46 protein-coding genes, 12 tRNA genes and 2 pseudogenes are annotated in these 48,198 nt (G+C 39.5%); 53 read left to right on the forward strand and 7 right to left on the reverse strand.

The features are described 5' to 3' along the window. The first annotated feature begins 93 nt into the window (after nucleotides 1–93). The 10 genes and pseudogenes from B0I26_RS19045 to B0I26_RS15205 all read left to right on the forward strand — a co-directional run bounded on the left by B0I26_RS19045 (nucleotide 94) and on the right by B0I26_RS15205 (nucleotide 11,734). Nucleotides 94–1,457: pseudogene (locus tag B0I26_RS19045) on the forward strand (elicitor-associated permease-like protein). 815 nt (nucleotides 1,458–2,272) lie between these two features. Further along, nucleotides 2,273–3,175 carry an arginase gene (gene rocF / locus B0I26_RS15160; protein WP_111646257.1) on the forward strand — a complete coding sequence of 301 codons (903 nt, stop codon included), beginning with the start codon at nucleotides 2,273–2,275 and terminating at the stop codon, nucleotides 3,173–3,175. A 200-nt stretch (nucleotides 3,176–3,375) separates the two neighbouring features. Continuing rightward, a complete protein-coding gene (sigW, locus tag B0I26_RS15165; protein WP_111646258.1) occupies nucleotides 3,376–3,939 on the forward strand; it encodes an RNA polymerase sigma factor SigW in 564 nt (187 codons plus the stop codon). Nucleotides 3,940–3,953: 14 nt separating this feature from the next. Then, nucleotides 3,954–4,574, forward strand: coding sequence for an anti-sigma factor family protein (locus B0I26_RS15170; RefSeq protein WP_111646259.1), 621 nt, complete (start codon nucleotides 3,954–3,956; stop codon nucleotides 4,572–4,574). Nucleotides 4,575–4,672: 98 nt separating this feature from the next. After that, nucleotides 4,673–5,494, forward strand: coding sequence for a diadenylate cyclase CdaA (cdaA, locus tag B0I26_RS15175; protein WP_111646260.1), 822 nt, complete (start codon nucleotides 4,673–4,675; stop codon nucleotides 5,492–5,494). After that, nucleotides 5,487–6,725, forward strand: coding sequence for a CdaR family protein (locus tag B0I26_RS15180; RefSeq protein WP_111646261.1), 1,239 nt, complete (start codon nucleotides 5,487–5,489; stop codon nucleotides 6,723–6,725). Before cdaA ends, B0I26_RS15180 begins: the two co-directional genes overlap by 8 nt. 16 nt (nucleotides 6,726–6,741) lie before the next feature. Beyond that, a complete protein-coding gene (glmM, locus tag B0I26_RS15185) occupies nucleotides 6,742–8,088 on the forward strand; it encodes a phosphoglucosamine mutase (RefSeq protein ID WP_111646262.1) in 1,347 nt (448 codons plus the stop codon). A gap of 482 nt (nucleotides 8,089–8,570) precedes the next feature. Further along, nucleotides 8,571–10,373 carry a glutamine--fructose-6-phosphate transaminase (isomerizing) gene (gene glmS, locus B0I26_RS15190; protein WP_111646263.1) on the forward strand — a complete coding sequence of 601 codons (1,803 nt, stop codon included), beginning with the start codon at nucleotides 8,571–8,573 and terminating at the stop codon, nucleotides 10,371–10,373. A gap of 200 nt (nucleotides 10,374–10,573) precedes the next feature. Next, nucleotides 10,574–10,789, forward strand: a complete 216-nt coding sequence (locus B0I26_RS15195) for a hypothetical protein (protein ID WP_111646264.1) — start codon at nucleotides 10,574–10,576, stop codon at nucleotides 10,787–10,789. A gap of 228 nt (nucleotides 10,790–11,017) precedes the next feature. Continuing rightward, nucleotides 11,018–11,734 carry an ABC transporter permease gene (locus tag B0I26_RS15205; RefSeq protein WP_281268720.1) on the forward strand — a complete coding sequence of 239 codons (717 nt, stop codon included), beginning with the start codon at nucleotides 11,018–11,020 and terminating at the stop codon, nucleotides 11,732–11,734. A gap of 251 nt (nucleotides 11,735–11,985) precedes the next feature. Here the strand turns inward: B0I26_RS15205 and B0I26_RS15210 are convergent, their stop codons facing one another. Further along, nucleotides 11,986–13,470, reverse strand: a complete 1,485-nt coding sequence (locus B0I26_RS15210; RefSeq protein WP_111646265.1) for a DHA2 family efflux MFS transporter permease subunit — start codon at nucleotides 13,468–13,470, stop codon at nucleotides 11,986–11,988. 139 nt (nucleotides 13,471–13,609) lie between these two features. On the opposite strand from B0I26_RS15210, the gene B0I26_RS15215 reads away from it, so the two are divergent. The 10 genes from B0I26_RS15215 to B0I26_RS15265 all read left to right on the forward strand — a co-directional run bounded on the left by B0I26_RS15215 (nucleotide 13,610) and on the right by B0I26_RS15265 (nucleotide 22,429). After that, nucleotides 13,610–14,446, forward strand: a complete 837-nt coding sequence (locus B0I26_RS15215; RefSeq protein WP_181502933.1) for a TetR/AcrR family transcriptional regulator — start codon at nucleotides 13,610–13,612, stop codon at nucleotides 14,444–14,446. A 276-nt stretch (nucleotides 14,447–14,722) separates the two neighbouring features. Beyond that, entirely contained in the window at nucleotides 14,723–15,097 is a 375-nt protein-coding gene (locus B0I26_RS15220) for a hypothetical protein (protein ID WP_111646267.1), read from the forward strand. A 577-nt stretch (nucleotides 15,098–15,674) separates the two neighbouring features. Beyond that, on the forward strand, nucleotides 15,675–16,442 hold the full coding sequence (locus B0I26_RS15225; protein ID WP_111646268.1) for a MerR family transcriptional regulator: 768 nt from the start codon (nucleotides 15,675–15,677) through the stop codon (nucleotides 16,440–16,442). Between the two features lie 374 nt (nucleotides 16,443–16,816). Next, a complete protein-coding gene (locus B0I26_RS15230) occupies nucleotides 16,817–17,149 on the forward strand; it encodes a PadR family transcriptional regulator (RefSeq protein ID WP_111646269.1) in 333 nt (110 codons plus the stop codon). Continuing rightward, a complete protein-coding gene (locus tag B0I26_RS15235; RefSeq protein ID WP_111646270.1) occupies nucleotides 17,146–17,823 on the forward strand; it encodes a DUF1129 family protein in 678 nt (225 codons plus the stop codon). Before B0I26_RS15230 ends, B0I26_RS15235 begins: the two co-directional genes overlap by 4 nt. Before the next feature lie 333 nt (nucleotides 17,824–18,156). Then, nucleotides 18,157–19,038 carry a helix-turn-helix domain-containing protein gene (locus B0I26_RS15245; protein ID WP_111646272.1) on the forward strand — a complete coding sequence of 294 codons (882 nt, stop codon included), beginning with the start codon at nucleotides 18,157–18,159 and terminating at the stop codon, nucleotides 19,036–19,038. 243 nt (nucleotides 19,039–19,281) lie between these two features. Next, on the forward strand, nucleotides 19,282–19,905 hold the full coding sequence (locus B0I26_RS15250; protein WP_111646273.1) for a LysE family translocator: 624 nt from the start codon (nucleotides 19,282–19,284) through the stop codon (nucleotides 19,903–19,905). A gap of 675 nt (nucleotides 19,906–20,580) precedes the next feature. Continuing rightward, on the forward strand, nucleotides 20,581–21,201 hold the full coding sequence (locus B0I26_RS15255; protein WP_111646274.1) for a nitroreductase family protein: 621 nt from the start codon (nucleotides 20,581–20,583) through the stop codon (nucleotides 21,199–21,201). A gap of 26 nt (nucleotides 21,202–21,227) precedes the next feature. Continuing rightward, the gene (locus B0I26_RS15260; RefSeq protein ID WP_111646275.1) at nucleotides 21,228–21,626 is read left to right on the forward strand and encodes a DoxX family protein; all 399 of its coding nucleotides are present in this window, start codon (nucleotides 21,228–21,230) and stop codon (nucleotides 21,624–21,626) included. A gap of 299 nt (nucleotides 21,627–21,925) precedes the next feature. Continuing rightward, nucleotides 21,926–22,429 carry a DUF1648 domain-containing protein gene (locus tag B0I26_RS15265; RefSeq protein ID WP_245934811.1) on the forward strand — a complete coding sequence of 168 codons (504 nt, stop codon included), beginning with the start codon at nucleotides 21,926–21,928 and terminating at the stop codon, nucleotides 22,427–22,429. A gap of 32 nt (nucleotides 22,430–22,461) precedes the next feature. On the opposite strand, the gene B0I26_RS15270 is transcribed toward B0I26_RS15265, so the two are convergent. Beyond that, nucleotides 22,462–22,926 (reverse strand): DinB family protein, encoded by a 465-nt coding sequence (locus B0I26_RS15270; protein WP_111646276.1) that lies wholly within the window; start codon nucleotides 22,924–22,926, stop codon nucleotides 22,462–22,464. Nucleotides 22,927–23,171: 245 nt separating this feature from the next. Here B0I26_RS15270 and B0I26_RS15275 point away from each other — a divergent pair, with 245 nt between their 5' ends. The 5 genes from B0I26_RS15275 to B0I26_RS15295 all read left to right on the forward strand — a co-directional run bounded on the left by B0I26_RS15275 (nucleotide 23,172) and on the right by B0I26_RS15295 (nucleotide 26,467). Next, the gene (locus tag B0I26_RS15275; RefSeq protein WP_111646277.1) at nucleotides 23,172–23,369 is read left to right on the forward strand and encodes a helix-turn-helix transcriptional regulator; all 198 of its coding nucleotides are present in this window, start codon (nucleotides 23,172–23,174) and stop codon (nucleotides 23,367–23,369) included. Between the two features lie 11 nt (nucleotides 23,370–23,380). Next, nucleotides 23,381–23,764, forward strand: coding sequence for a hypothetical protein (locus B0I26_RS15280; protein ID WP_220084985.1), 384 nt, complete (start codon nucleotides 23,381–23,383; stop codon nucleotides 23,762–23,764). Between the two features lie 10 nt (nucleotides 23,765–23,774). Next, complete coding sequence (locus tag B0I26_RS15285; RefSeq protein WP_111646279.1) at nucleotides 23,775–24,110, forward strand: hypothetical protein; 336 nt, start codon at nucleotides 23,775–23,777, stop codon at nucleotides 24,108–24,110. A gap of 340 nt (nucleotides 24,111–24,450) precedes the next feature. After that, complete coding sequence (locus B0I26_RS15290) at nucleotides 24,451–25,794, forward strand: TrkH family potassium uptake protein (RefSeq protein ID WP_111646280.1); 1,344 nt, start codon at nucleotides 24,451–24,453, stop codon at nucleotides 25,792–25,794. A 19-nt stretch (nucleotides 25,795–25,813) separates the two neighbouring features. Then, complete coding sequence (locus B0I26_RS15295; RefSeq protein WP_111646281.1) at nucleotides 25,814–26,467, forward strand: potassium channel family protein; 654 nt, start codon at nucleotides 25,814–25,816, stop codon at nucleotides 26,465–26,467. Nucleotides 26,468–26,650: 183 nt separating this feature from the next. Here the strand turns inward: B0I26_RS15295 and B0I26_RS15300 are convergent, their stop codons facing one another. Then, nucleotides 26,651–27,652, reverse strand: a complete 1,002-nt coding sequence (locus B0I26_RS15300; protein WP_111646282.1) for an MFS transporter — start codon at nucleotides 27,650–27,652, stop codon at nucleotides 26,651–26,653. A gap of 87 nt (nucleotides 27,653–27,739) precedes the next feature. On the opposite strand from B0I26_RS15300, the gene B0I26_RS15305 reads away from it, so the two are divergent. Further along, nucleotides 27,740–28,012, forward strand: a complete 273-nt coding sequence (locus B0I26_RS15305) for a LysR family transcriptional regulator substrate-binding protein (protein WP_342767132.1) — start codon at nucleotides 27,740–27,742, stop codon at nucleotides 28,010–28,012. Between the two features lie 495 nt (nucleotides 28,013–28,507). Here the strand turns inward: B0I26_RS15305 and argS are convergent. Next, a pseudogene (argS, locus tag B0I26_RS15310) lies at nucleotides 28,508–28,642 on the reverse strand (arginine--tRNA ligase domain-containing protein); the annotation flags it as partial. 12 nt (nucleotides 28,643–28,654) lie between these two features. Beyond that, on the reverse strand, nucleotides 28,655–29,728 hold the full coding sequence (locus B0I26_RS15315) for an undecaprenyldiphospho-muramoylpentapeptide beta-N-acetylglucosaminyltransferase (RefSeq protein ID WP_111646284.1): 1,074 nt from the start codon (nucleotides 29,726–29,728) through the stop codon (nucleotides 28,655–28,657). Between the two features lie 431 nt (nucleotides 29,729–30,159). On the opposite strand from B0I26_RS15315, the gene B0I26_RS15320 reads away from it, so the two are divergent. The 9 genes from B0I26_RS15320 (at nucleotide 30,160) to B0I26_RS15360 (ending at nucleotide 40,172) form a co-directional block, all read left to right on the forward strand. Next, a complete protein-coding gene (locus B0I26_RS15320; RefSeq protein ID WP_111646301.1) occupies nucleotides 30,160–30,873 on the forward strand; it encodes a polysaccharide deacetylase family protein in 714 nt (237 codons plus the stop codon). 15 nt (nucleotides 30,874–30,888) lie between these two features. Then, nucleotides 30,889–31,488, forward strand: a complete 600-nt coding sequence (locus tag B0I26_RS15325) for a DedA family protein (RefSeq protein WP_111646285.1) — start codon at nucleotides 30,889–30,891, stop codon at nucleotides 31,486–31,488. 12 nt (nucleotides 31,489–31,500) lie between these two features. After that, nucleotides 31,501–32,640: an MGDG synthase family glycosyltransferase gene (locus tag B0I26_RS15330; protein WP_111646286.1), complete on the forward strand. Its 1,140-nt coding sequence runs from the start codon at nucleotides 31,501–31,503 to the stop codon at nucleotides 32,638–32,640. Nucleotides 32,641–32,943: 303 nt separating this feature from the next. Beyond that, nucleotides 32,944–34,029 (forward strand): D-alanine--D-alanine ligase, encoded by a 1,086-nt coding sequence (locus tag B0I26_RS15335; protein WP_111646287.1) that lies wholly within the window; start codon nucleotides 32,944–32,946, stop codon nucleotides 34,027–34,029. Nucleotides 34,030–34,177: 148 nt separating this feature from the next. Continuing rightward, nucleotides 34,178–35,557: a UDP-N-acetylmuramoyl-tripeptide--D-alanyl-D-alanine ligase gene (locus B0I26_RS15340; RefSeq protein ID WP_111646288.1), complete on the forward strand. Its 1,380-nt coding sequence runs from the start codon at nucleotides 34,178–34,180 to the stop codon at nucleotides 35,555–35,557. A gap of 145 nt (nucleotides 35,558–35,702) precedes the next feature. Continuing rightward, nucleotides 35,703–36,398: an alpha/beta hydrolase gene (locus B0I26_RS15345; RefSeq protein WP_111646289.1), complete on the forward strand. Its 696-nt coding sequence runs from the start codon at nucleotides 35,703–35,705 to the stop codon at nucleotides 36,396–36,398. A 119-nt stretch (nucleotides 36,399–36,517) separates the two neighbouring features. Beyond that, a complete protein-coding gene (locus B0I26_RS15350; RefSeq protein WP_245934812.1) occupies nucleotides 36,518–37,936 on the forward strand; it encodes a DEAD/DEAH box helicase in 1,419 nt (472 codons plus the stop codon). 345 nt (nucleotides 37,937–38,281) lie between these two features. Next, nucleotides 38,282–38,761, forward strand: coding sequence for a PH domain-containing protein (locus tag B0I26_RS15355; protein ID WP_111646290.1), 480 nt, complete (start codon nucleotides 38,282–38,284; stop codon nucleotides 38,759–38,761). Then, nucleotides 38,754–40,172 carry a PH domain-containing protein gene (locus B0I26_RS15360; RefSeq protein ID WP_181502937.1) on the forward strand — a complete coding sequence of 473 codons (1,419 nt, stop codon included), beginning with the start codon at nucleotides 38,754–38,756 and terminating at the stop codon, nucleotides 40,170–40,172. The genes B0I26_RS15355 and B0I26_RS15360 overlap by 8 nt, the downstream gene beginning before the upstream one ends. On the opposite strand, the gene B0I26_RS15365 is transcribed toward B0I26_RS15360, so the two are convergent. Further along, nucleotides 40,173–40,775: a rhomboid family intramembrane serine protease gene (locus tag B0I26_RS15365; protein ID WP_111646292.1), complete on the reverse strand. Its 603-nt coding sequence runs from the start codon at nucleotides 40,773–40,775 to the stop codon at nucleotides 40,173–40,175. Nucleotides 40,776–40,849: 74 nt separating this feature from the next. Between B0I26_RS15365 and acpS the strand changes: the two genes are divergently transcribed. The 5 genes from acpS to B0I26_RS15390 all read left to right on the forward strand — a co-directional run bounded on the left by acpS (nucleotide 40,850) and on the right by B0I26_RS15390 (nucleotide 45,591). Beyond that, complete coding sequence (acpS, locus tag B0I26_RS15370; protein WP_111646293.1) at nucleotides 40,850–41,212, forward strand: holo-ACP synthase; 363 nt, start codon at nucleotides 40,850–40,852, stop codon at nucleotides 41,210–41,212. 91 nt (nucleotides 41,213–41,303) lie between these two features. Further along, on the forward strand, nucleotides 41,304–42,317 hold the full coding sequence (locus B0I26_RS15375; protein WP_111646294.1) for a LolA family protein: 1,014 nt from the start codon (nucleotides 41,304–41,306) through the stop codon (nucleotides 42,315–42,317). A 261-nt stretch (nucleotides 42,318–42,578) separates the two neighbouring features. Then, nucleotides 42,579–42,860, forward strand: a complete 282-nt coding sequence (locus B0I26_RS15380; protein ID WP_111646295.1) for a CopG family ribbon-helix-helix protein — start codon at nucleotides 42,579–42,581, stop codon at nucleotides 42,858–42,860. 4 nt (nucleotides 42,861–42,864) lie between these two features. Next, nucleotides 42,865–43,215, forward strand: a complete 351-nt coding sequence (gene ndoA, locus B0I26_RS15385) for a type II toxin-antitoxin system endoribonuclease NdoA (protein ID WP_003253417.1) — start codon at nucleotides 42,865–42,867, stop codon at nucleotides 43,213–43,215. A gap of 213 nt (nucleotides 43,216–43,428) precedes the next feature. Continuing rightward, on the forward strand, nucleotides 43,429–45,591 hold the full coding sequence (locus B0I26_RS15390; protein ID WP_111646296.1) for a Tex family protein: 2,163 nt from the start codon (nucleotides 43,429–43,431) through the stop codon (nucleotides 45,589–45,591). 26 nt (nucleotides 45,592–45,617) lie between these two features. On the opposite strand, the gene cmpA is transcribed toward B0I26_RS15390, so the two are convergent. Then, a complete protein-coding gene (gene cmpA, locus B0I26_RS15395) occupies nucleotides 45,618–45,731 on the reverse strand; it encodes a cortex morphogenetic protein CmpA (protein WP_111646297.1) in 114 nt (37 codons plus the stop codon). A 94-nt stretch (nucleotides 45,732–45,825) separates the two neighbouring features. Between cmpA and B0I26_RS15400 the strand changes: the two genes are divergently transcribed. The 13 genes from B0I26_RS15400 (at nucleotide 45,826) to B0I26_RS15460 (ending at nucleotide 48,037) form a co-directional block, all read left to right on the forward strand. Beyond that, nucleotides 45,826–46,281 carry a SprT family protein gene (locus B0I26_RS15400; protein WP_111646298.1) on the forward strand — a complete coding sequence of 152 codons (456 nt, stop codon included), beginning with the start codon at nucleotides 45,826–45,828 and terminating at the stop codon, nucleotides 46,279–46,281. 170 nt (nucleotides 46,282–46,451) lie between these two features. After that, nucleotides 46,452–46,526: transfer RNA gene (locus tag B0I26_RS15405), tRNA-Asn, on the forward strand. 2 nt (nucleotides 46,527–46,528) lie between these two features. Next, nucleotides 46,529–46,621, forward strand: a tRNA-Ser gene (locus tag B0I26_RS15410). Between the two features lie 18 nt (nucleotides 46,622–46,639). Then, nucleotides 46,640–46,711 (forward strand) — tRNA-Glu (locus B0I26_RS15415). 70 nt (nucleotides 46,712–46,781) lie between these two features. Further along, a tRNA-Val gene (locus tag B0I26_RS15420) sits at nucleotides 46,782–46,857 on the forward strand. Nucleotides 46,858–46,868: 11 nt separating this feature from the next. After that, nucleotides 46,869–46,944 (forward strand) — tRNA-Asp (locus tag B0I26_RS15425). 210 nt (nucleotides 46,945–47,154) lie between these two features. Beyond that, nucleotides 47,155–47,229: transfer RNA gene (locus B0I26_RS15430), tRNA-Gln, on the forward strand. Nucleotides 47,230–47,468: 239 nt separating this feature from the next. Continuing rightward, nucleotides 47,469–47,544: transfer RNA gene (locus tag B0I26_RS15435), tRNA-Lys, on the forward strand. Between the two features lie 4 nt (nucleotides 47,545–47,548). Further along, a tRNA-Leu gene (locus B0I26_RS15440) sits at nucleotides 47,549–47,633 on the forward strand. An 11-nt stretch (nucleotides 47,634–47,644) separates the two neighbouring features. Next, nucleotides 47,645–47,727 (forward strand) — tRNA-Leu (locus B0I26_RS15445). A 64-nt stretch (nucleotides 47,728–47,791) separates the two neighbouring features. Continuing rightward, nucleotides 47,792–47,868, forward strand: a tRNA-Arg gene (locus tag B0I26_RS15450). Between the two features lie 6 nt (nucleotides 47,869–47,874). Beyond that, nucleotides 47,875–47,951 (forward strand) — tRNA-Pro (locus tag B0I26_RS15455). Nucleotides 47,952–47,963: 12 nt separating this feature from the next. Further along, nucleotides 47,964–48,037 (forward strand) — tRNA-Gly (locus B0I26_RS15460). Nucleotides 48,038–48,198 lie beyond the last annotated feature (161 nt).

Genomic DNA, 48,198 nt, shown 5'->3' on the forward strand with positions numbered 1-48,198 from the left:
TCCTTTTAAATGTTTGGTAGCACTTTCATTTTAAAGGAGATCCTTCATGCAAGGGCTATTTTTATGCTTGTTTGATTTTATCTAGCACCACGGGTGAATAAATATATTCTTGGATTGTATGCGTTTCTATGTATTATTTCATTATCGTCCTCTATAAAAAAGTATTACAAGGAGTATTTTCTCTCTGTAGAACGCGAGATTTTGCTTATAGCCCCTGTAAAAAGTTCTCATATTATTCTTTCAAGATTTTTTGTGGTCGCTCTAGAAGTACTATTTATTAATGTTCTTTTTCTCATTCCCATTGTAACAGCCACTTACTTTGCTGGGATCATTGATATAAGTATGGTTCTCATTACGTTTCCACAAGTCATTTCTACATCTATATTTTTTAGTACAGTAGCTCATATCCTTTTTGCCATTGCTTATATGATATCGAAAGGAAAAAGTTTGAAGACAGTCGCTTATTCGGTGATGACTGCAGTTTCCGTGGGCGTTATCGCGATCATCGTTTTTCAAAGTAATTACAAATCCTTTTTTGTAGGACAGAATGAATTATATGGAAGTCTATTTTATGTTCTCTTCAAATATCCACAATATCTATTAGCAAACGAACTATCCATGATGGATGCTGGTATATTTATGATAATGGTGATAATCAATGCCTTTCTTTTTTTCCTTTCGCGTATTTTTTAACAGCTAGTTGTTATCGAAGAGGACTATTGACTGTTTCCTCACGCGATTTAGAAAAATCATTTTATTCAGCTAAGATTTCTAATTACATCCATCGATTTTTTCGAAATGCTTTTTTAAAAAAAGATATATTATATCTTATAAGATCACCAAAATTATTTTCTGTGTATGTTACGCCTATTCTATTTACAAGCGTTTTAGAAATTAAAAATCAATTTGCTTCATCAGGGATATTGTTAACAGTTTTTATTCAGATTTTTGCTCTTATCATTACAGGCATGACATTAAGTATTCTTCAATCTGATGATTACCATCATTCTGATTTATTGTTTTCCATTCCTTTTAATATAGAAGAATTATTTCAAAGCAGAAGTCGGCTTCTGCACATCCTTTCGTTTCTTATTACGAGCTCGTATATTTCAATTGTATGCGTCATAGAATCCGTTCCATTGGAATACTATGTATATGGTATTATCCAACTCTTCATTTTTACATATATCTCTTCAAGAGTCATGGCAGCGCGTATAATTCGAAAGAGTAATAAAGATTCTCGAGGATATCGTTATAAAGGATCAATCGCAAAAGTAGTCATTTATTTTTCTTTTGTTTGGAATATCCCTCTACTCATTTGTTTCTGTATCTTGTACGAATATCTAAGACGGATTCTAGAAGTAAACTATTTATCCAATCATGCCAGCTTCGTCATGTTAGTTGTATTGGTAATGGTAATTGGAATGTTGTATAGAAGTATGAAAATTAATATATAATTTATATCATAAAAGGAGAAATTATCATGACTGATGTAAGTAGAAATGATAAGAAAGAAAAAAGCTTCCTCAGCAAATTGAATATAGCGTTCACCATATTTTGCATAGTCTTTCTAACACTTAAATTTACTGGTTTGTTAGAGCCGATTCTTAATTATTTTAAATAGTCCTAGTACCAGATGCGCTGCATGACTATTTACATCTAGAGAAGTTCTAGCTCTAAAAAAGTTGGAACTTTGTATGTCAGATACTTTAGTATTTATCCAAATGAGAAAAGAAGCAGCTGTTATGGAAGCCCGAATCTAGAACATATCCGTTCACGATTCGGGCTTCTTATATGAGCAATACAGGATATTATTACCGAAAATCGGGTTAAAAACAATCAAAAAAGTATAGAATAGGCCTGTTTTTGAACTTAATAATCCAACAAGATTGATTTTCCGAAATATATAAAACATCTTAACTACTCTTTTTCCCGAACCTAAACTCCTTATTTATGTCGGGTTTTCGCTCGGAACTTATATATAAAGATTAGCTCGCTCGTTGTATATTGATTTGCGTTGAAGTTTATTAATATCAATATTGATGAAGAAAATTTCCTCTGATGAAATTTTACGTTATTGTCTAGCTCGGCTTATAACGTTTTTTTTTGGAAAATAACTTCCCCCTCGGTGAAACAATCAACATTTTCCTTTGGTGTTAGGCATCTGCTTCTGTTTTTTTAAAATAGAATAAATATTCAAAAAATTGTTGAGTTGAGTCAACAATTTATTATTCGGTAAAATATAAGCAATATGAGGGGAAGGAGAGGATTTATGAAAAAGATTTCCATCATCGGCGTTCCTATGGATTTAGGACAAACACGCCGCGGGGTAGATATGGGACCAAGCGCTATCCGCTATGCGGGTGTTATAGAACGTTTAGAACGTTTACATTATGAGATTGAAGATTTAGGAGATATTTCTATCGGTAGAGCAGAAAGGGCCGGAGATCCTGATGTTCATGTAAATTTACGAAATTTGAAAGCGGTTGCTGAGGCGAATGAAAAGTTAGCCGAAGTTGTTGATGAAGTAGTGAAAAAGGGTCATTTTCCGTTAGTTTTAGGTGGCGACCACAGTATTGCGATTGGAACGTTAGCGGGTGTTGCGAAACATTATAAAAATTTAGGCGTTATTTGGTATGATGCCCACGGAGATTTAAATACAGCGGAAACATCGCCTTCGGGAAATATTCATGGTATGCCGCTGGCTGCCAGCTTAGGGCTGGGGCATCCAGCTTTAACAAACATAGGCGGCTATAGTCCAAAAGTAAAACCAGAGAATATTGTTCTAATTGGGGCTCGTTCATTGGACGAGGGAGAGAAACAGCTCATTAAAGAAAAAGGGATTAAAGTATACACGATGCATGAGATAGACCGTCTCGGAATGACAAAAGTAATGGAGGAGACGATTGCTTATTTAAAGGAACGGACAGATGGTGTGCATTTATCATTAGATTTAGACGGATTAGACCCTCATGATGCCCCTGGAGTAGGGACGCCTGTTATTGGCGGACTGACCTATAGAGAAAGCCATTTAGCCATGGAAATGCTTGCAGAGGCAGAAATGATTACTTCTGCTGAGTTTGTTGAGGTTAATCCGATTCTCGATGAACGAAATAAGACAGCCTCAGTGGCTGTTGCACTTATGGGCTCATTATTTGGAGAAAAACTGGTATAGTTTATAAAAAGATGAAAACTTTTGTATAGATACGGAATACCTTAAAATGTGAATATGAATGACAGAGGAATTCTCTTTTATAAAAAGCAGCAGACCTAATGATTAGGCTGCTGTTTTTTGTTACAATAAATGGTGGAACTTTTTTTGTTTTGATTCGTATTAAGAAATTAGCCGCAGTAGGGCGGAGGTATACTATAAATATGGAATCACTGGTAAAAAATCGGATTAAAGCGATAAAAAAAGGCGATCAAAATGCGTATGCTGAAATTGTTGAAATTTACAAAAACAAAGTATATCAACTATGCTATCGAATGCTTGGAAATCGTCATGAAGCAGAAGATGTTGCTCAAGAAGCATTTATTCGTGCCTATATCAATATCCACACATATAATCCTGATATGAAATTTTCTTCTTGGCTTTATCGCATTGCTACCAACTTATCGATTGATCGAATTCGCAAGAAAAAACCAGATTTTTACCTGGATGCAGAAGTCAGAGGCACAGACGGCTTGACGATGTACTCGCAGCTAGCCTCAACAGACGCTTCGCCAGAGGATACATTAGAAAGTTTAGAGCTGCAAGAGATTGTCCAAAAAGCGATATTAAAATTACCGGAAAAGTATCGGAGTGTTATTGTTTTAAAATATATTGAGGAACTATCATTGCAAGAAATTAGCGAAATTCTCGATTTGCCTGTAGGAACAGTAAAGACAAGAATTCATCGCGGACGGGAAGCATTAAGAAAGCAATTGGGACATTTATGAGAGGGTGAAGGAAAATGAAGAAATGTCCATCTAACATGATTGAGTTAATGCACAACTATTTAGATGAGGAGATTAGTCCCGAGGATGAACTTATTTTGCGGGAGCATTTGCATGAATGCGCGAAATGCAGCCAACATTTTAATGATTTAAAAAAGACGGTTGCTTTCATTCAGCATTCTTCGCATCTTGTACCTTCTGACGATTTTACAGCGAAAGTAATGGCACGACTACCGAAAGAAAGGAAAACCGTTCGCTTAAGCAGATGGTTAAAAAAGCACCCAATGATTACAGCGGCGTCTTTATTTTTTGCTTTAATGATGGGAAGTTTGTTTACGACATGGAATGGAGAGCAGCAATTTTCCGTCTCAACAAAGGAAAATGTAATGATTAAAGGCAATACAGTTATTGTGCCAGAAGGAGAAGTCGTTAATGGAGATATTGTAGTCCGGAATGGTTCGATCAAAATTGAAGGGAAAGTGAACGGGAACGTAACAGTCATTCACGGGGAAAAACATCTTGCTTCTGCCGGTCAAGTGACGGGAGAAATTGAAGAAATTAATGAGATATTTGATTGGATTTGGTATAACATAAAAGCTGTGATGAAAGATACATTGAAAACTTTTGAACCCGAATAACAAAGCCGTCTTTTTGATGGCTTTTTTACTTAATGATATAATAAAAGAGTTGTTTAAATACAACGTATAGGAATTAGAACAACAAAGGAAGTGTGAGAATGCCTTTTGGAGAGCTCCCAATCTTAAGTTATTTGGCGAAAGTTGTTGATATACTCCTCGTTTGGTTCGTTATTTATAAATTGATTATGATTATTCGCGGAACGAAAGCCGTTCAGCTTTTAAAAGGAATTATTTTAATTGTACTCATTCGAATTGTAAGTAATTTTTTAGGGTTCAGCACGTTGCAATGGTTAATGGACCAAGCGTTAACGTGGGGCTTTTTAGCGATTATTATTATTTTCCAGCCAGAATTGCGGCGGGCGCTTGAGCAGTTAGGACGGGGAAAGCTGTTCTCAAGAAGCAGCGTGCCTGAGGAAGAAGAACAGACAAAAACGATTGAAGCAATTATTAAAGCTACCGAATATATGGCGAAACGAAGAATTGGTGCTCTCATATCGGTCGAACGAGAAACAGGCATGGGCGATTATATCGAGACAGGTATTCCTTTAAATGCACATATTTCTTCGGAATTATTAATTAATATTTTTATACCTAATACCCCTCTTCATGATGGAGCGGTTATCATTCAGAAAAATCAAGTTGCTGCTGCAGCGTGTTATTTGCCATTATCGGAAAGTCCTTTTATCTCGAAAGAATTGGGAACACGACATCGTGCAGCACTAGGCATTAGCGAAGTGACAGATAGTGTGACCGTTGTCGTATCAGAGGAAACCGGAGCCATTTCCGTGACGAAAAATGGCGAACTGCATCGCGATTTAACGTCAGAACAATTTCGTGAATTGCTGACAAGAGAATTGAAAACAGCAGTGAAGGCAACTTCCTCATCTCGTTGGCAATGGAGGGGGAAGAAAAATGGATAAGTTAATGAATAACCATTGGTTTATAAAGGTTTTTTCGTTGTTGATGGCGCTTATGCTATATATGTCTGTAAACATTGAAAAAGAGACGAAATCGGGGAGCTTAACGCGCAACTCCGTAGGAACAACGAGTGAAGAAACAGTGACAGACATACCGGTTGTTGTTTATTATGATAAAGAAAATTTAGTCGTCTCCGGCATTCCGAAGTTTGTCAATGTAACATTGGAAGGGCCTGCAAGTATTTTAAAACCAACGAAGCTTCAACGAGATTTTGAGATTTATGCAGATTTAACCGATTTAGAATTAGGAAGACACACCATTCCTTTAAAATATAGAAATATATCGGACAAACTCAAGGTAACGATAGAGCCGGCTGTAGTGAATGTAGTGATCGACGAAAAAGTTTCTAAAGATTTTCCTGTTGAAGTGGATTTCATTCATAAAAATAAAATAGCAGCCGGCTACTCGATCGAGCAGCCAATTGTAAAACCGAACTTAGTCACGGTGACAGGCGCTAAAGAATTAGTTGAAAGGGTGGCTCTTATAAAAGCAAGAGTGAATTTGGAAGGAGCAAAAGAAACGGTTGAACAAGAATCGCGTGTGATCGTTTATGATAAAGACGGAAAGGAACTCGATGTCGAAGTGGAGCCTTCTGTTGTAGATATAACCGTGCCAGTAAAAAGCCCAAGCAAGTCAGTTCCGTTTAAAATTAATCGGACGGGCAAATTGAAAGAAGGTTTAAGCATTGTTAAAATCGAAGCAGTCCCAAATGAAGTAACGATTTTTGGGCCGAAAGACAAAATTGAACAAATTGAATTTATCGATGGGATTACGATCAATTTAGATGAAATTACGAAAGATACGACATTAGAAGTGAAAGTTCCGCTTCCAGAAGGAGTTAAAGCGATTGATCCAGAAAAAATTAACATCCATATTGATGTACAGGAGGAACAGACAAAAACATTTTCTCAAGTACCAATTGATATTTTAGGATTAGGTGATCCATATTTGCTTCAGTTTTTAAATCCAGAAACAGGGAAACTTGATATAGCGGCTTACGGTGCATCAAGCATACTCAACAGCATAAACCCAGATGACATTGATTTATATATCAATGTAAATGAACTAGGTATTGGAGAACATGAAGTAGCGGTTGAAGTAAATGGACCGCAAAATATAACATGGCGTTTATCTCAAGATAAAGTGAAAGTGAAAATTACGGAAAAAGAATAAAGGAGAGATACAGATAATGGGTAAGTATTTTGGTACTGACGGTGTACGTGGAGTTGCCAATAGCGAGCTGACGCCGGAGCTGGCGTTTAAAATCGGCCGTTGCGGCGGTTATGTGTTAACAAAGGATAAGGAACGTCCAAAAGTATTAATCGGCCGTGATACACGCATTTCAGGACATATGCTTGAAGGAGCATTAGTAGCCGGATTGCTTTCTATTGGAGCAGAGGTTATGCGGCTTGGGGTCATTTCCACTCCGGGTGTAGCTTACTTGACAAAAGCGTTAGGAGCACAAGCGGGAGTTATGATTTCCGCTTCGCATAACCCTGTGCAAGATAACGGGATTAAGTTTTTTGGACCGGATGGATTCAAGCTTTCCGATGAACAGGAAAGAGAAATTGAGGAATTGTTAGACAGCCCGGAAGATACGTTACCGAGACCAATCGGCAAAGATTTAGGGCAAGTAAATGATTACTTTGAAGGCGGACAAAAATATTTACAATACTTAAAACAGACGATCGAAGAGGATTTCTCAGGATTGCGCATTGCCCTTGACTGCGCTCACGGAGCAACTTCTTCACTGGCTACTCACTTATTTGCTGACTTAGAAGCAGATGTTTTAACAATGGGAGCATCGCCAAACGGAATTAATATTAACGATGGCGTCGGCTCAACACATCCGGAAGCGTTAGCGGCATTTGTAAAAGAAAAAGAAGCAGATGTCGGACTTGCATTTGACGGTGACGGCGACCGTTTAATTGCGGTTGATGAAAACGGCAATATTGTTGATGGCGACCAAATTATGTATATTTGCGCGAAGTATTTGAAGGAGACGGGGCGTTTAAAACATCAAACCGTTGTTTCAACGGTCATGAGCAATCTCGGTTTTTATAAAGCATTAGAGGCACAAGGAATTCAAAGCGTACAAACAGCAGTCGGCGACCGTTATGTCGTCGAAGAAATGAAGAAAAACGGCTATAACTTAGGCGGGGAACAGTCCGGCCATATCATTTTCCTTGACTACAATACGACAGGTGACGGTTTGTTAACGGCTTTGCAACTTGTCAACATCATGAAAATCACCCAAAAGCCGCTTTCGCAATTGGCGGGCGAAATGCCGAAGTATCCGCAGCTTCTTGTGAACGTTAAAGTAACGGATAAGCATAAAGTAATGGAAAATGAGAAAGTAAGAGAAGTGATTCAAGCGGTAGAAGCAGAAATGAACGGAAATGGCCGCGTTCTTGTTCGCCCGTCAGGAACAGAACCGCTTGTCCGTGTCATGGCCGAAGCTCCGACAGAGGAGTTATGCAAAGAATATGTAGAGAGAATTGTTGCAGTGGTAAAAGAAGAAATGGGAGCTGAATAATTTATTCTTCTTATAAACAATCTATGCATAAGTGGAACAGAACATCCCACTTATGCATATTTTTATTTTATAAATATATTTGTAGTTGACGTTTCTTAATAAGCTGCTGTAATATTAACGTTGTTGCTATTCAAGATGGAAAGGTGGGTAGGAGAAGAATTCATTTTATAAAGCGCCTGGACTAAGCTTTGCTCGGAAGAAAGCTTAGTTGACGAGGAGGAGGTTTATCGAGCGTTCGGCGGATGCCTCCCGGTTGCCGCGATTACAGCCGCAAGTCCTTTCTTAAAACAAAGAGGCGACTCTTTGGACAAAGGAAAGGATTTAATCGCAACGTTCATTCATATTAAGGGAGTCTGTCTAAAACAGAGGGGACAGACCCCTCAGCTACAATATAAATAGATCGGTTAAGATATTGTGATGATTCGAGGGGTCTTCACACCCTTTTAGGCAGCCTCGCTTGAAAAATAGGGAGGAATGTGTCGATGTGTGGAATTGTTGGCTATATCGGAGAACAAAATTCAAAAGAAATTTTATTGCGCGGGCTTGAAAAATTAGAGTATCGCGGTTATGATTCAGCCGGAATTGCTTTGTTAAACGGGAACGGAGTACACGTTTTTAAAGAAAAAGGCCGTATTGCAGACTTACGTGAAGTTGTCAATCCGGATGTGGAAGCGCCAGTGGGCATTGGTCATACGCGCTGGGCAACACATGGCGCGCCAAGCCGTGTGAACGCACATCCGCATCAAAGCGCTTCAGGCCGCTTTACGCTTGTTCATAACGGTGTGATCGAAAACTATGCGATTTTAAAACGTGACTATTTGGAAAATGTTGAATTAAAAAGTGATACGGATACAGAAGTTATTGTGCAGCTCGTTGAGAAGTTTGTAAATAACGGTTTGGACGTAGAGGAAGCATTTCGGCAAACATTAACGCTTTTAAAAGGTTCTTATGCGATTGCCTTAATCGATGCCGAGAACAAAGATGTTATTTACGTGGCTAAAAATAAAAGTCCGTTGCTTGTCGGTCTTGGAGACGGCTTCAACGTTGTCGCAAGCGATGCGATGGCGATGCTGCAAGTGACAAACCAATACGTCGAGCTAATGGATAAAGAAATGGTGATTGTCACAAAAGATTCAGTGACGATTAAGAAATTAGACGGCAACATAATTGACCGTGATCCATACACAGCAGAGTTGGACGCAAGCGACATTGAAAAAGGAACATATCCGCATTATATGTTAAAAGAAATTGATGAGCAGCCGCTTGTGATGCGCCGTATTATTCAAAAGTATCAAGATGGAACAGGAGCATTAACGGTTGATCCTGAGATTGTTAATGCAGTGTTAGAAGCGGATCGGTTATATATTATTGCGTGCGGTACAAGTTACCACGCAGGATTAGTGGGCAAGCAACTACTTGAAACATGGACAAAAATTCCTGTGGAAGTTCATGTGGCGAGCGAGTTCTCATACAATATGCCATTACTATCTGAAAAACCGCTGTTTATCTTTATTTCACAAAGCGGTGAAACAGCAGACAGCCGTGCTGTACTTGTACAGACGAAGGAAATGGGCTATAAAGCTTTAACGATTACAAACGTGCCTGGTTCTACGCTTTCCCGCGAAGCGGATTATACGTTATTGCTTCATGCCGGTCCAGAAATTGCGGTGGCATCAACAAAAGCATATACGGCACAAATTGCGGTGTTGGCGATTTTAGCGACAGTAACGGCCAAAGCAAAAGGGATTGAGCTTGATTTTGACCTTGTGAAAGAGCTCGGCATTATCGCGAACGTCATGGAAATGCTTTGCGATGCAAAAGAAGAAATGGAAACCATCGCGCACGAATATTTAGCAACAACACGCAACTGCTTCTTCATCGGCCGTGCGGTAGACTTCTACGTCGGCCTTGAAGGTGCATTAAAGCTAAAAGAAATTTCTTACATTCAAGCGGAAGGCTTTGCCGGCGGTGAATTGAAGCACGGTACAATCGCGTTAATCGAAGAGGGTACGCCGGTCATCGCTTTGGCAACGCAAGAGCACGTGAACTTAAGCATTCGCGGTAATGTGAAAGAAGTCGTTGCCCGCGGTGCGAACCCTTGCATTATCTCAATGAGAGGCTTGGAGACAGAAGAAGACCGTTACGTCATCCCAGCGGTTCACCCAATGTTAACGCCGCTTGTTTCCGTTGTGCCATTGCAGCTCATCGCTTACTACGCTGCATTACACCGCGGCTGCGATGTTGACAAACCACGCAACTTAGCGAAATCAGTGACGGTGGAATAATCAGCTGTTTTAGAAAGGCTGTGTCTGTTCACGAATAATAAAGTCGTTTAAAAAATAAAATAGTTGTTTAAAAATTTGAACATTTAGCATCCGTTCGCTTATAATTAAAATAAGCGAACGGATGTTTTGTTTTAAGGGGATGTTTAATGCTGTATTCATATGACATAAGGATAGATTTAATAAATCAGTTTAAATAGTTTATGAAACATCAGTTGGAAGAAATGGGTATTACAAAAGGTCTTTCATTAGAAGAAAGCTGCTTTCAATACTTGAATTTAAGAAAAAGGTTAGTAGATTCAGTGCCGAGAGAGATTCACATTTCTAAAGAATTTGTATGTCCGGCTGAATTACAAGAAGGTTTGGAATTAGTAATAGATAAAATTAAAAATGGAGAAAACTTAATTCCCCATAGTTAATGATATATTGAAAAGTAATTTCAAAAACATTTTAAATTAAAGTGGATGTGGAGAATATGTTAAAGAAAGAAGAATATCTTAAGAAGACGTTTTCCTGCAAATGACAATAGGCCGACATTAAGGAATGAATGGAATGAGCCGATCTTTAATGTTTTGCTCGGTATCGGGGTAGGATTTTTGTTATATATAGTTGGCATGATCGATTTTACGAGAAGGGATGTGAAATAAGTGTTAATTTCTATTATCCAATCAGAATGGTATAAATTGCGAAAATCAAAAATTATGTCCATGATCTTTGCAGGACCATTGCTTGGACTTTTTATCGGATTAACTTCTAATTTCATGAATGTTGATGTGGAAATCAATGATTGGTATAAAACACTATTCTTAATGAATTTAACGTATGCTTTACTGGGTGTATTAGCCGGTTTAATTTGCCGGTATGAACACCAAGCTGGGGGATGGAAACAGCTTTTAGCGATGCCAGTTACTAGAGGCAGGGTATTTATTGCAAAATATACATTATTAATGATCATCGTACTTGTGATCCAGTTATTATATCTTGGCGCCATTTTTATAGTCGGAATGGTCAAAGGGTATACAGACCCTTTTCCAATGGTGATTGTTTGGAAAGCGATTTTAGGGGGATGGATTGCGACCTTCCCGTTAGTTGCTTTGCAATTGTGGATGTCTATCATGTGGAAGAGCTTTGCTGCTCCGTTTACCGTCAATGTTGTCTTTACATTACCAACGATATTAGCCGTAAATTCTGATCGTTTTGGACCATACTATCCATGGGCTCAACCATTTTCGATGATGTATGTAGATGGACAGACGGACAGTGTATTTTTCGTTCCATGGGAGCAAGTATTGACTGTGGTAGGGGGAAGTTTTGTATTATTTTTCCTTGCCGGATTTTTATACTTCCAAAGAAAATCTGTTTAAAAAAACACACGTTATGGAGTAAAGGAAGGACTCCGAACGTGTGTTTTTTTGTGAGGTGATATTGTTGGTAAACGTGAAAAATAGAAATGAACCTCTCCCACCTACACTTCGCTTAGAGGTGGGAGACTTCTCGGTAAACATGTTAAAGAAATTCTAATTTATTATTCATATGAGAATTTCTGCAATATCAAGGATGGCAGAACACTTAGAATGGCCGATAGTATAGCTGTTGAATCACAGAGTTTTTAAATTTATGAAGCTGATTTTCTTAAATCCGCTTCTGTCTCGGGTTTGACCCGTTTAATAAAGAATGCGAGAACGAGAGCAACGAGCGCAATTAACACGGATATTTTAAAGGAAAAATTAATGCCGTTCAGCATAGCTTGATTCATTATATCATTCATTGCATTAGGATCTGCCATCACAGCAGGATCGCTGGCTGCTTCCTTAGCCAATCGTTCTGCTTCGGCCTCCGTTCGGTTTTGCATTAATGTGACAAGAAATGCGGAGCCGACTGCGCCTGAAACTTGCTGTAATGTGTTGTTCATCGCTGTAGCGTGTGGATTCATGCTTTGCGGAAGCTGATTGATTCCGTTTGTCATAACCGGCATCATAACCATCGACATTCCAAACATACGCAATGCGTATAAAAACATTAAATATTCATATGATGTTTCCATCGTTAAATGACTGAATAAATAAGTCGTATAAATGGTAATCGACAACCCAATAACCGCAAGAATCCGCGCTCCGAATTTATCAAATAACCGCCCGGTAATCGGCGACATAATCCCCATCACAATGGCACCAGGTAGCATTAAAAGCCCTGAATGAAAAGGGGAGATGCTGCGGATAGTCTGGATGTAAATCGGCATGAGCAGCATGGCCGAAAACATTGCCATAGATATGACGATGGAAATAGCCGATGATAAGGCAAACATCGGATATTTGTAAATACGGAATTCTAAAAGAGGCTCTTCTAATTTCAACTGCCGTAAAATAAATAGTATGAGACTCGCTGTGCCGACAATAATCGGCGCATAGACATGAACGGAGTCCCATCCTTTTTCACCTGCGGAGCTGAATCCGTACAAAATTCCTCCGAATCCGATACTTGATAAAATAAGCGAAAATATATCTAATGTAATTTTTTTCTGCGGTAAAATATTTTTTAATTTGAATATCGCAAGCACTAACGTAAAGGCGGCAATCGGGATGACAAGTTCAAATAATGTGCGCCAAGAGTAATGTTCAATAAGCCAGCCAGATAATGTCGGTCCGATGGCAGGAGCGGTAATCATAACAAGCCCGAAAACCCCCATTGCCGTACCACGGCGTTCCACCGGAAAAGAGACGAGAATCACATTCATTAATAACGGAGCCATGATTGCTGAACCAGCTGCCTGAATCATTCGGGCAACAAGCAAAACCCAAAATGTCGGTGAAAAAGCGGCCAAAACGGTCCCTGCCGTAAATAATGACATTGCTGTAATAAATAACTGCCGGTTCGAAAATTTTTGCAGAAAAAAGGCGCTTGCAGGAATCAAGATCCCGTTAATCAGCATGTATCCTGTAGACAACCACTGTACGGTAGAAGGGGATACTTCAAAATCTTTCATAATTGAAGGAAGAGCGACATTTAAAAGGGTTTCATTAATAAGTGAAACAAAAGCGCCAGTAAATAAAATCGCAATTACCGCATAAGGCGGCTTTTCTAATATTCCTTGAGTGTTCAAATCAGCAACCTCCTATACTATGTGTATAAAATAATATACTGTTGTTACAGTGGCATTAATAATATATACTGATAGTATAAAAAAATCAACAAACATTTCATTTTTTTATACTCATCGTTCAATAATGGGGGAAAGTATATTGAATGAACGGAAGAAACAAGTAATGAAAGCAGCGCATGATTTATTTGTTGAAAAAGGATTTATGAAGACATCTGTTCAAGATATTTTAGATAAAAGCGGTATATCGAAAGGTACTTTTTATAATTATTTTCCATCTAAAAAAGAGATTTTGATTAGCATTTTTGAAAAAATTAATATGGAAACAGAGCAGCGCAGGATGGAAGTGCTGGCGGGAAGGCCCGTCGACGATCAAAAAGCTTTTATTGAACAAATCAAAGTAAAAATGGAAATTAGCAAAGAAAATAAGCTGTTTGCTTTATTTCATGAGGTGCTTGTCTCAGAGGACGAAGATCTCAAAAAAATCGTACAGCAACATTATTTTGACGAGCTTCGCTGGATACAAAAGCGAATTGTAGAAGTGTTTGGCGAACAAGTGCGTCCATATTCTGTTGATTTGGCCGTTTTACTGCATGGCATGGTGCAAAATACGATTTATTTTGCCGTTCATGCGGAAGCAGAAGTAGAAATCAGCCATATGATTTCTTATGCGATAAGAAGGATCGAGACGATCGCTTCTGACGTCGTACGTACGAATGATCAATTATTTCAACTGGATCTTTTAAAAAGACTGGAACCGGAGTCATCGTTGAAACGAAAAGAGAAAAAGGCTTCTCTTATGAAAAAAATTGGTTTGCTGGAACAAACTGCAAATGAAGGGCAAAAGGAATTGCTTTCTTTTCTTAAGGACGAATTACAGTCGTCTGTGCCACGGCGGAGCCTTATTCAAGCGGTGCTGTCACATATCGATAAGAAAAAAGAACTTGAGGAGTTAATCAATGATATTTTGGAAAAGTAAATAATTAGGACCAAATTAAAAATAGAAAAATGCCAAAATCTTACTAGCAATTGCATAAACAGGGTTACTTCCCGGTGAAGGAAAATGATGATATTAAACTTAGTCACTCAATTCAGTTTCTAACATTAATTGTTACGGTGGTCGTCTATATAATGATAGAGAAAAGGTGCTTTCCTCATGGTTTTTAGGATGTTTTCGTTTTCCGGCATAGGTCGTTCTTTTGTCTAACTGAAAAGTCTTAATTATGCTGGTTTTTTAATCTTCAGGAGGGAGAAAATGGGAAGAGAAGTACAGTTTGATGATGAAGGTGTCATTCTTAAATTAAACGGAATAACCGCTCTTTTTGCATTGAAACTAAAGTTAAAAATGCCTTATAACACCATAAAGAGTGTGTATGTTGATGATTTCGACGCTCCACAATGGATGCTTCGAATGCCAGGGACATCTATTTCTGCCCTTCATATTTTTGAGGGAAGCTTTAAATATGCTGATGAGTGGTATTTTCTTTCCTATGAAAACCGAGTCCCTCTAGTAATTATTGAGTTGGAAGGGCATGAAAAATATAAGTATGTGATTTTTGAGATGGATGACCCGGTTCGTGTGGCGTCAAATATTCGAAAACGTATAATGGAAGTTTTAAATAAAAATTAATAATGATAGTCGTACAAGTATTTTGAATGATTCATCTGGCGGGGGACATCGGAGATATTATGTTTGTTCCTTATGCATTCTTAATTTGTGGCAGGGAAGTATCCTGATGGAAGCACAAATCCTGACTATGGCTTGATGTAGCAAACAGGTTCTTACGTGTTTTAGGTGATAGCGGATTGGTGAAACGATAGCTAAACTATGTATGCAAATGAGTCTTATTGAACCAATCCTCAACCTAGATAAAGAAGAGAAGTAATAGATTACGAAATCGAAGAAAACGTGGTATTCCTTCGTATAAAAATAGTAAGCTTTCGGTGGCTTGTCAACAAGTGAAAGGGGCTGTCCGAAAAGTAGTATTTAATCCCGAAATCTAAAAACAGCAAACCCAAAGAATGCTGTAAAATCAACATTCTTTGGGTTTTAATTTTGGCGGATTTTCAACTAAAATGGACTTTTTAGACAGCCCCTTTATTTGTATTCAATTTTTTAAACTCTATTTAACTAAAGTTTTTATAAATGGCCTATTTACATTAACGTTGCGTAAAGGTTTATAGTGATAATGTCAGGAGGTGAGAGGGTGGAATATACAGTGCATCAGCTCGCGAAATTGGCGGGGGTTACGGGGAGGACGTTGCGGTATTACGATGAAATTGGCATTCTTAAGCCGGCGAGAATCAATTCGTCTGGGTATCGCATCTATGGGCAGGCAGAGGTTGATAAGCTCCAGCAAATTTTATTTTACAGAGAACTTGAGGTAGATTTGGAAACGATCAAAAAAATGGTCAACTCCCCATCCTTTGATGACGTCAAAGCACTGAAAGAACATCGGGAAAAGCTTCTGGCAAAACGTAAACAATTGGATCTATTAATCGCCAATGTTGATAAAACATTAGCTGCGAAAGAAGGGAGAATGACTATGAGCGATAAAGAAAAGTTTGAAGGCTTTAAGCAAAAACTGATTGATGAAAATGAAAAGAAATATGGCAAGGAAATAAGAGCAAAATATGGAGACGAAACAGTTGACAAATCCAATCAAAAACTTAAACAAATGACAGAGGAGCAGTATGCTCAGGTGAAAAAGCTTGAACAAGAAGTTCTCGATGTATTGAACGAGGCGTTCTTAACGGGAGACCCGGCAAGCGAATTAGCACAGCAGGCTGCCGATCTGCATCGCCAATGGCTAAGCTATTTCTGGGATAGCTACACGAAGGAAGCGCATGCAGGGGTCGCACAGATGTATGTCGATGATGAAAGATTTACAGCCTATTATGATAAAACACATCCTGGAGCAGCGAAATTTCTTAGAGATGCTATTTTGCTTTATACAGGAATGAAAAACGATTAATTTCTAATAAAAGAAGAGAGGAGCTGGCTTAAATCATTGCCTTTAAGCGATATTGAGTCATCTCTCTTTGTATTAGGCTACGGTGAACTAGAGGCTGCTGAACCTGGACCTTTAAGGCAGACTCATCAGCAATTAGGTGAAACGCCTCTTAGAATAGAAAAGGTCTAAGCACAGAATGCGTATTAAACGAAAAAACAGGACTGTTCTGTACAAGTACCATTTTTATGTTTAACACTATCAGGTTCATTTGTAATAATTTTCTTGAAATTAAAAAACAGTCATCATATAATAAAGATAAACCTATCTTGTAATACAAGATAGGTTTCGTTTTCATAGCTATCTTGTATAGCAAGATATATAAGGAGTATGATGATATGTCGCTGCGAAGTCAACTGTTAAAAGGGATTTTGGAAGGCTGTATCTTATCCATCATCGCGAAAGAAGATGTTTACGGCTATGAATTATCTTTGAAGTTGCAGCAGTTTGGATTAGAGGATGTCAGCGAAGGGTCGATTTATCCAATTTTGTTGAGGCTGCAAAAAGGAGGGTTGATTGAAGGGGAAATGCGGGACTCGCCAGCTGGGCCGAAACGGAAATATTATCGGCTGACTAAGCATGGAGAAGAAGCACTTCAGGAGTTCGTTCGGGAATGGGAACGCATTAAAGAGCCTGTTGAACATATTTTGCATAGGGGGAATGAAGGATGAATACTAAAGATTTGATTCAGCTCAATAATAAAAAGCGGAAGCAATTAAATGAGCATAATGAAGCGTACTATGATAAAATGCTTGTTTATATTCGCTCGCATCTTACCATTTCGGAGCAACAAAGTGAAGAGCTGCTGATCGAGCTTTTAGACCACCTGCTTGAGGCGCAAAGCAACGGGAAAACGGCTGAAGAAGTATTCAGGGACGATCCAAAGGCATATTGTGATGAGCTAATCCGCCAATTGCCGAAAGAAAAACGAATGAGCGCTGCCTTTTTTATCGGTTATTTGATTTTCCAACTAGCAGGTTGGATGGCGCTTGTAAAAGGTGGGATCGAAACGATTGCCGAATTTTTTACTGACTTGGATAATGCTCTTTACCTTGGATCAGCCGTTACTATCTTTCTGATTGAAGCCGTCATTATTTTATTAGTAGTAGCTGTCTTTATATCTATGATAAAACGCTCAGTTTTTGCAACGTCCAATAAAGTAAAAGACTTTTTTATTGCCGGCTTAGCAGGTGTGATCGTCTTTGCATGTTTCGTTTTTATTCCAAAATGGATTCCTGAATTTGGTTATCGAATTGAAGCTGGCGGAGTTGTATTTCTCATTTTAGGCTTGCTCATTTTGGCCGTTTCTAAATGGATGGATAAAAAATTTCGCATCACAACATAAATTTTTGGTCAGTGTATTTGTTTAGATTTAGATACATGGTTATACATCAAAAATATGATAATTTTGTAGGATTGAAAAGTGCGCGCAGTTGTTCTTATACCTTTCATTCTTTTTTATGCTGCGATAAATGAAATAATGTTTGTGTATTGGTAAAATAGAAAAATAAAGGATTTGTGGACAAGAGAATCCGTTATGTAAAGGCTTGGATAAATCCAGGTCTTTTTCTTTTTTGGGAGCTTTTATTAAAATCATTGAGTCAGCTGAATTTTTAGCAAAAAAAGTCAAGATTTCCTTTTTCATGTTTAGTACTCTATAAGCAAAGGGGGGTGAACGATGAATTACCAACAAATATTACAGAAGGCGATTGATTATATTGAGGATCACTTGCATGAATCTCTTACTTTAGAAAGTGTAGCTTCCTATACAGGTTTCTCAAAGTACCATTTTCTTAGAATTTTTCAGAAGGAAACCGGAATGACAGTTGGCGATTACGTGCGAATGAGAAGGCTGGCTGGGGCTGCCAGCATGCTGCTTTATACGGATGAGTCGATTATTAACATTGCTTATCATTTTCGCTTTGGAGCGCAAGAATCTTTCACAAGAGCTTTCAAGAAAGTTTATCATATGCCGCCGGGGCAATACCGCCGGATTATGAACTCAATTATTCATAAAAATGGAGGGAAAAATATGAAACAGCAGCAAAAAATAAAAGGCTGGTTTTTGAGCGGAAGCCATCCATTTAATTATGAAATAGGGATTGATACGAAAGAAGTCCATCAAGGAAAATGCTCAGGCTATTTAAAATCTGTAACGGTTCAATCAGCCGATGAATTCGCGACAATGATGCAGCAGTTCAAAGCAGACAAATTTTTAGGGAAACGAGTAAAGCTCTCTGCTTTTGTTAAAACGAAAAATATGGACGGTTTTTGCGGCTTATGGATGAGAGTCGATAACTCTCTAAATGATGTTCTTCAATTCGATAACATGAGCGACCGGCCCATTGTGAAAGATACGAATTGGAACTTGTACTCGATTGTCCTTGATGTTCCGGAAAACAGCGCCTTCATCTCTTTTGGCGTTCTGCTCTCTGGCAAGGGACATGTTTGGGTCGATCAATTTAAATTTGAAGAAGTGGATAAAAGTGTACCGACTACAAATCTCGAAATAGCCTATGACATTCTTGATGAACCGATAAACTTATCTTTTGAGGAATGATTTGATTTTATTGAAAATTCGATAATTTTTAAAAAATAAAGAAAAATATAGAATTTTTGCATTTTTATTAGATGGAAGCGTTTTTTTGAAAGTATACACTTGTGGTATTTATTTATCTCAAATGCTATTTTTAACAATAACTAATTTTGGAAATTGAGTTTATGCGATTATTCAGGAAGTGAGGCTATATGCCGATATTTTAAGAAGTTTTTCTATAACATTTATAAAAGAGAGGCGTTGTCAATGGATTTCACATTAGTCATGTCCTTTTTAGGAGTGGCGGTATTGCTGACGTTAATGCCCGGGCCGGACATTCTGTTTGTGATTGCCCAAAGTATTTCACAAGATAAAAAAGCGGGAATCGCAACGGCGCTGGGGCTTTGTTCGGGGCTTATTGTACATATTACGGCCGCAACGCTTGGGATTTCGGCGGTCATTTATCAATCGGCTTTGGCTTTTGCGGTTGTAAAATATGCCGGTGCTGCTTATTTGCTATATTTAGCGTGGCAATCATTTACGGAAAAAGAGACAGGCTTTACATTCAACCGTCATAAGCCTTTAGAGTATAAATCATTGTATAAAAAAGGGATTCTCATGAATCTGCTGAATCCGAAAGTATCGTTGTTCTTTTTAGCGTTACTGCCGCAATTTGTGAATAAATCAATGGGACATATTGCATTACAGATGTTCATTTTAGGAGTTGTTTTTCTCATTCAAGCTTTAGTGATTTTTGTCGCTGTCAGCGTGTTTTCAGAGAAACTGCGCCATTTTTTGCTTACTAATTCGTTCATAGCAAAGCGAATGAATATCATCAAAGGTTTGTTATTAGGACTGATTGGCATACAAATGGCGTTTAGCGAAAAGTGAATCGGTAGAGTAGATATAAGCATTCTTTCTTAAATTATTTATAAAAGCAAATTCTTCACGGAAAAAGTGAAGTACACCAAATCAGTGAAACGTAAAAATCCCTCCTTTGTCAGCATACTAATCAAGGAGGGATTTTTTAAATAACCATGTTTGAAAAGAAGTTTTGCTTTCATCGAATTTTTTATGTAAGTTCAGATTGAAAAATCGACATAAGTAAAACGTTTAAGTTAGGTAAAAGAGCTGTTGAGACATTAGATTGTAGCATGCTTATAAACATTTCCTAGGTCAAATGATGTTGACAAAAGAATAGTGTTTGCGTTATCATTATCTTGAATTAATAATAATTTAATTCGAGATATTTTTCAAGACGTATAAAAATTGTTTAGTTCTTATCTGTGTTTATGAAGCATAATATAGAACGAAAGAATGAGGTTGCTGTTTTCTTTGCTAAGGATTAACCCATCAAACATAACGAGACGTTTGTGACAGTATTATCGATGAGTGTAATAACGTTGGGAAAAACTAGCATACTATTATTGGTGTTATTTTATCAATGAATTTTCTAAGAATGAAAGAGAGCCTTGAAGCAATGTCGGATGAAAAAGAGTTCACTCATCTTTTATAAAATATCTCGAATTAATTATATTTTAAATCGAAATAATAGGGGGTGTCATTATGACAAGTTTTGAGCAATTGGTAAAAGAACGGCGATCTGCAAGCAACTTTCTTGAGAACAATCCGATCAGCCCTAAAGAACTTGATGAGATTTTTGAGTTAGTTAAACTTGCTCCATCAGCTTTTAACTTACAGCATACAAACTATTTAGTCGTTCTTGACCGCGAGCTAAAGGAAGAAGTAAAAAAAGCGGCATATGGACAACATAAAGTGTCCACGGCTTCAGCTGTTATTGTAGTTTTAGGTGATAAAAAAGCTTATCAAGAAGCTGCTCGCATTTATGAAGGTCTTCTTGCGCTTGGAATTTTAAACAAACAAGAATTCGAGCAAATGGTGCAGGATACGGTGTCTTTTTACGAAAGCAGAGGCGAAGTGTTTCAGCGGGATGAAGCCATTCGGAATGCCTCTTTATCTGCGATGTTATTTATGATGGCAGCAAAAAGCAAAGGGTGGGACACTTGCCCAATGATTGGATTTGATCCGGAGCAGCTAAAGCAAGTATTGAACATCTCCGAACAGTATGAACCAGTGATGATGATCGCATTAGGAAAAGAAAAGGTTCAAAGCAGAAAACCGAGAGGGTACCGCAAACCCATTGCTGAATTTGTGACGTATTTATAAAAAACATCTTTAGGAGGGCGACAATTATGATGGATATCGGCTTATTGATGATTCGCTTAGTGATTGGATTAACATTTATGGGGCATGGTGCTCAAAAATTGTTTGGCTGGTTTGGTGGTTATGGCTTAAAGGGGACAGGCGGCTGGCTGGAGTCGATTGGTCTAAAACCGGGTGTAACGATGGCACTTTTAGCTGGATTGGGCGAGTTTGTTGGCGGAGCGCTATTCGCAGCAGGCTTCCTTACTCCAGTAGCAAGTATTCTGATTGCCATTACGATGCTCGTTGCTATCGTAAAGGTTCATGGTCCGAATGGATACTGGGTTACGCAAAATGGCTTTGAATACAATTTAATATTATTGGTTGTAGCGATTGGTGTTGCTCTTATCGGACCTGGACAATACGCACTTGATGCGATTTTATTCTAGTTAAGAAGCAAAAGGATAAAACCAATCCTACACAGTCATTTGTTCTTTACGAAAAAATTCGTTTAGGGATGAAGGGAGGCAAGCCTTCATCCCTTTTTTATTGGAATGAATAATGTCACTTCATAGCTAAATCAGAAAAACTTTGTTAACGACATCTATCAGCATTGTGGCTAGATAGGCAGCATCATAATCATACGGATAAGGATCGTGAGCGAAAATATGAAACAATAAAGCGATCAAAACGTACTTTATATTATAATAAATGTAAATCGAATTATTGAGCGGGGGAGTCTTTGGCGGTGAATATAAAAGAAAAAACAAAATTAGAGAAAGTTCTTTTTACAATGTCGATTTTAGGGCTTGCGGGGATGTTTATTTATGTCATGCTTATTTGGTCCGAACTGCCGGAAACGATTCCTCGTCATTTCAATTTTAAAGGAGAAGCGGACGGATTTGGCGGAAAAGGTTTTATCCTCGTGCTGCCTTTTACGGGACTAGGAATTTTCATCTTAACGACGCTGTTAAGTCAAATTCCAGACGCATTTAATTACCCATATCATGTGACGGAAGAGCAAAAACAGCGGCTTTATGTTCATGGGCGGATTTGTCTGAGCTGGCTGCAGACGCAGATGATTTATTTTTTCTTATACGGCGTTTGGAGAACGGCTCAAGTTGCTTTCGGGAAAGCAGATGGGCTCGGAATTTATGCACTTCCGATTTTCTTAGTTGTAGTATTTGGAACAATGATCTATTTTGCGGTTCGCGGGAAAAGAGTGTATAAAGAGGAACAAAGAACCAGATGACTATCCGGTTTGGATAATCATCTGGTTTTTTGTTAGCCTCGTTTAACAAATAAAGGAAGTTCCGTATGTCCCATTCCACGTACGTATACGAACAGCTGTCCTTTATGATGGATTTCATGATCCATGGCAGATTGCAGAAATTGTGCGACAGACATTTGCGCGCCAAAAATTTTCGTTAAGTCCAGTGTGCGCTCAAAATCTTCGTCTGTAAGGGACTCCAGCAAGATTTTTGTCTTTTCTGTATATGTTTCTGCAAGCTTCTGAAGATCAGTTTCTGTTTCCTCCATTTTTTCTCTGAACAATGCTGGATCGCCGCTCTTTGCGACTTTTGCAAATTTATAAAATGTAAAAAGCATATGCGTGACTAACTCTTTTGCAGACATCGATGTCGGCGTTGGTTTGTAATCATAATGTTCTTTTTCAATTTTGTTAATAAGTTCGATTGTAACATGGCGGTGAGCTAAAAAATATTGAACAAACTGGCTTGACCGGTTCATAGGTACTCCCTCCTTGAGAGAAATTTATATCACTTCCATGTTAAGCTGAAAAATGGCTTTTTGCAAAAAATTGGCTTAAACGTTTCTCCGCAATTTTGAGTTTATTGACTGATACGCTTGAAACTTACGGTGTTTTTATTGTCCATAATGTGTAAAAAGTATTTGACACCTAAAAAATGGTTTGTTAAATTTTAGGTGTAAAAACTTTTTTACACTTACGCATAAAGGCAGGCGGTAGAACTGTAATGAAAAATCGGATAAAGGAATTGCGGGAGCAACAAGGATTATCGCAAGGAAAGTTGGCGGAAATGTGCCGCGTCAGCCGCCAGACGATTAATGCGATTGAAAATAACAAATATGATCCGACGTTAGAGCTGGCGTTTCGGTTGGCAAAAGTATTACGTGTGAAAGTTGATGAGTTATTTTTTCCAGATGAAAAGTAGGAGGGATGAAATTGAAAAAGGTAAGTATTATCGTCTCATCTATATTGCTGTTTTTTGTAATCGGTTTTGGGGGATATAAATGGTTTACTGCTGGAGAAATAGATGGGAACACGATATTTGCCGCTAGTATCGCCATCGCTTATTTATTTAATTCCCTAACATGGGGCAATCCACAAGGCAAAGAGGAGAAAGATGAATTAGACCTGCACATTACGGCTCAAAGCGCCAAAATCGCTTATCTCGTTTTAATGATTTTATCTGCAGCGATTCTTTTTGCATCTGAAGGAGTCTTTGATTTAAAAGATATTAAAAATATTCCGCTGCTTCTTGTTGTTTGTTTAACATTTGTTGTTTGGCCTGTAACGGAATTTTTCTATGCGAGAAAGTATAAATGAGGTGAAAAGGATGTCATTCGCGGTAGCGGTAGTCATCATGCTCATTGTAACGACGGGATTTCATTTTATGTTTCATACGCTGGCAGGAGATGAAAGCAAGCTGGCGAAAGGTGATGAGCGGCAAAAAAAGTTAGCCCATGATGCCACCATGACAAGTTGGTATTGTATGATGTACTGGATATTAATTAAAATGTTTGCACTTATTCCGTTTTTGCGCAGTGTTATTCTTCCGGAGTCCCCCTTCTCCCAGTCCGCTTTCGTTCAACATGGCGGGGATATTCTTATTGTAGCCGTTGCCGGATATGTTTGCGGTTATCTCATTTCCTATTTCCGCTACTCCGCATGAAGTGATGAATCCTAATGATCAATTTGTTAAAATAAGGAAATAAGGTGTTGAGTATGCTTCGCCATCGCTTTTTTGCTGTCATTGTTTATATGTTCGTTTTATTTTTGCTTCTGTATTTTTCAATGAGTTCAATTATATTATCGGTAACCGAGTCAGACGGTTTTCCTAATATAAGGTTTTACCTTCCGCTGTTTTTCATGATTTTCTGAGGTAAGGATTGGCAATTTATTAATGCCAATCCTTTTTACATGAGCATTAAAAAAGCTTTCCAAGCCATACTATAAAAAACGGAGGATGGACTGAAGAGTTGATAAAAACATGCTGATAAGGGGAGATAGTGATGCCGAATGAAAATACAAAATATTATTTCGATCCTCCGAAAGTGTTAGTCGGCGGATTTGCAGTCATTATTTTCATTGGTTCGATTCTTTTAACACTTCCGATCGCGACAAATGACGGAAAAGGTCTCCCGTGGCTGGATGCGTTATTTACCGCCACATCAGCTACATGTGTGACTGGTCTTGTTGTCGTTGATACAGGAACGACGTTTACGTTGTTTGGACAATTAGTGATTTTGTCTTTAATTCAAGTCGGCGGTTTAGGTTTTATGACGTTTGCGACGTTTTTTGCCTTTCTGCTAGGGAAACGCATTTCTCTAAAAGAGCGGCTGCTGCTTCAAGAGTCGTTGAACAATTTAACGATTGAAGGAATTGTAAGGCTTGTCAAACGAATTCTTATTTTTACCGTTATTATCGAGTTCATTGGAGCTGTTTTATTAGCAATTCGTTTCTCTTTTGATATGCCGCTATTAAAGGCGCTTTATTTTGGACTGTTTCACGCCATTTCCAACTTTAATAACGCAGGATTTGATATAATGGGCGAGTTCAGAAGTTTAACCGGATATGTAGAAGATCCGGTCGTTACGCTTGTTGTATGTGCGCTTATTACGCTTGGCGGCATCGGTTTTATTGTAATGAATGAAGTGTATGAGTATCGCGAGACACGCCGTCTGTCTCTGCATGCTAAAATCGTTGTTTTTACAAGCTTGTTATTAATTGTACTTAGTACACTGGCAATATTTTTGTTGGAGCTGAATAATCCGAAAACGTTGCAGCCATTGTCTCCGCTTGGAAAATTTCTAGGTTCATTATTTCAGGCGGTTACTCCTCGGACAGCAGGCTCTAATACGTTAAACATTCCCGACTTAACGCAGCCGACTTTATTTTTCATTATCTTTTTAATGTTTGTTGGGGCTTCTCCCGGATCGACTGGAGGAGGAATTAAAACGACGACGTTTGCGACGTTGTTGGGAGCGGTTTGGTCGCAAATTAAAGGAAAAGAGGATGTGGTCTTCTTTAAACAACGCATTGTCTATGACACGATTTATAAAGCGTTGACGGTGACATTTAGCGGTTTATTCATTGTGATCACGGTGACGATGTTATTAACGATTACAGAGCGAGGGAAAGACTTTTTAATGATTTTGTTTGAGGTGACTTCTGCGTTTGGAACGGTCGGACTTTCGATGGGGCTGACACCGGAGCTGTCCCCTATTGGGAAAGTCATCATTATTTTAACGATGTTTGCCGGCAGGTTAGGCCCATTAACGATTGCGTATGCGGTTACATTGCGGAGAAAACCGGATCCGTTCCGCTATCCGAAGGGCAAAATTATGATTGGCTGATGGCAAGGAGGTGTCACCGGTGCAAAAGCAATATGCAGTCATTGGTTTAGGAAGATTTGGTTCAAGTATTGCTTCTACTTTATTTGAAGCAGGCAATGAAGTATTAGGAATAGATATCAATGAGGAACGGGTGGAACAATTTAAAGATTGTGTTACACATGCGGTTATTGCTGATTCTACTGAAGAAGAGGCATTAAAAGCGGTTGGCATTCGTGACTTCGATACGGTCATTGTCGCGATTGGAAATGATATTCAAGCCAGTATTTTGACGGTGCTTGTTCTCAAAGAATTGGGGATCAGGCAAGTGATCGCTAAAGCTCTCAGCAAGCGTCACGGCCAAGTTTTATATAAAGTAGGGGCGGATTGGGTCGTCTTTCCCGAGCGGGATATGGGAGAACGCATCGCACATCATCTTATGTCGCCCAATGTCCTTGATTTTATTGAGCTTGCGAAAGACTACAGCATCGAGGAAGTTAAAGTGCCCTCTAGCATGACGGGAAAAAGTCTCAAGGAGTTGGATTTACGCGCCAAATTTAACTTAAGTGTAATTGCCATTAACAGCAGAGGGAATATTCATATTTCCCCACCTCCGGACCAAATGATTGAAGAAGATGACGTGCTAGTGGTAATCGGAAGGAATGAGGATTTGCAACGGTTCGCGAATTTGCAATGATAAGCTTATTGCGAAACGAAGGGATGATAAAGTGTCGATTCTTCCAAGCCCTCAGCTTGATGGTGCAAATTTATCAGAAGCCAAAACGTTAAAACATCATGGTGCCTGTTATGAAAGCTGTGAGATACGATCAACAATTAGATGCTTGGTGAAGGGAGCAAATGAAGAAAATGAATTCAATTTTCAGTTAGGATGATTAAAGAAGTGATTGCGATATAAAAAATGAAAGAATGACGTCTCATGGACGATGATGAGTAATATTGCAATGGAGATGGCTCTCGCTCCATAAAGAAAAGCCAGCATGTTTTTACAGCTTAACCGGTCTGCTAAATGCCCTGATACAATTGTACCGAGTATATTAAATGCCGCTAATAAACTAACAGCTGTTCCTGTTAGAGTCGGAGAAAAACCACATACTTGAGCAAATGGGATCAGATGTGTATCAATTAAGCCGCTCGTGGTGACTCCGCACACAAAAAAAGGAAGCAATAAAAATAAAAATCGTTTTGTTTTAAACAACTTTAAAATGGACACATTTTCTTTTGACTCGTTCTTCTTGATTTCTATTTTTGTATTCTCTACTTCTCCATAGGCGGTCGTTCCTTTTTCAGAAGGAGAAGTGCGGATAAAGAGAAAAATGAGCGGAAACACGATAATCGTTAAAAAAGCGCCTAATAGTAAAACCGTATGTTTCCAGCCAAATTGCTCAATTAAAAACAAGGAAAAAGGAACGAGAAGCAGCTGTCCTGCCGCTGTGCCCGCGGACATTAATCCAAGTGCAAAGTCGCGTTTTTCCACAAACCAGTTTGCGATAACGACAGAACCTGCCACATTTGAAGCACCCCCGAAACCGACAGATGCTACGACACCATACAAAACCATGAGCTGCCACGGACTATTAACAAAAAAGGTACAGATGGTTGTTAAACCAATTAACAAAACACTGAAAGAAAGTACGTTTCTAACACCATATTGATCAATTAATTTTCCGATATAAGGTTGTGATAACCCAAACACGGCATAACTAATAAACGCGATGAGCGATATGACGCCGCGATTCGTGTGAAATTCATCTTCCCATGGAGTAATAAAAGCGCTAAACGACAACCTCACTCCTTGGGCAGAAAGCAAGGAAATAAAGGCGAGCAATAGCACGATCCATGCGTAATGAATGCTTCGTCTCATAAAGACACCCTCTTTATTCATGCATTTATCTAAATAGTATCAATTTATTGAATTTATAAGAAGAAGTTTTAAAAAAATGAAAAAATTTTGTTGTCATTGGCAGGTTGTGATTCGCGAAAGGCGGTATTAGAAGGGTTTCAACAAGCGGGATTTCATCTAGAATTACCTTATGATTCGTTATTAAGCTATACAGCAGCTGGATATGGAATTACCTTCATTCCTTCGATTCAGGCGCAAAATATAACACAAAAAGGAGTTGTCTTCAAAGACATTAAAAACAATCCGATTCGAAGAAAAATTTATTTACTTGCCCGTTCCCAACCGATACTCGAGCTGATTGGCCAGCATATCGAGCATTAAATGCACGGAAAATTAGATTGGTTAATGAATAAAGTTCTTTGCTTATAGATAAAAATATGTCGAATGTAAGGGGGATATTTCCCCGGAAATCGACAAAATATGATCATTGTTTGTTAGAGATGACCGATAAGTGTATCCTGAATCCGTAATGTATTCTAAATTGTAGAGAAAAGGATATAAAATTCCTTTAATTACCTTTTTATTGAGGATACACGGGTTTTCACATAATGGAGCCCTGTATTCTTCCTTTTTGATTTTTTGCAATCTCTTGATTATTTAAGTCAAAAAGTTTTAAGTTAGCCAGTATATCTTATAGAGTTGTTTTAGGTTATCTCGTGTGTATAACCATATGTAAGTTTAAATAGCCTGAAACTTGGTTTTCGATAAATGGTAAAGCACTATCATGAAGAGGACACGTATTCTAATCTATATGGAAAAACAAACATGGCCCCATATGTTACAGGTGCCATGTTTCGTTTTTCTTAATGTCCGGCCGCCTAAATGGTTCATTCTTACCGTTTTATAGCCGCATTTTTCAAGGGTGTTTCCGATGACGGTCGAATGGAGATGCCCCATGGAAAACGGTTTAGCGATATTCGGGAAAGAGAGAGCAAGGACGATCGTTTTTCCGAATTTTTTAAGTTATTTTTGGCTTGATTCATTAATAAGCGCCAGAAGTTTGCTTAATGCGTCGTTCGCTTCCGATTTTTTCATGTTATCAATGTATTTTTGTCTGTCGCGATAAAGCTGATAAATGGCTTTCAGCAATGATTCATTCGATAAATCTTCTTCGATCAGCATTTCACAATAACCGGCCTTTTGGAAGGAACGGGCATTTAAAATTTGGTCGCCGCGGCTTGCACCTTTTGAGAGCGGAATAAGCAGCATCGGTTTTCTTAGCGTTAAAAATTCGAAAATGGAATTAGAGCCGGCGCGCGACAAGACGATATCCGCCATTGCCATTAAATGTGGCAGCTCATCGCTTACATATTCAAATTGTTTATATCCTTTATAATTGATTAAGTCAGGGTCGATATTTCCCTTGCCGCAAATATGAACAATTTGGAAGTCAGATGTGAGTGTTTGCAAGTTGGCGCGCAGAACGTCATTGATGCGCTTCGAGCCTAAGCTTCCTCCCATGACAAGGAGAACCGGCTTTTCTTTTTCAAAGCGGCAATATTCAAATCCTTTGTTTGCATCTCCTTTGAATAGTTCTTCTCTTACAACCGCACCGACATAAATGCCTTTATCTCCCTTTACATGTTCCAACGTTTCCGGAAACGTAACGCATACTTTTGTCGCAAAAGGCATGGCAATTTTATTGGCAAGTCCCGGCGTTATATCCGATTCATGGATAATGGTCGGCACACGATTGAACCAAGCGCCGAGAATGACAGGAACAGAGACAAACCCTCCTTTGGAGAAAATAATGTCCGGTTTTTCCCGCTTAATAATCTGGTAAGCTTGCAGCGTCCCTTTCATGACTTTAAAAGGATCTTTAAAATTGTTCCAATCAAAATAGCGGCGCAATTTTCCTGTTGAGATAGCGAAATATGGTACATTTTCCACTTTAGAGAGCAGCTCTCGTTCAATTCCCGTATGTGAACCGATATAGCTGATTTCCCAGCCTTGTTCGAACAGCTTCGGGATAAGCGCTAAATTGACGGTCACATGTCCGGCAGATCCTCCGCCTGTAAGAATAATTTTTTTCTTCAACGATCATCACCTATCTTTATAAAATTTATGTCCAACGTTCATTGATAACGTTCTCAAGGCCGTCTATTCCAATGAAAATGAAAGAGTTGTAACATATAGTTTGCAGGAAAATAGACTCTTGTTCAAGGGGCAAGCAGGATATGTACCTCGATTCTGTACAAAAAACAAAACAATACAAAATTGTAACAATCCATCCAATAAAAATAAATGAGACAAAAGACAGGTAAATCTTTTTCTTTCCTAAAAAGATGAACTATAATGAAACATAAGGGTACATGTTCTTTATTCTGTTGAAATATTTCTTCAATCATAGCATCTTCATATTAAAAAACGATTGATTTATTGTTAAAGTGATAAACGTAGATTATTAGTATTATAGTTCATAGCTGTGGCAAAAAGAAGATGATGATAAAGAGGTGTATTTTTTGAAAATTTTATTGCTGGTTCTGCTTGCTTTTTTTCTGTTTTACGCTGTTGTTCCGACCGTTGTGATTCGTGTTTTTTCTCTGCGTATTTACAAAAAGGGAAATAAGCGAAATACGATCGCCTTAACGTTCGATGATGGTCCGGATTCGATATATACTCCTCGTTTATTAGATTTATTGAAAAAGTATCAAGTAAAAGCTACTTTTTTTGTGGTAGGAGAAAAAGCAAAGCGGCATCCGGATATTATTAAACGAATACATCAAGAAGGCCATGAGATCGGGCTGCATAATTACCGACATATTAGCAATTGGTTTTTGCTTCCATTCTTTCTGTCACGGGGATTACGTAAATCAGCCGACATCATTGAACAAATGATTCAAGAAAGGCCGATTTACTATCGCCCGCCCTGGGGCCACTTTAATTTGTGTACGCTTCCTTTGCAGAAGCAGTATAAAACGGTTATGTGGACACATATACTCAGGGATTGGAAAGAACATGTAGGAGTGCTTGAATTGTTTCACCGTTTAAAAAAATGTCAGCAGGATGGTTCGATCATCGTGCTTCATGACAGCGGAGAGACGTTCGGAGCAGATGCCAATGCTCCGGAAAATATGCTGGCAGCATTAGAGTTGTTTTTGAAAGAAGGGTATGCGCAAAAAATCAGATGGGTAACGCTTAGCGAAATGCTGAATGCGCAAAATAAAAAACAAATTTCGTAAAAATAAGAGGGACGTATGGAGACAAATACGATTTTAATGTATATACATGCCTATGGATATATCATCATTTTTCTTTTCCTTTTTTGCGGAATTGTCGGCATTCCCGCTCCTGAAGAAAGTTTATTGTTTTTGCTTGGCGTGTTGATTGCCCATCAGCAATTAGCGTGGGAATATTGTTTGCTTGCGGGATTGCTAGGAGTCAATGTCGGTATGCTGAGCGCTTATGGAGCAGGTTTTTTTCTCGGTCAACCGTTTATTAATAAATATGGAAAATATGTCGGGATTAACAAGGATAGGTGGCATAAAGCGGATGCAACGTTTCGAAAATATGGGAGATGGACCGTTTTATTTGGTTATTATCTCCCGGGAATTCGGCAAATTTCACCGTATATGGCGGGGATGACAAATTTTCCGTTTGTTCCTTTTTTGCTGCTTTCATGGATAGGCTCTTTATTATGGACACTTCCATTTGTGTTATTAGGCGCTTTTTTCGGAGAACGGTTCAATGTTCCGCTTTCGTATATTCCATTGGTTGGCTTAGGCATGTTTGTCTTGTTCATTCTCGGAGCTTGGCTGAATCAGATGATCAGAAAGAAACAATACGGAAATCGGTAAGGAGCTATTGTAATGATGAAAGTTCTTGTTTTGCCGTTGTTTCAAATGCCTTCTGGACACCATAAAGTGGCGGATGCGCTTATTTATTCTTTAGAAAAACAATTTCCTTCTGTTGTTTGCAAAAAAATTGATTTTTTAAGCTATTGCAATGAGCAAATGGAAAAACTGATTTCTGAAATGTATATTCGCTGGATTCGTTCTTATCCGAATTCGTATCATCATATTTATAAAACATTCATGTGCGCTGATTCCCAGCGGCTGGAAGTTGCTCACTTAGAGCCATGGCTTCCTTATTTTGAGCATAAAATGAAAAAAATGTTAGAAAAGGAGCAGCCCAACCTGATTATTTGTACTCATTCGTTCCCTTCCCGTGTTTTACAGCGGCTGAAAAAGCGAAAGAGGATAAAGACTCCTGTGATTAATGTGTATACCGATTTCTTTTTGAATGGTATTTGGGGAAAAAGCGGAATCGATTATCATTTTGTTCCTCACCAAGAGGCAAAAATCGAATTAATGACCAAACATAAAATTTCTAAGGAAAAAATTATCGTTACCGGTATTCCTGTTCATGAAGCCATTACTCCGAGAAGTACGGTAAAAAAATCGGCGAACCGCCGTAAACATATTTTGTTTGCCGGGGGCAATCAAGGATTAGGCAATATTGCTGATTTTTTCAGAAAGATGGGAAAAGCGAACCATTTTCAATACTCTGTATTATGCGGGAAAAATGAACAGCTTTATAAAGAAATTTTAAGCTGGGGTCATCCGAATATCCATCCACTTCCATATATATCTGATCCGGAAGAAATGAACCGTTTATATGATCGAGTTGATGCCATTATTACTAAACCTGGTGGTGTCACAGTAAGTGAAGTGCTGAAAAAAAGGCTGCCGTTGTTCACAGTTGCTTGGCTGCCGGGTCAGGAGAAAATTAACCTGCAATATCTTGAACGAAGGGGTCTTATCTATAATTTATCTGGGCTGGACTCTTATGAGCAGAAAATTTTCCAAGTATTAAATGATGAAATGGAGCAAAACCGTCTCAATAAGCGAATCAATGAATACTTCGAAGAGATTGAAAAAACAGCGCAAGAGGCAATAAAAGAAATGATTACAGCAGGCGAAAACACAAAAAAGCAGAGAAGGTATTAAGGCGGCAAGCCAATGGATGAGCAGTGTTCCATACGACAAGACCGAGGCTGATCCAAAAGCAAGTGTCGGACATATAGCACACAACAATGAGTAAGTACGATCGATTGTTGGGTGGTGCGTGAGGTCAGACACTTATGGGTCAATCCCGGTTTTTCTGTTTTCATTTGAACAGCAGAGCCTGCTTTATCATATAAAAAAGTATCAACCATTATTACAAATACAGCTGTACGGAATTTCTCAGTCATTTTTTTGATAACGTGTTACAATAAACATTGGCGAAAAAAGATGAGGAGGAACCCCCTGATGAAGACGAGAATAGGAGTATTATACGGCGGAAAGTCGCCAGAGCATAAAGTATCGCTGCAAACGGCGAAAGCGGTCATGAACGCTATCGATAAAGAAAAATTTGACGTTACACCGATTTATATTACAACAGAAGGAAAATGGGTGAAAGGTGAGCGTTTAACCGGAGAAGTAGAGGATATAAAGCAATTAGAGTTGAAGTCAGAAGTAAATGCTATCTTGCCGGTGGCTTTAAATAAAGCGGCGGCTCCTGCAACAACGGAAGAAAGCGAAGAAGCGGTTGATGTCATTTTCCCGCTGTTGCACGGGCCAAATGGTGAAGATGGCACGGTTCAAGGCTTGCTTGAATTATTGAATATTCCATATGTTGGGAATGGTGTGTTAGGCTCTGCGGCAGGTATGGATAAAGTTATTATGAAAAATTTATTTGCCCAAGCAGGTTTAAATCAGGCAAAATACGTTTGGTTTATTAAAAATGACTGGAAGGAAAATGCGGCGGCTGCCTATGCCAAAGTCGAGAAAGAACTTGGCTATCCTTGTTTTGTGAAGCCGGCCAATGCGGGTTCAAGCGTAGGAATCAGCAAATGTAAAAACCGCCAAGATTTAGAGGCAGCATTTATCGAAGCGTTTAAATATGACCGGAAAATTATTATTGAGGAAGCGATTGTCGGCCGTGAAATTGAAATCGGCGTGATTGGCAATGATAAGCCGATTTGCTCGGTTGTCGGCGAAATTATTCCGAAAAAAGAATTTTACGATTATCAAGCGAAATATGAGGATGGCGATACAGAGCTAATTATCCCGGCTGATGTGACGGAAGAACAGTATGAAACGATTAAACAGATGGCGATTACTGCATTTAAAGCTCTTGACCTTTGCGGGCTTGTGCGTGCTGACTTTTTCTTAACGAAAGACGGTGTTATTTACATTAATGAAGTGAATACGATGCCGGGCTTTACTCCATTCAGCATGTTCCCGCTTCTTTGGAAGCATACGGGAGTTTCATATCCGGAACTTATTGAACGTTTAGTTCAGTTGGCCATTGAACGCCATCAAGAAAAGCAAACGATTACGTATACGTTTTAATGAAGATAAAAAAGGAGGCTGTCTCATAAGGGTCTGACCCTTGGCTTTTGAGACAGCCTCACAGGATACTTACGAGTGTTTAGTGCATGATATATACTGTTTATTCTATGAGGTCAGACACTCTATTAAAGAAGCAAGGTGAAAAATGATGATTACTCGTACATTGCAAGAAATTCAAGAAATGACAAAAGGAAGCGGTTTGGCTGCGCAATATAATCATCTTGTTATTTCCGGTGTATCAACGGATACAAGAACTCTCTGCAAAGGCAATCTATATGTTCCGCTTAAAGGTGAAAAATTTAACGGCCATGCGTTTGTGAAAGATGCTTTTGCCAAGGGAGCTGTTGCGGCATTATGGGAAAAAAATGAGCCTGATTTTCCGCAAGACGTGCCGCTCATTTTTGTTGATGATACATTACAGGCGCTTCAACGTTTAGCAAGCCGCTATCGCCAGCAGCTTTCTGCCAAAATCATCGGCATTACCGGAAGCAACGGTAAGACAACGACAAAAGATATGACAGCAGCGATTTTATCAACGCAATACAAAGTACAGAAAACAGAAGGAAACTTAAATAACCATATCGGTTTGCCGCTTACATTGCTTCGTCTGGAAGAAACGACAGAAGTGGCAGTAGTGGAGATGGGAATGAGCAATTTTGGCGAGATTGAGCTTCTCTCCAACTTGGCGAAACCAGATGCCGCCATTATTACGAATATCGGTGAAGCCCACATGCAGGAGTTAGGTTCGCGTGATGGGATTGCGAAAGCAAAATTAGAAATTGTGTCGGGATTAAAAGAAGACGGCGTTTTCGTCTATAATGGCGATGAGCCGCTTTTAACAACACGTGTACAAAAGATGAATCTCTCCCAGAAGACGCTGACGTTTGGCAGTCAAAACAGCAATGATTATTATCCGCTTACGGTTTCTTTAAAAGCAAATGGAACGACTTTTACGGTGAATCAAGCGCCTGATGTTTCTTTCTTTATTCCCATTTTAGGAAAACATCATGTATATAATGCTTTAGCAGCTATTTCCGTTGCTCGTTTCCTTGGCATAAGCTGGGAGAATATCAAATCCGGCCTTGAACGCTTGCAAGTAACAAAAATGCGGATGGAAATCATAAAAGGAAAAGACGGCTTAACGATTATTAATGATGCGTATAACGCCAGTCCGACATCAATGAAAGCGGCGCTTGAGCTGTTGGGAGAATTGACAGGCTACGAAAAGAAAGTGGCCGTTTTAGGGGATATGCTTGAACTTGGCGAGAAGGAAATCGAGTTTCACGAAGAAATTGGCCGAATGTTAAACGAAAACATAGCAGACTATATCTTGACGTATGGACGGCTCGGTAAAGCGATTGCTTTAGCAGCGCAGCCAGCTTTTCCAGAAGGACGGGTAAAAGCATACGACAGCAAAGAAACACTGGCAGCGGACCTTGCAGGGCTTGTCTCTGGAAAAGATGTTGTTCTTTTAAAAGCCTCAAGGGGTATGAAGCTGGAAGAAGTAATCAAGTATGTAACAGACTAAGCGGCTGACCCGGAAGCAGAGTGTTAGACCCCGCAGCACATATGTGATATGTTGTGGAATGTGTGTGGTCTGACACTTTTGGGTCAGCCCTTTTTTGGCTATGCTAAAATAAGCAGCATCATCAATATACAACAGGTGATTGGTTATGATTGGTTGCTTATGTATACACGGTTTTACAGGCGGGCCTTATGAAGTCGAGCCGTTAGCTCAATATTTGCAAGAAAGAACGAATTGGCTCATTGAAACACCTTGTTTGCCGGGGCACGGCGAGCAATTGCAATTAAAGGGAGTTACATATGACCAATGGCTGCAAACGGCGGAAGAAGAATTACAAAAGCTGCTAAACAAATGCGATACCGTTTACTTAGTCGGTTTTTCCATGGGCGGCGTGATAGCCGGCTATTTAGCGACAAAATATAGTGTCCAAAAGCTCGTTCTGCTGAGCGCGGCTGTTTATTATATCAATCCTAAGCAAATGTTCAGTGATATTCGCGGAATGGTCCGCGACAGCTTCACAGGCAGACTGAAGGAAAATCCTTTGTTTGTTCGCTATAAGACGAAAATAGTACATACGCCATTAACAGCAACGTTGGAGTTCCGGAAATTAGTCAGCGAAGTTCGTCCAATGTTGAAAGAGATTTCTGTTCCCACTTTGATTGTTCAAGGAGAGAAAGATGGGATTGTCCCGTTAAAAAGCGCTCACTATCTATATAAAACGATTCGTTCTCCGGTGAAAAAACTGCTTTTTTTGCCCTCTTCCGGCCATCTTGTTTGTCATGGACCAGACCGTCAGCAATTATTTGGTGAGGTTGAGAAATTTTTGCAGGAAAATCTTTCATGAGGCTTTTATTGAAAATACAGTATGAAAATGGTATGATAACTTACAGCATTTAAAGGAGGGGGGCATCTTCTGCTTTAGCGGAATGCCTTTTTTTATAAGCTAGAAATTTTAAAAGGAGTATGGAAGCGTTGATTACATTTCAAGAATTAGGTTTAAGTAAAGAATTAATGAAGGCGATTCGCCGCATGGGATTTGAACAAGCGACTCCGATTCAAGCGGAAACGATTCCGTTAAGCTTGCAAAATAAGGATGTAATTGGTCAGGCACAGACAGGCACAGGAAAAACGGCAGCATTCGGAATTCCGTTAATCGAGAAAATTGATATAAATAGCGATACGATTCAGGCGATTGTCGTTGCCCCGACACGGGAATTAGCGATTCAAGTATCGGAGGAATTGTATAAAATTGGAGCGACGAAACGTGTCCGCGTCTTGCCGATTTACGGCGGTCAGGATATCGAAAGACAAATTCGCGCCCTCAAGAAACGGCCGCATGTGATTGTCGGTACACCGGGAAGAATTATTGACCATATCAATCGGAAAACGCTTCATTTGCAACATGTGCATACCGTTGTTCTTGATGAAGCGGATGAAATGCTCAATATGGGATTTATCGATGATATTGAAGCGATTTTAAGTCAAGTTCCTGCAGAACGGCAGACATTGCTGTTCTCTGCGACGATGCCGGAACCGATTCGCCGCATTGCTGAACGATTTATGAACAATCCGCATCTTGTTAAAGTGAAAGCAAAAGAAATGACTGTGCCGAATATCGAGCAATATTACTTAGAAATTCATGAGAAAAAGAAGTTCGATACGTTAACGCGCCTGCTAGATATCCAAGCTCCTGAGCTGGCAATTGTGTTCGGGCGCACAAAACGTCGCGTTGACGAGCTTGCTGAGGCGTTAAATTTACGCGGCTATGCAGCGGAAGGAATTCACGGAGATTTAAGCCAAGCAAAGCGTCTTTCTGTTTTGCGCAAATTTAAAGAGGGTTCCATTGAAATTTTAGTGGCAACCGATGTAGCCGCGCGCGGGTTGGATATTTCCGGAGTGACACATGTATACAACTTTGATATTCCGCAAGACCCAGAAAGCTACGTACATCGCATTGGACGCACTGGCCGCGCAGGAAAAACCGGAGTGGCGATGACGTTTGTCACCCCAAGGGAAATCGGACAGCTTCATAATATTGAGAAAACAACGAAGCGGAAAATGGAACGAATGAAGCCGCCGACATTGGACGAAGCGTTAGAAGGACAGCAGCGCATTGCGATTGAGAAGCTGCTTGCAACTGTAGAAAAGGAAAACTTATCATTTTATAAACGCGCGGCCGAGGAACTGTTAGAAGAGCACGATTCGGTTTCCCTTATTGCCGCTGCGATTAAAATGATGACAAAAGAGCCGGATACAACGCCTGTCAAATTAACGGAAGAGCCGCCGCTTCCAGTGAAAAGAGAGAAAAAACGTCCAAACCATAAAAATGGAAAAGAGCAACCGCGGCATCGGCAAATGAAAAAACGCCGCGCTGTCCGATAAAGGAAAAGAGTCTATCTCCTTTCAAAACCGGAAAATACGTTGAAGGGAGACAGACTCTTTTTTTACATGCCCGCTCGACTAGCTTTTTTAGAAAGAACCATACTCATACTAAAAGTAATCTTAGTTTGAGGTGGCGATTGTAAGACTAGGATATGTCGCGAGGCAAAAAGATGAAGCTTTATTCCGATTAGTAGATGATTTAAAACATTATCAAGAGGTTGAATTCATTGATGAGGTAAGATTTTATGTACGGTAACCGCCAATATTTTGGCGGTTTTTTCGTTCGTTTTCATGTATATTTTTGTTATAGAGGAAATGGATTTACAAATGAAAAGAGGGGAAAACATGAGGGAGGAGCCCAAACATCGGATTAGTGAAAGAGCGTTAACCGTTTGGCGAATTAGCGGAGCTATTTTATCTGCAATTTCATGGATGCTTTTTTTCGTTTTTGTTGCGGTAACACTTATTTTTGACTGGCCTTATTGGCTCATTATGATTGGTTTTATTGTTGTTGTCGTTGATACGTATGCAAAAATATTTTTATTTCCCAAGCTGCGCTGGAAACGGTGGCGGTATGAAGTTCATGAACATGAAATTGATATTCAACGCGGCTTGTTTATTATTAGAAGAACAATTATTCCGATGGTGCGCGTTCAGCATGTCGATACAGAACAGGGACCGCTTTTACGTAAGTATCGTCTAGCAACGGTATCTGTATCCACGGCGGCGACTACTCATGAAATACCAGCGTTGGATGTTCAAGAAGCAGAGAAATTGCGCGACCGCATTTCCATATTAGCAAGGGTGGTTGATGAAGATGAATGAGCCGCGCCGCCTACATCCGCTTGCTGCTTTTATTCAATTTCTTAAAACCGTTCGCGAGCTAATTCTTCCTTTAGCGTTATTTTTTATATTTGGCGGGGAGGGAGAAGGAAAATTTGTCTGGTTCAAATATGCCGTTTTAGTCATTACGCTGCTCGGGACGTTGATGGGAGGATTATTGTCTTGGTATCGCTATACTTACCGAATTGAGCAGGGAGAATTACGAATCGAATACGGGATATTTGTACGAAAACGAAGATATATTCCGCGGGAACGGATTCAAACGATTCATGTTTCAGCAGGAATCATCCAAAGATTGTTCGGTTTAGTAAAATTGCAAATTGAAACAGCGAGAGGAGGCAATGAGGCCGAAGCGGTTTTAACTGCGATTACAAAAGCGGAAGCAGATAGAATAAAGAGCGCTTTGCTTGCTGATGATTTGATTTCTTATGCACAAATGGAAGATGCTTTTTTGCGTTATGAAGCAACAATGAAAGAATTAGTGATTGCTGCTTCTACGTCTGGCAGCATCGGTGTTGTTTTGTCCGCCGGAGGGGCGTTTTTTGGTCAGTTTGACGAGTTGATTCCTTATGAATTATTTTTACAAAAGTTTCAGCAGTTCACTCATTTGAATATGATTATTATTTCTCTCATCGTCTTATTTGCTATTTTTTTAGTATGGTTTATTTCTATTTTTATAATGGTTGCGAAATACGGCCATTTTACTGTTGTCAAAAACGGAGATGATTTAACGATTTCCCGCGGGTTGCTGGAAAAGCGGCAGTTTAACATTCCCATTGCCCGCATTCAAGCGATTCGCATTGCACAAAATCCTCTCCGCCAATTGTTCGGTTATGCTGCTGTTTACGTAGAAAGTGCAGGGGGATTAGCTGAAAAGGAAAGCAACTATTCCACTGTTCTTTTCCCGCTTGTAAAGGTTTCAAAAGTAAATGAGCTGTTATCGATGTTTGTGCCTCATTATTCCGTACCAGCTTCTTTTGAACGATTGCCGTCAAGAGCGCTGCGCCGTTATATATGGCGGTCCGTATTGCCAGCAGTCGTTTTGCTGCTTCCAATTAGTTATTTTTTTCAGCCATGGGGGTATTTGTTACTATTGCTTGTAGTCCCTTTTGCGTTTCTTGGGTATATGCGTTTTAAAGATGCCGGCGTGTATATGATCGATGAACATAGCTTATCGTTGCGTTATCGAGTTTTTACAAAAATGATTGTGTTATTAAGGAAAAGGCGGATTCAAACTCTAGAAAGCAGCCAGTCTATTTTCCAGCGCAAACAGCGGCTTGCAACCGTTCACCTGTTCATTCAATCCGGTTTACTACACTCAAAGCATTTTAAAGTCGTAGACATTGATGAGGCACATATGGATGCCATACAAAAATGGTATCGAAAACGGTAACTATATCGCATATGGATTTCGGCGGGAAGCGATAAATGGAGCTATCGTTGCTCCGCCTAAAAATCCGAATGTATGAGCGATTGTATTAATATTGGGGTTCGTTACTGTCATGACAATACCAATGCATAAACTTGTAATAATGATTTGTGCGTGCCGGCGGTCGATGATATTTTTGTGAATGATAATTAAGTAAATGTACACGCCAAACAGCCCAAAAATGGCACTTGAAGCGCCTAAATGGCTATACAGCGGCGGAAGGAAAAATAACGTAGCAACGTTTGCAAATGTGCCGCTCCATATATAGACAATGATGAATTTACATGTTCCGAGCATTTTTTCTAAAGCAGGACCAAAAAGGATAAGAGAAAGAGAATTAATCATCATATGCCCGAAATGAAGGTGCAAAAAAAGCGGAGTGAAAAGACGCCAATATTCCCCCATGCGGATATAAACGTTTATGCCGATCAGTTTTTCTAGAAGAAAATTGGCAAACGTTGTCTCAATCGAAAAAAAAGTCCAGCAAATAACATGAGTAACGATAATGGATGAGACAGTTGGATATAAACGGACAAATGTTTGAACATTTTCAGTACGTAAAAACATACACTCCCCTCCTTGAGAGCTTGTTTTGTAAATATGTATGTAATAAATAGAACGGATAGAAGGAAGGAAAAGCAATGATTGTTGGAATTGGAATTGATATTGTAGAAATAAAACGGATAAAAGAAATTGTGGAGCGGCAGCCGAAATTTATTGAACGGATTTTATCAGAGTCGGAGAAGAAAAGATTTTTTCAATTATCGGAAACGAGAAAAATCGAATTTTTGGCAGGGAGGTTTGCTGCTAAAGAAGCTTATGCGAAGGCAGTAGGAACGGGAATCGGCAAAGAACTGTCTTTTACGGACATACACATACATAATGATGAGAAAGGAAAGCCTTTTATCCTTTCAGAAACCTCAGAACAGCGCATTCATTTATCCATTTCCCATAGCGAGGAGTATGCGGTTGCGCAGGTAATTATTGAGCGCTTGTCAAGCTAGTCTGCATATTTGCCATCCTTGTCTCATATATTGTAGTGCGCAAGGGAGAGAACATCTCTCAATGTTTATATGAGACAAAGGGGTTGAAAAAATGAGGAGAATTTTATTTGGGGCACTGTTAACCATCTTTTTAGTTTTTGCTTTAGCTGCGTGCGGTTCAAAATCTCAAGAGGACGTAGTCAAAGAGCTTGATGAAAAAATGGAGAAATTGTCCAGTTATAAAGCGGAAGCGAAAATGACCTTAACGACCGGCTCAGAGCCGCAAGTGTATGACGTGGAGATTTGGTATAAGCAGCCGTCCTACTACCGTGTCAATTTGAAAAATGCACAAAAAGAGCAAAATCAAATGATTTTACGGAATGATGAGGGAGTGTTTGTTTTAACACCTGCATTAAACAAAAGCTTCCGCTTTCAAAGCGACTGGCCCAAAAACAGCAGTCAAGCTTATTTATATGAATCTTTAATAAAAGATATCTTAAACGATTCGAAGGCTTCCTTTAAAACAACAAAAAATTATTACGTCTTCGAAACAAAAACGAATTATCAAAACAGCAAAATGATTCCGAAACAAGAAATTACTTTGAACAAAAAAGATTTGTCTCCTGTTACTGTGAAAGTAATGGATACAGATATGAATCCGCTGCTAACTGTCGAATTTTCCAAAGTTGAATTTAATACCGAGTTTGACAAAGATGCATTTGATACAACGAAAAATATGACAGGGGCGAAATTAGATGTTCCGACAATGGCACAAGAAGATGATGCAACGCTAAAAGTAATGTACCCGGTTGATTTACCAGCAGGAGTTGAACCTATGGAAGAAAAAGAAATTGCAACAGAGAATGGAAAACGGATTATTATGACATTCGGCGGTGAAAAATCATTTACGCTTATTCAAGAAAAAGCGCGTGTCCTGCCGGCAACGAGCACATCTACACTTATCAAAGGTGAGCCGGTTGATTTGGGATTTGCCATCGGAGCGCTTACTGATCGATCGCTTACTTGGTCATATAAAGGCACCGATTTTACGCTGGCTTCTAATGATTTAACACGAGAAGAAATGATGATGATTGCCCGCTCCGTACAAGGAACAGCCATTAAATAACATGTGTTTACACAGGCTCGGCTAATAAAAGGAGCCTGTTTTTTATCATTAACTTGCATGGTATTCGTATTTTTTCAAACAGCAAAGTATCATTGGAGAGAGAAATCTTGTTTTAAACAGAAACAATATGCATAAACAAGCAACTTTTCAGACGATAATATGTAAGGAATTAAGGAAATTGCTTTGCATGAAAAGGATTTAATGCTATTATTGAAATGAATGTGACTTAATTGGGCTGTAGTTTCTTGGAGGTGCATGTTTGTGTCTGAATCCAGCGCAACAACAGAAATCGTCATTCGTCTGCCTCAAGCATTAGTAACAGAGTTAGACGTAATTGTAAAACAAGAAAACGGTAATCGCAGCGATCTGATTTATCAAGCAACGAAAATGTATATTCGTGAACGTAAAAAGCGCCAAATCCGTGAGGCGATGAGACGCGGTTATATGGAAATGGCGAAAATTAATCTATCCATTGCATCGGAAGCGTTTCTTGCAGAATATGAAGCCGACCACACCGTTGAACGTTTAGTTAGCGGGGGGTAATGCTTTGATTGTCAAGCGTGGCGACGTGTATTTTGCAGACCTTTCCCCGGTAGTTGGCTCAGAGCAAGGAGGCGTTCGTCCGGTATTAGTCATTCAGAATGACATTGGGAACCGCTTTAGTCCTACTGTAATAGTGGCGGCTATTACCGCACAAATCCAAAAAGCGAAGTTGCCAACGCACGTGGAAATTGATGCGAAGCGCTACGGATTTGAGCGTGATTCCGTTATCCTTTTGGAACAAATACGGACGATTGATAAACAACGCTTAACAGATAAGATTACCCATCTCGATGATGAGATGATGGATAAAGTGGATGAAGCCCTTCAAATCAGCTTAGGACTCATTGATTTTTAATTTGCACAAGTCTATATGTTTGAATATTCAGAAAAAATAGCTACCGAAGCCGTAGCTATTTTTATTTTTTTATCTACTCAGCCCCCTTACTTTAAAGGACTCTGGAGAGGGAAGAGGGAGTAGTTTAAGAAAGGAAAAGATCCATACTATTTGTATATAAGTTTTGGTAAAATGAAGAAACAAACCTTTTCAACATTGTAGGAGGAATTCGCGTTGGAGAAACGAGAAAAGCTGATTCACATCATTGCCCAAGAGCTAAGTATTGCCGGTTGGCAGGTAGAAAATGTTATTTCTCTTTTTGAAGAGGGCAACACAGTTCCGTTCATTGCCCGTTATCGCAAAGAGTTAACAGGTGCTCTCGATGAAGTGCAAATTCGTGAGGTGTTAGAAAAATGGCAATATCTCCAAAATCTTGAGTCACGCAAAGAAGAAGTGTTACGGCTAATTGACGAACAAGGAAAGCTAACGGAGGAATTAAAAACAGCCATTTTACAAGCAACTAAATTACAGCAAGTAGAGGATTTATATCGCCCATACAAACAGAAGCGGCGTACAAAAGCGACTATCGCCAAAGAAAAAGGGCTTGAGCCGTTGGCAGAATGGCTTTTAACATTTCCGGTGAATGAATCGGTAGAAGAAAAAGCATCCCAGTTTCTTTCTGAGGAAAAAGAAGTCCATTCGATTGAAGAAGCCATTCAAGGTGCCAAGGATATTATCGCTGAGAAAGTTGCTGATGATGCAACGTTTCGCCAGTGGATTCGCACAGAGACATTTAAAAAAGGAATGGTTGTGTCTGTCGCTAAAGACACAGAGAAAGACGAGAAAAAAGTGTACGAAATGTATTACGAATATGAGGAGCCTGTTCATAAAATTGTTCCGCATCGAGTGCTGGCGCTTAACCGCGGGGAAAAAGAAGATATTTTACGCGTTTCCATCAAAGCCCCTGTTGATGACATTTTAAATTATTTAAGAAAAAAGGTAGTTTTAAATGAGCATTCAAAAGCAGCAAATCTTGTTTTGGAAGCGATTGAAGATAGCTATAAACGTTTAATTGAACCGGCTGTAGAAAGAGAAATCCGCAATGAATTAACGGAAAAAGCAGAAGAGCGTGCGATTCATATTTTTGCAGAAAATTTACGAAAGCTTTTATTGCAGCCGCCGTTAAAAGGAAAGACGGTGTTGGGGATTGACCCTGCTTATCGGACAGGCTGTAAATTAGCGGTTGTCGATGAGACAGGAAAATTATTGAAAATTGATGTAGTTTATCCGCATCCGCCAAAAAATGAATTAGACGAAGCAAAGAGAAAGCTGCTCGAAATGATTAAAAACTATTCGGTAGAAATGATTGCGATCGGCAACGGAACAGCTTCGCGTGAAACGGAACAATTTGTAGCTGATACGATAAAAGAGCTGAGCGAAGACGTATTTTATATGATTGTCAATGAAGCAGGAGCGAGTGTCTATTCTGCTTCAGAGCTTGCCCGCAAAGAATTTCCGGATTTGCAAGTAGAGGAAAGAAGCGCAGTTTCCATTGCACGGCGTGTGCAGGATCCGCTCGCGGAACTGGTGAAAATTGACCCGAAATCGGTAGGTGTCGGGCAATATCAGCATGATGTTTCACAGAAAAAGCTGGCAGAGTCACTAAACTTTGTTGTTGAAACGGTTGTAAACCAAGTTGGAGTGAATGTCAATACAGCTTCTGCAGCACTGCTGCAGTATGTATCAGGACTATCGAAAGCAGTCGCTGAAAATATCGTGAAGCGCAGGGAAGAACAAGGAAAATTTAAAAATCGCAGCGAATTAAAAACCATTCCAAGGCTAGGGGCGAAAACATATGAACAGTGCATCGGTTTCTTGCGGATTATTGATGGAGACGAACCTTTAGATCGAACAGCCATTCATCCGGAAAACTATCAAAAAGTAAAAGAGTTGTTAAAGCAAATTGGCGCTACGACAGAAGATTTGGGAAGCGAAAAGCTTCGTCAGGCGCTTGAAAATTTATCAATTAAAGAAACTGCAAGTGCTCTTGGAATTGGAGAATTGACATTAAAAGATATTATTGATGCACTGATTCGTCCGGAAAGAGATCCGCGTGACGATTTGCCGAAACCGTTATTGAAAAAAGATGTCTTAAAACTGGAAGATTTACAAAAAGGAATGGAACTAGAAGGAACCGTGCGCAATGTTGTTGATTTCGGTGCGTTTGTTGATATTGGAGTTAAGCAGGACGGGCTTGTTCATATTTCCAAATTAAGCGACAAATATGTAAAGCACCCTTTAGATGTTGTTTCCGTAGGCGATGTTGTTAAAGTATGGGTAGAAGATGTTGATGTCGCAAAAGGACGGATAGCTTTATCCATGCTTCCTCCTCGTTAAAAGGCTTCTAGAAAAAAACACTGCTTTTACGAGCAGTGTTTTTTTCGGTAAAAGAACCAACATTGGTTTAACAGTTTAATTTGATAGCTATTTTTTTCGTAATAAGCACGCATCATTTGATTTTTTAACCATGTAGGCATTTGGGCAAACCTCCATTGGACATTTGTTTAAAAAGAAGTTAGTATATAGTTTATGTATAAATAAGTTGTCTTGTGTCAAAAAAGGGGGATCGCTGTGGAGCAAAACAAGCTGCAGCAATTGGTAGAACACATTTCCTTGCGTTTTTTTGGCAAACCATTTAAACATCAAGCAGTGTTTAATCCGCGACTGAGAACGACAGGTGGAAGATATTTATTGCGTACTCACAATATTGAACTTAACCCGAAATATTATGAAGCGTTTGGAGAAGAAGAGTTGATTGCGATTATTAAACATGAGCTATGTCATTATCATCTTCATTTAGAGGGAAAAGGTTATCGACATCGGGATCATGATTTTCGCGTTTTGTTAAAGCAAGTAGAAGCACCAAGGTTTTGTAAACCGTTGCCGAATGAATTAAGGAAAAAAAGTATCTCGATTCATATTTATATTTGTACAGCTTGCGGCATACAGTACAAAAGGAGAAAAAGAATCAACACACAACGCTATGTTTGCGGAAGATGCCAAGGACGTTTAAAAAAATTAAAATAAGTAGTTGACGGAAGATATATATGTATGTTAAATTATAAAAGCCGTCGTTGATAGACGGTTTTGAAAAAGAGTAACAAAGTAATAAAATTGCTGTTGACAACTGATAAACATCCCACTATAATGAAAGAAGTCAAGTGACAGATTATTTTTTAAATTGATAGCTGATTTATTCCGCAATAGCTCAGCGGTAGAGCAACCGGCTGTTAACCGGTAGGTCGTAGGTTCGAATCCTACTTGCGGAGCCATTGGAGAAGTACCCAAGTGGCTGAAGGGGACGGTTTGCTAAACCGTTAGGTCGCGTTTTTGCGGCGCGCGGGTTCAAATCCCGCCTTCTCCGCCACTTTGAAATATGGAATATGGCCCGTTGGTCAAGTGGTTAAGACACCGCCCTTTCACGGCGGTAACACGGGTTCGAATCCCGTACGGGTCATCTTTTAGTGGGAGATGTTGGAAGCTTTCCTTTGTCGAAAGTGAACACCACCTCCCATTTGTTTGCTGTTGGAGGATTAGCTCAGCTGGGAGAGCACTTGCCTTACAAGCAAGGGGTCGGCGGTTCGATCCCGTCATCCTCCACCATATAAAATATTGGTCCCGTAGTGTAGTGGTTAACATGCCTGCCTGTCACGCAGGAGATCGCGGGTTCGAGTCCCGTCGGGACCGCCATTGATTTAAAAATGTTATATAAATGTCGGATAATTTCCTGAATTTCCTGACAGAAATTTTTGAAATTATCCTGCGGTGTTGATGTAACAGCTAAAAACCAAGTCATTGTCGAAATTATTTCGTGGATTTCCTTCAGAAATCCCCAAAATAATTTCTGCGGTGTTAACTCATGAAGCATATTCGTAGAAGTATTTCATGAAGTTATATCAATGGGCTATAGCCAAGCGGTAAGGCAACGGACTTTGACTCCGTGATGCGCTGGTTCGAATCCAGCTAGCCCAGCCATTTTAAAAAATGAGCCATTAGCGACGAGCGATGCATCGTCGAATAAGCTGCGAGTTGTCCCGACGCATTAATCATCGCTGAGTGAGCTAGAAGAGGAAGGGACACAGCACGCTCAAATAAGATTTTTTCAAGATTTTTCAGCGCACCACTCGAACCACTCCTTGAGTAAATATTCTGAGAGTGGAGTGGGACATCATACCGCTTTAAAAGACTAGTGTATATAACTGGATTTTGATAATGAGCCATTAGCTCAGCAGGTAGAGCATCTGACTTTTAATCAGAGGGTCGGAGGTTCGAGTCCTCCATGGCTCACCATTTTGCGGGTGTGGCGGAATTGGCAGACGCACCAGACTTAGGATCTGGCGCCGCAAGGCGTGGGGGTTCAAGTCCCTCCACCCGCACCACTATTGATATCGCGGTCGTGGCGGAATGGCAGACGCGCTAGGTTGAGGGCCTAGTGGGGGCAACCCCGTGGAGGTTCAAGTCCTCTCGGCCGCATCGAAAAAAGTGTTGCAAAAATATTTTCGATGATATATAATAGAAAGCGTCTCTTGAAAAGTAAGCGCTCGTAGCTCAATTGGATAGAGCATCTGACTACGGATCAGAAGGTTAGGGGTTCGAATCCTCTCGAGCGCGCCACATTAACGGGAAGTAGCTCAGCTTGGTAGAGCACATGGTTTGGGACCATGGGGTCGCAGGTTCGAATCCTGTCTTCCCGACCAGCTAGGCTATATGCGGGTGTAGTTTAGTGGTAAAACCTCAGCCTTCCAAGCTGATGTCGTGGGTTCGATTCCCATCACCCGCTCCATGATAAATGTTCTTTGAAAACTGAACAAAACGAAGCGTCTACAAAGAAAAGCGGAAGCGAGCGTTTAGCGCCGGGAGGAAAATGTTCTTCCGACGAGACATACTTGTATGTCGATGGAGGAAGGTTATTTTCCGCGAGGCGCTGCGAGCTGAAGCTAGACA

Origin of the sequence: Paranoxybacillus vitaminiphilus (assembly GCF_003259935.1) — a bacterium.
GTDB lineage: Bacteria > Bacillota > Bacilli > Bacillales > Anoxybacillaceae > Paranoxybacillus > Paranoxybacillus vitaminiphilus.

Bases quoted from the DNA above. Each gene is read 5' to 3' on its own strand.
- rocF (WP_111646257.1), top strand. From the start codon at position 2,273: ATGAAAAAGATTTCCATCATCGGCGTTCCTATGGATTTAGGACAAACA.
- sigW (WP_111646258.1), top strand. From the start codon at position 3,376: ATGGAATCACTGGTAAAAAATCGGATTAAAGCGATAAAAAAAGGCGAT.
- B0I26_RS15170 (WP_111646259.1), top strand. From the start codon at position 3,954: ATGAAGAAATGTCCATCTAACATGATTGAGTTAATGCACAACTATTTA.
- cdaA (WP_111646260.1), top strand. From the start codon at position 4,673: ATGCCTTTTGGAGAGCTCCCAATCTTAAGTTATTTGGCGAAAGTTGTT.
- B0I26_RS15180 (WP_111646261.1), top strand. From the start codon at position 5,487: ATGGATAAGTTAATGAATAACCATTGGTTTATAAAGGTTTTTTCGTTG.
- glmM (WP_111646262.1), top strand. From the start codon at position 6,742: ATGGGTAAGTATTTTGGTACTGACGGTGTACGTGGAGTTGCCAATAGC.
- glmS (WP_111646263.1), top strand. From the start codon at position 8,571: ATGTGTGGAATTGTTGGCTATATCGGAGAACAAAATTCAAAAGAAATT.
- B0I26_RS15195 (WP_111646264.1), top strand. From the start codon at position 10,574: ATGAAACATCAGTTGGAAGAAATGGGTATTACAAAAGGTCTTTCATTA.
- B0I26_RS15220 (WP_111646267.1), top strand. From the start codon at position 14,723: ATGGGAAGAGAAGTACAGTTTGATGATGAAGGTGTCATTCTTAAATTA.
- B0I26_RS15230 (WP_111646269.1), top strand. From the start codon at position 16,817: ATGTCGCTGCGAAGTCAACTGTTAAAAGGGATTTTGGAAGGCTGTATC.
- B0I26_RS15235 (WP_111646270.1), top strand. From the start codon at position 17,146: ATGAATACTAAAGATTTGATTCAGCTCAATAATAAAAAGCGGAAGCAA.
- B0I26_RS15245 (WP_111646272.1), top strand. From the start codon at position 18,157: ATGAATTACCAACAAATATTACAGAAGGCGATTGATTATATTGAGGAT.
- B0I26_RS15250 (WP_111646273.1), top strand. From the start codon at position 19,282: ATGGATTTCACATTAGTCATGTCCTTTTTAGGAGTGGCGGTATTGCTG.
- B0I26_RS15255 (WP_111646274.1), top strand. From the start codon at position 20,581: ATGACAAGTTTTGAGCAATTGGTAAAAGAACGGCGATCTGCAAGCAAC.
- B0I26_RS15260 (WP_111646275.1), top strand. From the start codon at position 21,228: ATGATGGATATCGGCTTATTGATGATTCGCTTAGTGATTGGATTAACA.
- B0I26_RS15270 (WP_111646276.1), bottom strand. From the start codon at position 22,926: ATGAACCGGTCAAGCCAGTTTGTTCAATATTTTTTAGCTCACCGCCAT.
- B0I26_RS15275 (WP_111646277.1), top strand. From the start codon at position 23,172: ATGAAAAATCGGATAAAGGAATTGCGGGAGCAACAAGGATTATCGCAA.
- B0I26_RS15285 (WP_111646279.1), top strand. From the start codon at position 23,775: ATGTCATTCGCGGTAGCGGTAGTCATCATGCTCATTGTAACGACGGGA.
- B0I26_RS15290 (WP_111646280.1), top strand. From the start codon at position 24,451: ATGCCGAATGAAAATACAAAATATTATTTCGATCCTCCGAAAGTGTTA.
- B0I26_RS15300 (WP_111646282.1), bottom strand. From the start codon at position 27,652: ATGAGACGAAGCATTCATTACGCATGGATCGTGCTATTGCTCGCCTTT.
- B0I26_RS15325 (WP_111646285.1), top strand. From the start codon at position 30,889: ATGGAGACAAATACGATTTTAATGTATATACATGCCTATGGATATATC.
- B0I26_RS15330 (WP_111646286.1), top strand. From the start codon at position 31,501: ATGATGAAAGTTCTTGTTTTGCCGTTGTTTCAAATGCCTTCTGGACAC.
- B0I26_RS15335 (WP_111646287.1), top strand. From the start codon at position 32,944: ATGAAGACGAGAATAGGAGTATTATACGGCGGAAAGTCGCCAGAGCAT.
- B0I26_RS15340 (WP_111646288.1), top strand. From the start codon at position 34,178: ATGATTACTCGTACATTGCAAGAAATTCAAGAAATGACAAAAGGAAGC.
- B0I26_RS15345 (WP_111646289.1), top strand. From the start codon at position 35,703: ATGATTGGTTGCTTATGTATACACGGTTTTACAGGCGGGCCTTATGAA.
- B0I26_RS15350 (WP_245934812.1), top strand. From the start codon at position 36,518: ATGGAAGCGTTGATTACATTTCAAGAATTAGGTTTAAGTAAAGAATTA.
- B0I26_RS15355 (WP_111646290.1), top strand. From the start codon at position 38,282: ATGAGGGAGGAGCCCAAACATCGGATTAGTGAAAGAGCGTTAACCGTT.
- B0I26_RS15360 (WP_181502937.1), top strand. From the start codon at position 38,754: ATGAATGAGCCGCGCCGCCTACATCCGCTTGCTGCTTTTATTCAATTT.
- B0I26_RS15365 (WP_111646292.1), bottom strand. From the start codon at position 40,775: ATGTTTTTACGTACTGAAAATGTTCAAACATTTGTCCGTTTATATCCA.
- acpS (WP_111646293.1), top strand. From the start codon at position 40,850: ATGATTGTTGGAATTGGAATTGATATTGTAGAAATAAAACGGATAAAA.
- B0I26_RS15375 (WP_111646294.1), top strand. From the start codon at position 41,304: ATGAGGAGAATTTTATTTGGGGCACTGTTAACCATCTTTTTAGTTTTT.
- cmpA (WP_111646297.1), bottom strand. From the start codon at position 45,731: ATGCCTACATGGTTAAAAAATCAAATGATGCGTGCTTATTACGAAAAA.